This is a genomic window from Mycobacterium sp. NGS33, from assembly GCF_059812885.1.
Genome location: NZ_JCALDN010000007.1, coordinates 1 through 56,970, shown reverse-complemented (window position 1 = coordinate 56,970; position 56,970 = coordinate 1). Strand labels below are relative to the sequence as shown.

Below are 56,970 nucleotides of genomic sequence, written 5' to 3'. Positions count from 1 at the left end.
CCCCAACTGGACAGCAACAACCTGCCGTTCAGCCAGAAGGTGGCGGTGTCGAACTACGACAGCGACGGTTACGTCGGCTCGCAGGCCGTGTTCTCCGACCTGACATTCGCGGAGTTGCCGCAGCTGGCCAACATGAACTCCGACGCCTCCGGGGTGAACCTGACGCTGCGCCGCAACGGGAACCTGGTGATCCTCGAGGGCCGGGCGGATCTGACCTCGCTGACCGATCCCGAGGCCGACGTCGAGCTGACGGTCGCCTTCCCCGGCGTGGTGACCTCCACCAACGGCGACCGGGTCGAACCCGACGTGGTGTCGTGGAAGCTCAAGCCCGGGGTGGTGAGCACGATGACCGCCCAGGCCCGCTACACCGACCCCAACACCCGCTCCTTCACCGGCGCGGTGGTGTGGCTGTGCATCGCGTCGTTCGCGGCGGCCGGCGTGGTGGGGCTGCTGGCCTGGGTCAGCCGGGACCGGTCACCGCGCTTGACCGCGCCGCGCGACCAGCCGCCGCCCAGCTAGATCCGCCGGTTAATCCCCCTGGACCGGCGACCAGTAGGCGAGCATCTCCGCGAACGTCTGGAAGGCCGGCCCGGAATTCCCGTAGGTCGCCTCCAGGTGGATGCTCAGCGGGAAGCCCAGTTCGGCGACCCCGTCGATGACCCGCTTGTACAGGTCGAGCATCTGCTGGCGCTTCTGTGCGGGTTCGCCGGCGGCCAGCTTCTTGACGAACTCCTGCTCGGCGGCCACCGCGGCGTTGCCCGGGTCCTGGATGAGCCAGTTGATCAGTCCGACCCGGCTCTCCATCTTCGGCACGAATCCGAACGACAGCAGGATCTCCGGCCGGTGGTCGGTCTGCCTGGCGAACTCGCTCAGAAAACCCACGATCGCGTCGGAGTACAGCAGCTGGGTCATGCCGTAGGTGGCGCCCTGGTCGCACTTGAAATTGAACCGGCCCTGTTCGCCGTCGCGGGTGGGGATCAGGATGACGCCGCGGTTGGTCACCAGCTCGCGATAGATCGACAGGGCGTCGGTGGGGGCGACGCCGGAGCCCTCGCCGTCGTTCATGGTGCGCGGCACGCCGACGAAGACGACGCCCTCCATGCCCGCCGAGGTCAGCTCGGTCAACCGCGCGCGCAGCGACGCCTCGTCCATGAACGCGGTGACCTGCGTGCACAGGCCGCTGATCCCGGGCAGTTCTGGTTTGACGATCGACCAGAAGTCGAGCACGTCCAGCTTGGGCTTCATCTGAATGGGGCGGTCGTCGTCCTCGGCGATGATCCCCGGAATCATGACGTGCCGGATCCGGCCGCCCAGGCCCGCCTCGGCCGAATTCCGCACCACTTTGTGCGCCTCCTCCAGTGCCCGCTCCCGGCCTTCGTCGGCGTTCGGCGGCACCAGCTCGAGGGCAATGGTGTTGAGGGTCACGCGGCTTCTCTCCATCTGACGACTGTTGGCCCGGGGCGTCTTGTGCCCGCGCCATATTCGCGGGCCTCAGCGCACCCGCCAGCATAGGGGCGGGTTAGTGAGCCACGCGAAGCAACTGGGTCCGCCCGCCCGCGTCATGGGGAAGGCAACCCCGGTGCCGCGGCTAATACACTGGTCGAGCCTGCAACACCCAGCCCGCCGAGCAGAAAGGGGCGCCGCGCTGAGCCTAGGAGCCACCGCAGCAGCGGCAACCGTCGAGTTGACCGGCGCCATTACCGACCAATTGCGGCGGTACATGCACGACCGGCGCACCGAGACCGCGTACATGGGAGACGACTACAGCGGTCTGATCGCCGCGCTGGAAGACTTCGTGCTGAGCGGGGGCAAGCGGCTGCGGCCCGCCTTCGCCTATTGGGGCTGGCGCGCCGTGACCACCGAAGCGCCCGATGAGCAAGCGCTGCTGCTGTTTTCCGCACTCGAGCTGCTGCACGCCTGCGCGCTGGTGCACGACGACGTCATCGACGACTCCTCCACCCGGCGCGGCCGGCCGACCACGCACGTCCAATTCGCGGCGTTGCATCGCGAGCGGCAGTGGCAGGGCTCGCCCGAGCAGTTCGGCATGTCGGCCGCCATCCTGCTCGGCGATCTCGCGCTGGCCTGGGCCGACGACATCGTGTTGGGTGTCGAGTTGACGCCGCAGGCGGCGCGGCGGGTGCGCAGGGTGTGGGCCAACATTCGCACCGAGGTGCTCGGCGGGCAGTACCTCGACATCGTCGCCGAGGCCAGCGCGGCCGCCTCGATTGCCTCGGCGATGAACGTCGATACCTTCAAGACCGCCTGCTACACCGTGTCCCGGCCGCTGCAGCTCGGGGCGGCGGCGGCCGCCGACCGGCCCGACGTCCACGACGTCTTCAGCCAGTTCGGGACGGACCTGGGCGTGGCCTTTCAGCTGCGCGACGACGTGCTGGGGGTATTCGGTGACCCCGCGGTGACCGGCAAGCCGTCCGGGGACGACCTGCGCTCGGGCAAGCGCACCGTGCTGCTGGCCGAGGCGGTCGAATTGGCGGAGAAGTCAGACCCGTTGGCGGCCAACCTGTTACGCACGTCGATCGGAGCCCGACTGACCGACGAGCAGGTGGATCGGCTGCGCGAGGTCATCGAGTCGGTGGGCGCCCTGGCCGCGGCCGAACAACGGATCGCCGCGCTGACCCAGCGGGCGCTGGCCACGCTGGCGGCCGCACCCATCAATACCGCGGCCAAGGCGGGCCTGTCCGAATTGGCCAAGCTGGCCACGAACCGGTCCGCCTGATCGATGACGACGCCGACCGATACCCCGGCAGCCGACTCACCGGCGGCCAAACCGACACGCGGCGAATGGGTTTCACGTCTGAAGACCTTCCTCGTCACCGGCGACTCGCGCCCGGCGAAGCTGGGCATGCTCGGCTCGGTGCTGATCACCCTGGGCGGTCTGGGCGCGGGCAGCACCCGCCAGCACGATCCGCTGCTCGAGTCGATGCACATGTCCTGGTTGCGTTTTGGCCACGGCCTGGTGCTGTCGTCGATCGTGTTGTGGACCGGTGTCGGTCTGATGCTGATCGCGTGGCTGGCCCTGGGCCGCCGGGTGCTGGCCGGCGAGGCGACCGAGTTCGTCATGAAAGCCACCACCGCGTTCTGGCTGGCGCCGTTGCTGGTGTCGGTGCCCGTCTTCAGCCGGGACACCTATTCCTATCTGGCGCAGGGCGCGCTGCTGCGCGACGGCCTGGACCCGTACGCCGTCGGCCCGGTCGCCAACCCAAACAGCCTGCTGGACAACGTCAGTCCCATCTGGTCGATCACCACCGCGCCGTACGGCCCGGTGTTCATCCTGGTGGCCAAGGTCATCACCATCGTCGTCGGCAACAACGTGGTGGCCGGCACCGCGCTGCTGCGACTGTGCATGCTGCCCGGCCTGGCGCTGTTGGTCTGGGCGACCCCGCGCATCGCGCATCGGCTGGGTGCCGACGGTGCGACGGCGCTGTGGATCTGCGTGCTCAACCCCCTGGTGCTCATCCATCTGATGGGTGGGGTGCACAACGAGATGCTGATGGTGGGCCTGATGGCCGCCGGCATCGCGTTGACGTTCGGCGGCCGGCCCGTCGCCGGCATCACGCTGCTCACCGTGGCCATCGCGGTCAAAGCCACCGCCGGCATCGCGCTGCCCTTTCTGGTGTGGGTGTGGCAGCGGCAGCTGCGCGAGCGGCGCGGATATCGGCCGGTGCCAGCGTTTTTCGCGGCCACGGCGCTATCGCTGGTGACCTTCGTCGTGGTGTTCGCGGTGTTGTCCGCGGTGGCGGGCGTCGGGCTGGGCTGGCTGACCGCGCTGGCCGGCTCGGTGAAGATCATCAACTGGCTGACCGTGCCGACCGCGGCCGCCAACCTGATTCACGCGATCGGCGGCGCGTTCTTCCCGGTGAGCTTCTATCCGATCCTTCGCGTCACCCGGCTGGTCGGCATCGCCGTCATCGCGATCTCGCTACCACTGCTGTGGTGGCGGTTCCGCCGCGACGACCGGGCCGCGTTGACCGGCATCGCGTGGTCGATGCTGATCGTGGTGCTGTTCGTGCCGGCCGCCCTGCCCTGGTACTACTCGTGGCCGCTGGCGATCGTGGCCCCGCTGGCGCAGTCCCGGCGAGCGGTCGCGGTCATCGGCGGGCTGTCGACCTGGGTGATGGTGATCTTCAAACCCGATGGCTCGCACGGCATGTACTCGTGGCTGCACTTTTCGCTGGCCACGGTCTGCGCGCTGATCGCCGGCTACAGCCTGTATCGCGCCCCGGCGCGGCAAGCCGAGCTCGCCGACGTCCCCGCCGATTGAGCGAAGGGCTCAGTAGGCCATCGCCTGCGCCCGGCGCACGACTTCCCTTGCCTGATGGGCATGCAGGGCGTCGACGGGCCGGGCGTTGTTGAGGGCGTCGCGGCTGCCGTCGCGGGTGACCGTCAACGAGGGGTCCCGGGTGAACAACCAGCGCACGATCTCGGTGTCGTGGTAGCCGCCGTCGTGCAGGATGGTTAGCAATCCGGGCAGGCTCTTGACCACCTCGCCCGACTTGGTGAAGAACACCTGCGGCACCACCAGACCCTCGTCGCGGCGAACCGCAACCAGGTGCCCCTCCCGGAGTTGCTGATGCACCTTGGTGACCGGCACCCCCATCAATTCGGCGACCCGCTTGAGGTCATAGATCGGCTCGTCGGGTTCTAGCACATCGTCGCCGGCAGGAATACTGCTCATCCCGGCAAGTGTAGGCCTAGATGGCCGCCTTGAGCCCGTGTTCTACCGGCCAATCACGGCCGCACACCTACGATGGCCCCGTGGCCCAAGCGCAATCGCCCGGACCCGCCTCGGGCCGGGCCGGCCCGCATGGTCGCCGACCCGAACCCGGGTCGGCCGATCCGCTGGAGAACACCTTGCTGGACGGCCGCTACCTGGTTCAGTCCAGGATCGCCAGCGGCGGCACGTCGACGGTGTACCGCGGCCTGGACACCCGGCTGGACCGCCCCGTCGCGGTGAAGGTGATGGATTCCCGCTACGCCGGCGACGAGCAGTTCCTGACCCGCTTCCAGCGTGAGGCCCAAACCGTCGCCCGGTTGAAGGACCCCGGACTGGTCGCGGTCTACGACCAGGGGCTGGACGCCCGCCACCCGTTTCTGGTGATGGAGCTGATCGAGGGCGGCACGCTGCGCGAACTGCTGGGCGAACGCGGACCCATGCCGCCCTACGCCGTCGCGGCGGTGCTTCGTCCGGTCCTCGGCGGGTTGGCCGCCGCGCATCGGGCCGGCCTGGTGCATCGCGACGTCAAGCCCGAGAACGTGCTGATCTCCGACGACGGCGAGGTGAAGATCGCCGACTTCGGGCTGGTGCGAGCCGTCGCCGCCGCCGGAATCACCTCCGCCAGCGTCATTTTGGGCACCGCGGCCTACCTGTCGCCCGAACAGGTGCGCGACGGCAGCGCCGGTCCGCGCAGCGACGTCTACTCCGCGGGGATCATGACGTTTGAGCTGCTGACCGGGCGTACACCGTTCACCGGCGACTCGGCATTGTCGCTCGCCTACCAGCGCCTGGACACCGACGTGCCGCCACCCGGCGGGGTCATCGACGGGGTCCCCGCGCAGTTCGACGACTTCGTGCGGCGTGCCACGGCCCGCGATCCCGCGTACCGCTACGCCGACGCGATCGAGATGCGAGCCGACCTCGACGCCATCGCCGACGAGCTTGCGCTGCCGGACTTCTCCGTCCCTGCGCCCCGCAACTCCGCGCAACACCGTTCGGCGGCGCTGCAGCACAGCCGGACGAGCCAGCGGCCGCCCGCCGCGCAACAGCCCAATGCGCCCGAACCGGTGCCGGTGCGCCAGCCCACACGCCAGATGACGCGGGGGCCGCAGGACTGGCCGGAGCCCAACCACCCGGCGCAGACCGACGACGAACCCGAGGACGATTACGAATATGAGGCTGTCACAGGCGAATTCGCGGGCATCCCGATCAGCGAATTCGTCTGGGCGCGCCAGCACAACCGGCGCATGGTGCTGGTCTGGGTGGCGCTGATCCTGGCGATCACCGGGCTGGTCGCGACCGCGGCGTGGACCGTGGGGAGCAACCTCGACGGACTGCTGTAACCCGGCCGCGCGACGGATCGACGCATCCAACCGCGACACGAATCTTAACGTAATCACAAGGTTCTCTTATTTTTCTTAATTTTGGTGTACCGTGCTTCTGCATGGGTTCGACAACGCATCGCGTCGACTCGCCGAACCGGCTCGGCGAGCACGCAGTCGTACTGGGTGCCGGAATGGCGGGTTTGCTTGCCGCGCGCGTACTTTCGGAGTTCTACGATTCGGTCAGTGTGGTCGAGCGGGACAGATTGCCCGACTATCCCTGCCACCGCAGGGGCATCCCCCAGGGCCGCCACCTGCACAACTTCTACAGCCGCGGCCTGCAGGTGCTGGAGGAACTGTTTCCCGGCCTGCTCGAGGACCTGTCCAGGGCGGGGGCCGTCGTCGTCGACGACGGCGATTTGTCGCGGTTCTACGTGCGCTTCGGGCGCTACGAGATGAAACAGTCGGGCACGTTCGCCGATCCGGACGCGTTGGCGCTGCACATGACGACCCGGCCGTTCATGGAGTTTCACCTGCGCCGGCGCGTCAAGGCCCTGCCGAATGTGACGTTCCTCGACGGGCACGACGTGTCCGAACTTCTCAACACCGCGGACATCGTCAACGGGGTGCGAATCACCCGGCGCTACAACGGTTTTCTCAGGGCGCTGGACGCCGACCTGGTGGTGGACGCCATGGGGCGAGCGGCGCGCACCCCGGCGTTCCTGGAGAGCCTGGGTTACCCACGGCCAACCGAGGATCGGGTGGTGGCCCGATATGGCTACGCGAGCCAACAGTTGAGCATGCCCGAGGCATCGATCCCCCAGCGGCTGGTGATGTTCAACCCCGGGGGCGGCAGGCCGGGAGGCTTGTTGCTTGCCAATGAGCACGACACGTTCATGCTGGCGATCGGCGTGCCGGTCGAGGCCGGCGAGCCACCCACCGATTTCGCCGCGATGCTCGCGATGGCCGAGCCGTCTTTGCCCCCGGCGATCATCGAGGGCCTGCGCCGCGCATATCCCATCGGGGAAGCCGTGACATATCACCACGGCGCCGCGATCTGGCGACGCTACGACCAGATGGCCGAATTCCCTTCGGGTTTGCTGGTGATGGGCGACGCGTTGTGCAGTCTCGATCCGACGTACGGCCAGGGCATGACGATCGCCGCGCTGGAAGCGCTGACCCTGCGCGACTGCCTGCAGGCGGGAGATGCCCAAGTGGCGCAACGCTTTTTCCGGGCGACGACGCACTACATCGGTCAGACGTGGGCCGCCAATCAGCTCAGGGACCGGACCACGTCCGGCGGCTACCGGCCGCGCGGAGTGCGCGCGCGACTGCAGGACTGGATGTCCCGAGCTGCGCTGAACGCCTCGACCCACGACGCCGTCTTGACCGAACGCTTCTTTCGGGTCTCCAACTTCATCGACTCGCCCTCGCGGCTGCGCGATCCCGCCCTGCTACCACGCATCGTGTGGGGCAACCTGCGAGCCCGGTTCACCTCGAGGCGAAGCCGCACCGCCCCGGCCGGCCTGACGCCGCAAGGCCCACAGCCGGAGTGGATTTCGGCGCGCCGCTAGTCGCGCAGCATCTCGGCGACCAGGAACGCCAACTCCAGCGACTGCTGGGTGTTCAGCCGCGGATCGCACGCGGTTTCGTAACGGCCGACCAGGTCGGTGTCCGAAATGTCTTGTGCCCCACCCAGACACTCGGTGACGTTCTCGCCGGTGATCTCGACGTGGATGCCCCCCGGATGGGTGCCCAGCGCGCGGTGCACCTCGAAGAAGCCCTGCACCTCGTCGACGATGCGGTCGAAGTGGCGGGTCTTGTAGCCGTTGGACGACTCGTGGGTGTTGCCGTGCATCGGGTCGCACTGCCAGATCACCTGGTGACCGGTGGCCTGGACCTTCTCCACGATCGGGGGCAGCAGGTCGCGAACCTTGTTGTTGCCCATCCTGCTCACCAGCGTCAGGCGGCCGGGCTTGTTGTGCGGGTCGAGCCGCTCGACGTATTCGACGGCCAGCTCCGGGGTGATCGTCGGGCCGATCTTGACGCCGATCGGGTTGGCGATCACCTCGGCGAAGGCGATGTGCGCGCCGTCGAGCTGGCGGGTGCGCTCACCGATCCAGACGGTGTGCGCCGACAGGTCATACAGCTGCGGTTCGCCGGTGTCGCTCTCGGACAGGCGCAGCATGGACCGCTCGTAGTCGAGCACCAAAGCCTCATGGCTGGCGTAGATCTCGGCGGTCTGCAGGTTGCGGTCGGCCACCCCGCAGGCGCTCATGAAGCGAAGGCCGCGATCGATCTCGGTGGCCAGCGCCTCGTACCGGGCGCCGGCCGGGGAGGTCCGGACGAATTCCCGGTTCCAGTCGTGCACCAGGTGCAGGGAGGCCAAGCCCGACGACGTCAGCGCCCGCACCAGGTTCATCGCCGCGCTGGCGTTGGCGTAGGCGCGCACCAACCGCGACGGGTCGTGGTCGCGCACGGCGGCGTCCGGGGCGAAGCCGTTGATCATGTCGCCGCGGTAGGACTTCAGCCCCAGCGCGTCGATGTCGGCCGACCGGGGCTTGGCGTACTGCCCCGCGATGCGGGCCACCTTGACCACCGGCAGGCTGGAGCCGTAGGTCAGCACCACCGCCATCTGCAGCAGCGTGCGCACGTTGCCGCGGATGTGGGGTTCGGTGTTCTCGGTGAACGTCTCCGCGCAGTCACCGCCCTGCAGCAGGAAAGCCTCGCCCCGCGCCACCTGGGCCAGCTGTTCCTGCAGCCGGACGATCTCCGAGGGCACCGTCACCGGCGGCACGCTTTCGAGGACCGTGCGCATCGCCGTCGCCTGGTCGGCGGGCCAGCTCGGCTGCTGGGCGGCCGGTTTGGCCAGGGCGGCGTCCAACCGCGCCCGCAGATCGGTCGGCAGCGGCGGCAGCGGCGGCAGCTGATCGATCGGTATGTCGACGGTCCAGTTCATCGGTCCATCGTAACTGGGGCGCGGGGGTCTCTGGTCAGGGCTGATCTGCGGGAACGCGGCCCGGCCGGGCGCGTCCCGCCGCCGTCTCAGTCCCCGGCGGTGATGAGCCGGTATCTGCGGAGCTGATCGCGCGCGTCGACCAGCGCGTCGTGCGCGTCGGACGACCGCGGCGGCATCCGGGGGCTGCCCCGGTCTTCCCACAGTTGCCGCAGCTCGCGGGTGAATCGCGGTATCGCTCGCGGCAGCTCCGGCATGGTGCCCCACAGCTGGCACAGGGCCACGTGGTCGTAGGCCGCCACCCACGCCCACAGCTCGATCGGCTCGGTGCCCCCGACACCGAAGAATTCCTCGAGGTCCTCCCGGATCCGCCGGCGCGAGCGCCACAGCTGCGACGCCGGGGGCGGCAGCTTGGGCAGCACGTTGGCGCGCACCCATGGCCCGGCGCGCTCGGGGTCGAATTCGGTGGACACCGCGTAGTACTCGCGGCCGTCTTCGGCGGCCACCCCGATCGAGATCAACTCGATGGTGCGGCCGTCTTCGATGAATTCGGTGTCGTAGAAGTACCGCACCGGAGAAAGCCTAGACCGGCGACGATGAGTGCCGGCACGGCACGAAGGAGGAGGCGGTCCATCGCCCCAGCCGGCGACGATGAGTGCCGGCACGGCCGCCGCGGGCTACCGACTGATCAGAATCGGCCCGGTGGGCGCCGGCGCGGGGTGGACCTCGTGGTCGAGTGTGGCGTCGACGGTGCGTTCGTCGGGCAGTCGCGGTGTGCCGGCGATGGCGCACTGCAGGTACAGCTTGGCCCGCACCACCGGGCGGCGCAGCCTGCGCTCGCGTTGCAGCGCCCGGCGCATCTTGTCCGGTTGCGTGGAGTACCGCCACCGGGCCCACGGGGCATGCGGGCGCGACAGCCGGACGGCGCCGATGACCAGCAGGATGACCAGGAACATGCCCAGCAGGCCGGTCCACACCTTGCCCTTGAGCACCACCACGACGGCCAGCGGCAACGTCAACGCCATGGCGCCGGCCACGACGGCCCGCAGCGCCGTCGACTCGGCGCTGTGCCAGATCGGCAGGAAGAACATCAGCGGGTGCAGGCCCATGATCAACAGCCCGGCCACCGCCACCGCGGCGAAGACCGCGTCCACCGAGGTGCGGCCGTCTTCGGACCAGTACACGTCGGACAGGTGCAGGATCAGCGCGTACTCGTCCAGGACCAGCGCCGCGCCGATCCCGAAAAATGTTGCCGCAATGGTGAATTCGGGTTCATGCCCGTCGATGGACAGCGTAACCAGCGTCAGGCCCGAGAGCAGGGTCAGCACCACCCCGAAGGTCACGTGGTGGATGTGCACTCCCCCGACATGGACGTTGCGCGGGTGCCACCACCGGGCGGGCCGGCCGGCGGTGGCGCGGTGCCGGATGAACCGCACGCAGGTTCGCGTGACGAAGAACGTCAGGATGAAGGCCACCAGGCAGCACAGCAACGGCAGGTGACCGCGGTCATATACGTCGTGGGCGAACCACCGGGTCACCTCGGCCACGAACGAATGGAGCACCCTTGAAACGTACGCCTGTCCGCGCCGGGCTCGTGGGACCCGCGCTGCACCAGGCGGGTCGGGCCCCCGGCACCCATTACGCTGTTGTGCGACATGAGTACACGGCAGGCGCCCGGGGCGGGCTTGGCAGGTAAGCGTGGCCCCCGGTGGGCGCTGTGGTGGGGGCTGGCCTGGCTGACCGCCGCCGCGGGGCTGAGTTACGCGGCGTGGCAGCTGTTCGGGCACACGCCCTATCGCATCGATATCGACGTCTACCAGATGGGCGCGCGGGCCTGGATGGACGGCCACCCACTCTACCGCGGGGACGTGCTGTTCCATACGCCGATCGTGGATCTGCCGTTCACCTATCCACCGCTGGCCGCCATCGTGTTCTGCCCGTTCGCCTGGATGCACATGCCCACCGCCAGCGTCGCGATCACCGCCTTGACGCTGGTGCTGCTGGTCGTGTCGACCGTGATCGTGCTGACCCGCCTCGACGTCTGGAGCACTTCGGCGACCCTGCCTGGCCCGGCCTGGCAGCGCCGGTGGTGGCTGGCGATCGTCACCGCGGCGGCCGCGACGGTCTGGCTGGAACCGATCAGCTCGAACTTCGCCTTCGGCCAGATCAACGTGGTGCTGATGACACTGGTGATCGCCGACTGCCTGCCGCGGCGCACGCCGTGGCCGCGCGGGCTGCTGCTGGGCGTCGGCATGGCGCTGAAACTGACCCCGGCGGTGTTCCTGCTCTACTCCCTGTTGCGCCGCGACACCCGGGCGACGCTGACCGCGCTGGCGTCTTTCGTCGGGGCGACGCTGCTGGGTTTCGCGCTGGCCTGGAACGACTCCTTGGAGTACTGGACGCACACCCTGCTGCACACCGACCGCATCGGTTCGGCGTCGTTGAACACCGACCAGAACATCGCCGGCGCGCTGGCCCGGCTGGGGCTGGGACAGCAGGAACGGTCCCTGCTCTGGGTGGCCGCGTCGCTGCTGGTGTTGGCGGTGACCGTCTGGGCGATGCGCCGGGCGCTGCGCGCCGACGAACCCGCGCTCGCCCTGGTGTGCGTGGCGCTGTTCGGGCTGGTGGTGTCGCCGGTGTCCTGGTCGCACCACTGGGTCTGGGTGCTGCCGGCGGTGCTGGTGACGGGGATCGTGGGCTGGCGGCGACGCAACGCGGCGCTGATGGTGGTCAGTGCCGTGGGGGTGGCGCTGATGCGGTGGTCGCCCATCGACCTGCTGCCCAAGCATCACGAGGCGAGCGCCGTCTGGTGGCGTCAGCTCGCCGGGATGTCCTACGTGTGGTGGGCGCTGGCCGTCCTCGTCACGGTGGGAGTCACCGTCACCGCGCGCGGGCTGTCGCGGGACACGGCCCCCCAGCAGTTGGCGCCGGTTACCGCCGTCGGCTAACCGGCCGCGGTTTCGGGAATCCGGACGGCCTCGCCGTTGGCCGCGCCGTCGTTACCGCCCTTTTTTAGGCTCGCCGCGTAGATGTCGACGTATTCCTGACCGGACAGTCCCATCAGCTCGTAGATCACTTCGTCGGTGACGGCCCGCTCGATGAAGCGGTTGCCGGCCAGCCCGTCGAAGCGCGAGAAGTCCATCGGCTTGCCGAACCGAACGGTGACCCGGCCGAACCGCAGCATGTTGGTTCCGGGCGGGTTGACGACGTTGGTGCCGATCATCGCGACCGGGATGACCGGGACACCGGTCTCCAGCGCCAGCCGCGCGAGTCCCGTCTTGCCCTTGTACAGCCGGCCGTCCGGCGACCGGGTGCCCTCGGGGTACATGCCCAGCAGCTTGCCCTGGCTCAGCACCTGCTGCGCGGTGGTCAGCGCGGCGCGGGCGCTGTCGGCGTCGGTGCGGTCGATCGGCACCTGGCCGACGGCCGTGAAGAACCACCGCTGGAACCAGCCCTTGAAACCCGTGCCGGTGAAGTATTCCGACTTGGCCAGGAAGGTGATTCGGCGGCGCACCACCAGCGGAAGGTAGAAGCTGTCCATGACCGCCAGGTGGTTGCTGGCCAGTATCGCCGGCCCGGAGCTCGGAACGTGTTCTAGGCCTTCAACTTTCGGCCGCCCCAGCAGCGATAGCAGCGGGCCGAGGAGCACGTACTTGAACAGCCAGTACCACATGGCCCTCCCTCTCGGCTATACCCGCTGATGTTCTGCGCCAACTGTACCCATCCCCACCCGAACCGACCACCTGCGACGCAGGCGGTTCACTCCTCGAGCGTGACCGGGATGGGCTCATACCGGGTCCGCGACGCGGCGTCGGCGGGCGCGCCGGGTGCGCCCCCGGGCGGACCGTCCGGCGGCGGCTCCGGTGTCGGTTTGGCGGACCGGTCGATGTCGCTGACGATGTCGCGAACCACCTCGAGCAGGGCGATGCTGTGGTCGGCGATCGCGGTGAGCAACGGGTGCTGGTCGCCGGTGGCCAGCGCGGCCAGCGCGCAGACCGGGCACCACACCTGCTGGCACTTGCCGGTGCCCACGCCCGCGCCGGCCGTCAGCGCCGCCGCGGCGCGGACCGCGGGGTCGATGCCGTCCAGGATCGTCTGGGCGAGCCTCCGCAGTTCCGGACCGATGTCGGAATGACCCCCACCACTCACTTCGGCCACACCTCCGGATCTGGTCGAAAACGCACCGTCAATTCGCTACCCCGTAGATGTGCGTCCAGCACCGTGCACCGCCGAAGTACTGATGCCAACCTAACCCGGCGCCGCAATCCCCCGGCGCTGATGATCAGATCGTCATCGACCCGGCCCAGGGTCAGGCCCGACGGATCGAGTTGCGGCAACGCCAGCCGCATTCGGTAGATGGACGCCAGTCCCGTCCCGGATTCGAGGTCCACGGTGGGCCGCAGGGGGCCCGGCGGGGCCGTGCCGCCCCGGCGCCGCGCCGCGTCGAGCAGCCCGCTCAGCGCCTTGGGGCCGATCGGCTCGCCGGACAGATGCGGGGTCATCACCAGCGCCACCTCACCGATGGTGGCGTCGAGCTCGTCGAGCACGCCGCGCTGCTCGGCGATGCGCTCGGTGTACCAGTAGAAAGCGGGGTGTTCGGGCAGGTTGCGGTACTCATACGAGTCGTCTTGCAGCAGAACCTGATTCACGATCAGCTCTTCGACGCGCACGCCCATCAGGGCCAGCGAACCCAGCGTTCGGGCCGCCTCGGCCGCGACCACCCGCTCGGGGGTCAGCACCAGGTGCGCACTCACCAGATCGCCGTCGGTGAGCAGCGCGCTCAGCGACTCGACGTGAGAGCTGATCCGTTCGAGCAGCTCGACCACCGCCGCCGACCGGGCGTCGTCGACGGTGACCGACAGTCGGCGATGCCGCGGCCAGGCCCGCTCGACGTAGAGCCCGAAGGTGGCGGGCAACGTCAGCATCCGCAACGCGTCGGCGGTCGACGCGCAATCGACCACCACCCGATCCCATCGCCCGCTGCGGGCCAGCTCGCCGACGGCGTGCAGCCCCAGCACTTCCTGTACCCCGGGGAGGGCCGAAAGTTCTTCGGGCGCAATGGTACTCAGTTCAGAGTCGGGAAAGCGGCGATCCAGGGTGGCGACGACCTCATGCCAGCGGACCTCGAGCAGGGCCAGCGTGTCCAGGGCGAGCGCATCGAGAAATCCGCCGCCGACCTCCGTCTGCCCCGTTTCGAGGTCGGCGAGTACCCGCACCGGGTCGCCCTGACTCGGCGATACCGGAACGCCCAGCACGTCACCCAGCGAGTGCGCCTGGTCGGTGGAAACCACCAGCACGCGCTGGCCGGCGCTCGCGGCACCGACAGCGGTGGCGCAAGCCAGGGTGGATTTCCCTACCCCACCTTTGCCGACGAAAAGGCTGATCCGGGCCGGGGCAGGCGCTCCGAATTCAGTGGACTCACTCAGCCTCGACTCGTTTCTTCAGATCTTTCAGCGCGGTGTCGGTCAAGCGGCGCTCGGCCTTGCGCTTGAGCAGGCCGATCATCGGCATGGCCAGATCGACGGAGAGTTCGTAGGTGACTTCGGTGCCAGATCCCTTGGCCGCCAACCGGTATGAGCCTTCCAGCGAACGCAGTAGCGAGCTCGAGACCAGCGTCCAGCTCACCGATTGGCGATCCTTGGGCCACTCATAGGACATCACCATGGTGTCCTTGATCACCGTGGCGTCCATGACGATCCGCGCAACCTTGGGGTAGCCGTCGCCGTCCTTCTCGACGACCTCGGCTTCCTTGTACTCCGAGATCCACTGCGGGTAGGAATCGATGTCCGCGATCACCTGCATCACGGTGGCCGGGTCGGCCTCGATGTAGATGGTTTGCGTCGTCTTCTCCGCCACCTGGTTGCTGCCCTCTCTCCCGCAAACGGATCGACCGCTGTCGAATGTGCGGACCCCGCGGGTCTCGGTCCGACACGGTACTCTCCGGCAGGACCTGACCCGGCTAAACTACCGGAGAAACTCCGACCGGACGTGACCGTTCCAGTGTCGTCTTGACCTCGAAGGCCATTTTCTTGCCCGCCACCCGACGGCGGTGCGTCATCTTCGCCAAGTTCAGCTTGGCCAGCTGCCAGGCCGCCACCCCGGTCGGCTCGGCGTGCAGGAAGTAGTGCAGCACGACGCCGTCCAGCGACGGCTCCAGCCACACCTCCATGGTCCCGGTCAACGCGCCGGTGACCGACCACCGGATGCCCTTTTCGCCGCGATCCTCCACGACCTGCAGCCGCAGGTCCGGCCACCAGCGTCGCCAGCTCGACTGCTCGGCCACCGCGGCGCCGACCCGTGCGCCGTCGGCGGCGACAAACGTCTCATCCGCGATCTGGATGCTGTTCATGACCCCAGCTTCACACACCGGCCCGCGGCGCCCCGCCGAGGGCGGACCGGACGCCGCCGCGGGCAATCGCGGCCCCCGCCCGACCCACTCTGACCGTACTGGCTCAACGCGCGGATTAGGCTGGTCGGCAGCAACCCGCTCCCGGGAATCTCCACGAGGTCAATCGAGGTCACAAGAGTGCGTGAGTACAGCGTCCCCGCCCGCTTCTCCGTCGGCGAAAGCGACAACATCGCCGCGATGGTCTTCGAACACGAGCGCGACGACCCCAACTTCGTCATCTACCAACGCCAAGTCGACGGCGAGTGGACCGACGTCACCTGCGGCGAGGCGGCCGAGCAGATCCGCTCGGCCGCACTGGGTTTGATCGCCCTGGGAGTACAGGCCGGCGACCGCGTGTCGATCTTCTGTGCCACCTGCTACGAATGGGCGATCCTCGACCTGGCGATCCTGTCGGTGGGCGCGGTCACCGTGCCGATCTATGAGACGTCGTCGGCCGAGCAGGTGCGCTGGGTGCTGCAGGACTCCGAGGCCGTGCTGGCATTCGCCGAGACCGACGAACACGCGGCCATGGTCACCGAGCTGACCGCCGAACTGCCCGCCCTGCGCCGGGTGCTGCACATCAACGGGTCGGGGCCCAAGGCGCTCGACCAGCTCGTGGAGGCCGGCGCGTCGGTGGAACCGGCCGAGCTGACCGCGCGCCTCGAGGCGCTGCGGGCCTCGGATCCGGCGACCCTCATCTACACCTCGGGCACCACCGGGCGGCCGAAGGGCTGCCAGCTGACGCATTCGAATCTGCTGTATGAGACCCGCGGCGCCAAGGAGAGCCTGCCGACGCTGCTCGACGAGGGCCAGCGGCTGCTGGTCTTCTTGCCGCTGGCTCACGTGCTGGCGCGCTCACTGACGTTGTCCGCGTTCGCCAACAAGGTGACCGTCGGCTTCACCAGCGACATCAAGAACCTGGTGCCGCAGTTCGCGGTGTTCAAGCCGACCGTCGTGGTGTCGGTGCCACGGGTGTTCGAGAAGGTCTACAACACCGCCGAGCAGAACGCCTCGAACGACGGCAAGGGCCGGATCTTCGCCGCGGCCGTGCAAACCGCCGTCGACTGGAGCGAGGCGCAGGACCGCGGCCGCCGCGGGCCGGTGTTGCGCGCCAAGCACGCCCTGTTCGACCGGCTGGTCTACACCAAGCTGCGCGCCGCGCTGGGCGGCGACTGCCACGCCGCGGTCTCGGGCGGCGCGCCGCTGGGCTCGCGGCTGGGCCACTTCTACCGCGGCGTGGGCCTGACCATCCACGAGGGCTACGGCCTGACCGAGACCAGCTCGGCGATCACCGTCAACCAGGTCGGCAACGTCAAGATCGGCACGGTCGGAACGTTGGTGCCCGGCAACAGCATGCGCATCGCCGAGGACGGCGAACTGCTGGTCCGCGGCGGCGTGGTGTTCACCGGCTACTGGCGCAACGAGCAGGCCACCGAAGACGCCTTCACCGAGGGCTGGTTCCGGACCGGGGACCTGGGCGTGCTCGACGAGGACGGCTTCTTGAAGATCACCGGGCGCAAGAAGGAGATCATCGTGACCGCCGGCGGCAAGAACGTCGCGCCGGCCGTCCTGGAGGACCGGCTGCGGGCCCACCCGTTGATCAGTCAGGCGATGGTCGTCGGGGACAACAAGCCGTTCATCGGCGCGTTGATCACCATCGACCCCGAAGCGTTCGACGGCTGGAAGCAGCGCAACCAGAAGGGCGCCGGCACCTCCGTGGGCGACCTGGCCACCGACCCCGACCTGGTCGCCGAGGTGGACGCGGCCATCAAGGACGCCAATCAGGCTGTGTCCCATGCGGAATCGATCCGCAAGTTCCGCATCCTGCCGGTCGATTTCACCGAGGACACCGGTGAGCTGACGCCGACGATGAAGGTCAAGCGCAACGTGGTGGCCGAGAAGTTCGCCTCCGACATCGAGGCCATCTACGAGAAGGACTAGCTGCCCGGTCCGCCGAGTAGCGCGCCCAGCCGCGCCGCCAGGGTGTCCCAGCGCCACTGGTCCATCACCCATTCGCGCCCGGCCGCGCCCATGGCGGCCGCCCGGTCGCGATCGGTCAGCAATTCGGTGATGGCGTCGGCGATCTGGTCCACCTCGCGGCCGTCGACGACCAGCCCAGTCTTGTTGTGCCGCACCGTTTCCGGGGCTCCTCCCGACTTGCCGGCGATGACGGGCACGCCGGTCGCCGAGGCCTCGAGGAAGACGATGCCCAACCCCTCGACGTCCAGCCCGGCGCCGCGGGTGCGGCACGGCATCGCGAACACGTCGGCCAGCGCGTGATGCGTGGGTAACTCGGCGGCCGGGATGCCGCCGGTGAAGGTCACGTCGTCGGCCACCCCGCACTCGCGGGCCAGCGCGCGCAGCGAGTCCTGATAGGGCCCGCCGCCGACGACGACCAATGCCGCGCCGTCGACCCGTCGCCGGATCGAGGGCAGGGCCCTGATGAGCATGTCCTGGCCCTTGCGCGGCACCAGCCGCGACACGCACACCACCGTGGGCCGCTCGCCCAACCCGTAGCGGGCCCGCAGCTCGGCCCGGCCCGCCGGGTCGGGCCGGAACCGGTCGGTGTCCACTCCGGACGGCAGATACTCCAGCGACGCCTTGGGCCCGAACGCCGGCGCGAACCGCGACCGGGTGTAGCGGCTGACGAACGTGACGACGTCGGTGTCGTCGCCGATGCGGCGCAGCACCGAGCGGGCGACCGGAAGCATCGACCACCCCACCTCGTGGCCGTGGGTGCTGGCCAGAACCCGGCTCGCCCCGGCCCCGCGGGCGCGCTGGGCCAACAGCGCCAGCGGCGCGGCCGCGCCGAACCAGACGGTGTCGATGCCGTGCTCGGCGATCAACCGCCGCATCCGGGCGTCGACCGCCGGGCCGGGCAGCATCAGCGTGCCCGGATGGCGCACCACCCGATAGCCGGCGGCCTGGGCTGAGCGGTCAAAGGCGTCGGCACCCTTCCACTGCGGCGCGTACACCGTCACCGAATGCGGGCCGCCGTCGACCAGCCGGCCGACGAACTCACCGAGGTACGACTGGATGCCGCCCGGGCGGGGCGGAAAGTCGTTGGTAACCAGCAGGACCCGACTCACCTGCGTCAGGCTAGCCTGACGGCGATGCGCCCGGTGCACACGGTCGCAGCGGGGCGATGCCGCCTAGTGGCCCAGCCACTGATGCCAGCGGGTGAGCAGGCCCGCCGGGCTGTCACCCAGCACGTCTTGACCGGCGACGGTCATGTCGGTGTGCCGGACGCCGCAGGCGGCCAGGTAGAGGTCGCGCAACTTCGGCGGTCCATAGGTGTCGGCGACGAATCGGGCGAACCACCACGCGCGGTCGTAGGCCAGCGAGCGCTGCTCGCCCGGCACATCGAGATCGCCGTCGGTGGGCAGCGTCATGGGTAGCAGCGTCTCGGCGGGCACCGGGGTCGGCGGGCGCCCAACGAAGTCGGCCACCCCCTCGGTGAGCCAGCGGGGCGCATCCGCGGCGGTGTCGGCGCGCGCGGCGTAGTGAAAAAGCTCGTGGGCCAACACGATTCGCAATGACGCCGCGCTCATGGTGGCCGCCCCCGGCGCGAACACTATCCGCTCGCCGTCGGCGACCCGGCGAACGGGATCGAGGCGGTCGACCACCGTCACTGCCGCGATGTCGGCCCACTGCGACGCCGGTCCCCCGCCGGCGGCGGCGCGGAATTCCTCGTCCGTGCCCGCCGCGACCACCGAAATCTCGCGGGCCCAGTCGGTACCCCAGAACGACTCCACCGCGGTGATCGCCGCGCCCATGCCCGCGCCCACCCGGGACAGCAGCCGGTCGCTGGCCGGGCCGCCGAGCCCCACCAGCCGCACGGTGCGGTCGCCCACGGCGATCGACCTGGCCGACGCGCCGGGTTGGCTGCGGGCGGGCGTGACCAGCTGAGCGGGCCGGATCCGGGCTTCGCGCTGGGCGTCGAACGGCACCGCCGCGACCACCACGAGTTCGACGACGAAAACCCAGGCCAGCAGTATCGAGAGCCGCCGGCGGCGCGCTCCGGGGTGTCTAGTAACGGCGAGCGTCGTAGATCGGACCGCCGGCACTCATCGGCGCCACCCGGACCGGCACGCCGTAGGTCGAGGAGTGGATCATCATGCCGTCACCGATGTAGATGCCGGTGTGCGAGGCGTCGGAGTAGAAGGTGAGCACGTCACCGGGCTGCAGGTCCCCGAGCGAGACGGGCTGGCCGCCGTGAGCCAGCGCCTGGCTGGAGTGCGGCAGCGAGATGCCGGCCTGCTGGAAGGCCCACATCACCAGGCCGGAGCAGTCGAATCCGCCCGGCGCGGAGCCACCCCAGACGTAGGGCGAACCGACCTGGGTCAGCGCGGCCTGCACGACGGTGGCACGGTCACCGCCGCCGACACCGCCGGGGGCCGTTCCGGGCATGCCGGGCATTCCGCCGGCGGGCGGCGCCTCGCCCGGCGCCTGTCCCGCGGGCGCGCCCGGGGGCGCCGCTTCCGGTGCCGGCGCGCCGGGAGGCGGCGCGGGATTGGCCAGCGCGGTGCGCTGATCGGCGGTCAAAGAAAGGTATTGCGACTTGACCACCGCGATCTGCACCTGCAGCTGGCTCTGCTTGGACTGCAGGCTCGCGCGGACCGCGGCGGCCTGCTCGGCGGCGCTCTTGGCGTCGGCGGCCGACTTGGCGGATTCGCGCTCGGCCTTGGCGGCCTGCTGCCCGGCGATCTGGAAGCTCTTCATCTGGTCGGCCATCTGCGTGGCCATCACGCGCTGCACCGCCAGCTTGTCGATCAGGCCCTGCGGCGAGCCCGCGGTCAGGATGGCTTCCATGCCGTCGACGTGACCACCCATGTAGGTCGCGGCGGCCAGCTTGTTGACCGAGTCCTGGTAGGACGCCAGATGCGCCTTGGCCGCATCGACCGCGGCCTGGTCGTCGGTGTGCTTCTTGTCCGCCGCGCGCTGGGCGGCCAGCTTGTCGTTCAGGTCCAGCTGGGCGCTGTGCATGGCCTCGGTGGTCTGCTCGGCCTGGCGCGACAGTTGGTTGAGTTTTGCCGTGGCGTCTTCGGCCGGGTCTGCCCACACGGGGGCCGTCACGACACCGGACAAGATCGCGAAGCCAGCTAGCGTCCCTATGGCCGAACGTGTCAGGACACGCGCAACCGGGTACCTAGATGCAAGCCTCAAGATTTGCTTCCTTAAACGGCCATCGACGAAAAAGGCGTCGAGCTGGTTTAGGTCTCAAACAGGTTACGAAACGATATCGGCGTTTGTCCAAAGCAAGCGGTTAAGAAATTAGAAAGAATCCTGTCATTTCTATGTGAACCGTTTCGCGTGCCCGAGGACCTTTGTGGGACAAGGCAATTAGGCTACACCAGAGCCACGGTCCCGACGAATCGGGACGAGGCGAAGGCGCGGCGCCAGGCCCGCCTCGGCGAGAACCTCCAAAGCAGCGCGCTCGTCCTGCAATAAAGTATCCGGAACCCCGAGTATCACGCTGACGACACAGTCGCGGCAGCCGGGGCCGCGCACCGCGCATTCGTCGCAGTCGATCACCACCGGCGTCCCCGGATTGGGCGGCGTCGTGCCGAGGTCGGTGGGTTCGGTTCTCGGTGCCATCGGGTGGTCCTCTCGCGTCGGCTCCGGCACATTGGTGGGCGAACATCACGCCGGACTGCCCGAACGGTAACCGCGGCCACCGACAGGTATCCCTCCCCACGTTGCGGCGTGGCAGCGGCGTGGCTGTCGGTCGCCGGGCTTAACGTCACCGCCGTGGCTTCCCGGGGTGCGACGCAGCTGAGCTTCGCCGACGTGGGGTCACCGTTCACGCCCGACGAGCTCTCCCTGCGCGAGACCACGTTCGTGGTGGTGGACCTCGAGACCACCGGCGGGCGCACCAAGGGCGCCGACGGAACCGTTCCCGACGCCATCACCGAGATCGGCGCGGTCAAGGTCCGCGGCGGCGTGGTGCTCGGCGAGTTCGCCACGCTGGTGGATCCGCGGCGCAGCATCCGGCCCCAGGTCGTGCAGCTGACCGGCATCACCACCGCGATGGTCTGCGACGCGCCGGCCATCGACGCCGTGCTGCCCATGTTCTTGGAGTTCGCCGGCCTGGATCACGGGACCGTGCTGGTCGCCCACAACGCCGGGTTCGACGTCGGCTTCCTGCGGGCCGCCGCGCAGCAGTGCGACATCGCCTGGCCGCGCCCGCAGGTGCTGTGCACGGTCCGGCTGGCCCGCCGGGTGCTCAGCCGCGAGGAAGCGCCCAGCGTGCGGCTGGCCTCGCTGGCCCGGCTGTTCGCCGTCGCCACCCAGCCCACCCACCGCGCCCTCGACGACGCCCGCGCCACCGTCGACGTGCTGCACGCCCTGATCGAACGGATCGGCAATCAGGGCGTGCACACCTACGCCGACCTGCGCGCCTACCTGCCCGACGTGACGCCCACCCAGCGCCGCAAGCGGGTGCTCGCCGAGGGCCTGCCGCGCCGGCCCGGCGTGTACCTCTTCCGCGGGCCCTCGGGCGAAGTGCTCTACGTCGGCACCGCCGTCGACCTGCGACGACGGGTCAGCCAGTACTTCACCGGCGCCGACCCCCGCGGCCGGATGAAGGAGATGGTGGCGCTGGCCGGCGCGGTCGACCACGTCGAGTGCGCGCATGCGCTGGAGGCCGGCGTGCGCGAGCTGCGGCTGCTGGCCGCGCACGCCCCGCCCTACAACCGCCGGTCGAGGTTTCCGCACCGGTGGTGGTGGGTGGCGCTGAGCGAGGAGGCATTTCCCCGCCTGACGGTGGTGCGGGCGCCGCGGCACGAGCGCGCCGTCGGCCCGTTTCGGGCCCGCGCCGACGCCGCCGACACGGCCGCCCTGCTGGCCCGGTTCACCGGCCTGCGCACCTGCACCAACCGGCTGGGGCGCTCGGCGTTGCACGGGCCGTCCTGCCCCGAGGCGGAGGTGTCACCGTGCCCGGCCGCACGCGGGGTGACCGCCACCCAGTACGCCGGCGCCGTCGCGCGGGTCGCGGCGTTGATCGACGGCGCGGACAACGGCGCGCTCAGATCGGCGGTGGACCAGGTCGACGCGCTCGCGCAGCGGCATCACTTCGAGAGCGCCGCGCGGCTGCGCGACCGCATCGTCACGGCGGTCGAGACGCTGTGGCGCGGCCAGCGGTTGCGCGCCCTGGCCGCGCTGCCCGAGTTGATCGCCGCCGCGCCCGACGGCCAGGGCGGCTATCACCTGGCCGTCATCCGTCACGGCCAGCTCGCCGCGGCGGGCAGCGCCAGGCGCGGCGTGCCCCCGATGCCGGTCGTCGACGCGATTGTCGCTGGGGCACAAGCAATTCTGCCCCGACCGGCCCCCCTGGGCGGCGCGCTCGTCGAGGAAACCGCGCTCATCACGCGGTGGTTGACCGCGCCCGGGGTGCGCATCGTTCGGGTCGCCGAGGACGGCTGGGCCTCCCCGCTGCGGTCGGCCGGCCCCTGGTCGGCGTGGGCCGCGACGGCCCGCTCGGCGCGGCTGGCCGCCGAACAGGTGTCGGCGCAGGCGCTGCGGGACTCAGAGCTGCTGGCCGAACCGCACCCATCGCGCGAGCAGCTGTTCGGCCGCACCGGAATCGATGGCCTTGCAGGCGCGGCCCAGCCCGTCCTCCCACGCCGGCAACCATTCGGCGCGGCTGGATAATCCGGCGTGCGCAACGATGGCGCCGGCGGCATTGAGGACGACGGCGTCGCGCACCGGACCCTTGCGGCCGCCCAGCACCGCGCGCACCTCGGCCGCGTTGGCCTGCGCGTCACCGCCGAGCAGGTCGTCGAGATCGGCTCGGGGAAAACCGAATCCGGCCGGATCGAACGTCAGCCTGTCCACCGTGCCGGCCTGCACCCGCCAAATGGTGCTCGTCGTCGTGGTCGTCAACTCGTCGAGCCCGTCGTCACCGTGCACCACCAGCACGCTGGACCGGCGGGCGGCGAACACGCCCGCCATCACCTCGGAGAGGTCGGCGAACGCGCAGCCGATCAAACCCGCCCGGGGCCTGGCCGGATTGGTAAGCGGCCCAAGCAGATTGAACACCGTCGGCACACCGATTTCGCGGCGCACCGCGGAGGTGTGCCGGTAGGACGGATGAAACAGCGGCGCGAAGCAGAACCCGATGCCCACCTCGGTGAGGCTGCGTGCCACCTCGTCGGGCCCCAGGTCGATCCGGATGCCGAGCGCCTCGAGCGTGTCGGCGCCGCCGGACAACGACGATGCCGCCCGGTTGCCGTGTTTGACCACCGGCACGCCGGCGGCCGCGGCCACGATCGCCGCCATGGTGGACAGGTTCACCGTGTTGACGCCGTCGCCACCCGTCCCGACGATGTCGACCGTGTCGTCGCGAATGGCGCCGGCGGGCATCGGCAGCGCGTGGTTGAGCATGACGTCGGCCAACTCGATAACTTCGGCCGAGGTGGGAACCTTCACCTGCATCGCCACCGCGAAGGCCGCGATCTGGGCCGGGGTCGCGGCGCCGGCCATGATCTGGTCCATCGCCCAGGCGGCCTGCCCGCGGGTCAGGTCCTGACCGCCCGTCAGACGCGACAGGACCTGCGGCCACGACGGCGCGCGCGCGCCGGACGGCGAAGCGCCCGACGACGAAGCCTGGGATGTCGAAACCACGCGCCGATGGTCCCACGAGGACCACACCGGCCCCAACCGTCGACCGGCGCGCGCGCGACCGGGACGCGCCAGACCTCAAATGCCGCCCCGGGTGGAGATCAACAACTACAAAGCGTCATACTTGCGTATGTGACCAGCGCTGCCGGGACTTCGGGTACTGCAATTACGTCGCGGGTGCATTCGCTGAACCGACCCAACATGGTCAGCGTCGGCACCATCGTCTGGCTTTCCAGCGAGCTGATGTTCTTTGCTGGCCTTTTCGCGATGTACTTCACCGCTCGCGCCCAATCGGGCGGAAAGTGGCCGCCGCCGCCGACCGAACTGAACCTGTATCAGGCCGTCCCGGTGACATTGGTGCTGATCGCGTCCTCGTTCACCTGCCAGATGGGGGTGTTCGCGGCCGAGCGCGGCGACGTGTTCGGGCTGCGCCGCTGGTACGTGCTCACCTTCCTGATGGGCCTGTTCTTCGTTTGCGGCCAGGGCTACGAGTACTTCCACCTGGTGACGCACGGCACCACCATCCCCGGCAGCGCCTACGGCAGCGTGTTCTACCTGGCGACCGGGTTCCACGGCCTGCACGTCACCGGCGGTCTGATCGCCTTCATCTTCCTGCTGGCCCGCACCGCAATGAGCAAGTTCACGCCGGCGCAGGCTACGGCCAGCATCGTCGTGTCGTACTACTGGCATTTCGTCGACATCGTGTGGATCGCGCTGTTTGCCGTGATCTATTTCATCCGATGAGCAGGCGCTGGACGAACAGGAGTGCTCGGTTGAAGAAACTGGGATCGACCCGATCCGGTGCGGCCAAGCCGCCGCAGGGGCAGCGCGACCGTTCGCGGCGGCGGCTTCGTCGCCGGCTGTCCGGTGGCCTGCTACTGCTGATCGCGCTGACCATCGCCGGTGGCCTGGCCGCCATCCTGACTCCGCGGCCGCAGGTGGCCGTCGCCGACGAGTCGAACTCGGCGCTGCTGCGCACCGGCAAGCAGCTGTTCGACACGTCGTGCGTGTCCTGCCACGGCGCCAACCTGCAGGGCGTGCCCGACCGCGGCCCGAGCCTGATCGGCGTCGGCGAGGAAGCCGTCTACTTCCAGGTGTCCACCGGCCGGATGCCCGCGATGACCGGTGAGGCCCAGGCGCCGCGCAAGGAACCGATCTTCGACGAGGCGCAGGTCGACGCCCTGGGCGCCTACGTCCAGGCCAACGGCGGCGGCCCGACGACGGTGCGCAACCCGGACGGCAGCCTGGCGATGCGCTCGCTGCGGGGCACGGACCTGGGACGCGGCGGCGACCTCTTCCGGCTGAACTGCTCCTCGTGCCACAACTTCACCGGCAAGGGCGGGGCGCTGTCGTCGGGTAAGTACGCGCCGGACCTCGAGCCCGCCAACGAGCAGCAGATCCTGGCGGCCATGCGGACCGGTCCGCAGAACATGCCGAAGTTCTCCGACCGTCAGCTGTCGTTCGAGGCCAAGAAGGACATCATCGGCTACATCAAGGCGGTGACCGAGGAGCGCCAGCCGGGCGGCTACGGCCTCGGCGGATTCGGGCCCGCACCCGAGGGCATGGCCGCCTGGATCATCGGGATGGTCGCCGCCATCGGGCTGGCACTGTGGATTGGGGCACGAGCATGAGTCGCGCCGAGACGATGCAGAGCGAAGCGATGAGGAGGAGCGGCGCAAATGAGTGAGGCGGACGTTCGCGGCGCTGACACCGGCGGAAACCCGCACGGCACCGGCGAGCGCGAGCCCGACGACGCGGCGTTGGCCGCCATGTCGCAGCAGGAACTGGTGGCCCTGGGCGGCAAGCTGGACGGCGTTGAAACGGTCTTCAAGGAACCCCGCTGGCCGATCGAGGGCACCAAAGCCGAAAAGCGCGCCGAGCGTGGCGTCGCCCTCTGGCTTTTGCTGGGCGGGTTCTTCGGGCTGGCCCTACTGCTGATCTTCTTGTTCTGGCCGTGGGAGTACAAGCCAAAGGAGGAAGCCGGCAGCTTCCTCTACGACCTGGCCACTCCGCTGTACGGGCTGACCTTCGGCATGGCGATCCTGTCGATCGGTGTCGGCGTCATCCTGTATCAGAAACGCTTTATCCCGGAAGAGATTTCGATCCAGGACCGCCACGACGGCGCCTCGCGCGACGTCGACCGCAAGACGGTGGTCGCGAACCTCGCCGACGCGTATCAGGGATCGACGGTCGGTCGACGCAAGCTGATCGGCCTGTCGCTGGGGATGGGGCTGGGCGCCTTCGGCCTGTCCACCCTGGTCGCGTTTGCCGGCGGGCTGATCAAGAACCCGTGGAAGCCGGTGGTGCCGACCGCCGACGGCAAGAAGGCCGTGCTGTGGACCTCCGGCTGGACCCCGCGCTATCACGGCGAGACCATCTACCTTGCGCGTGCCACCGGTTCGGCCTCCACGTCGCCGTTCGTCAAGATGCGCCCCGAAGACCTCGACGCCGGCGGCATGGAAACCGTCTTCCCGTGGCGGGAGTCCGACGGGGACGGCACCACTCCCGAATCGCAGGAGAAGCTGCGGGCCATCAACCAGGGTGTGCGAAACCCGGTGATGCTCATCCGGATTCGGCCCACCGACATGGGCCGCGTGGTCAAACGGCAGGGCCAGGAGAGCTTCAACTTCGGTGAGTTCTTCGCCTACACCAAGGTGTGCTCGCACCTGGGTTGCCCCGCCTCGCTGTACGAGGAGCAGTCCTACCGGATCTTGTGCCCGTGCCACCAGTCGCAGTTCGACGCGCTGCACTTCGCCAAGCCGATTTTCGGGCCGGCCGCACGTGCGTTGGCGCAACTGCCGATCACCATCGACACCAACGGGTATCTGGTCGCCAACGGTGACTTCGTCGAGCCCGTCGGACCGGCATTCTGGGAGAGGACGACAACATGAGTCCGAAATTGAGTCCCCCGAAGATCGGCGATGTCCTGGCCCGTCAGGGTGAGGACATCGACACGCGTTATCACCCGTCGGCCGCCGTGCGCAGACAGCTCAACAAGGTCTTCCCCACGCACTGGTCGTTCCTGCTCGGCGAGATCGCGATGTACAGCTTCATCGTGCTGCTGCTCACCGGCGTCTACCTGACCCTGTTCTTCGACCCGTCCATGGGCGAGATCACCTACAACGGCGCGTATCAGCCGCTGCGCGGCGTGGACATGTCGAAGGCCTTCGCGTCGACCCTCGATATTTCCTTCGAGGTCCGCGGCGGACTGTTCGTGCGCCAGGTCCACCACTGGGCCGCGCTGATCTTCTCCGCGTCGATCATGGTGCACCTGGCCCGCATCTTCTTCACCGGCGCCTTCCGGCGCCCGCGTGAGGCCAACTGGGTCATCGGCTCGCTGCTGCTGATCCTGGCCATGTTCGAGGGCTACTTCGGCTACTCGCTGCCCGACGACCTGTTGTCCGGCATCGGGCTGCGCGCCGCGCTGTCCTCGATCACGTTGGGCATGCCGGTGATCGGGACCTGGCTGCACTGGGCCCTGTTCGGCGGTGACTTCCCCTGCGGTGGCGTCGGAAGCGAGTGCGCCACAGCGGGTTACATCATCCCGCGGATGTACGCCCTGCACATCCTGCTGCTGCCCGGGATCATCCTGGCGCTGATCGGGCTGCACCTGGCCATGGTGTGGTTCCAGAAGCACACCCAGTTCCCCGGCCCCGGCCGCACCGAGCACAACGTGGTCGGCGTGCGAGTGATGCCGGTGTTCGCGGTCAAGTCCGGCGCGTTCTTCGCCGCGATCGTCGGCGTGCTGGGCCTGCTGGGCGGCCTGCTGCAGATCAACCCGATCTGGAACCTGGGCCCCTACAAGCCATCTCACGTCTCTGCCGGTTCGCAGCCCGACTTCTACATGATGTGGACCGAAGGCCTGGCCCGTATCTGGCCGCCGTGGGAGTTCTACTTCTGGCACCACACCATCCCGGCGGTGGTCTGGGTGGCGCTGATCATGGGCGGGGTTTTCGGTCTGCTGATCGTCTACCCGTTCCTGGAGAAGCGGTTCAGCGGTGACTACGCGCACCACAACCTGCTGCAGCGCCCGCGCGACGTGCCGGTGCGCACGTCGATCGGGGCCATGGCGATCGCGTTCTACATGTTGCTGACGCTGTGCGCGATGAACGACATCATCGCGTTCAAGTTCGACATCTCGCTGAACGCGACGACATGGATCGGGCGCATCGGCATGGTGATCGTCCCGCCGGTGGTCTACTTCATCACCTATCGGTGGTGCATCGGACTGCAGCGCAGCGACCGCGCGGTGCTCGAGCACGGCATCGAGACCGGCATCATCAAGCGGCTGCCGCACGGCGCCTACATCGAGCTGCACCAGCCGCTGGGCCCGGTCGACGACCACGGCCACCCGCTGCCGCTGGCGTACCAGGGTGCGCCCCTGCCCAAGAAGATGAACAAGCTGGGCTCGGGCGGATCCCCGGGTAGCGGTAGCTTCCTGTTCGCCGACCCGCTGTCCGAGGACGCGGCCCTGCGGGAGGCGGCGCACGGCTCCGAGCAACGCGCCCTGACCGCGCTGCGCGAATACCAGGACGGCCTCAACGGTTCGACGAACGGTTCCACCAACGGCGAGCACTAGCGGATAGCCCGGATAGCCCGGCTCCTCATCGGCCCCACGCGGCCGGCGAAGGAGCCGGGCTATTTCGTGCCTGGGGCCCGCTGGAGCCGGGCGTAACCGCGAGACATAAACCACTGCGACGACGCACGGGGCGTGTCGTCGCAGTGGTTTATGTGTCGACGGCATCGTCACGCAGAGTGCATGCGGTGCGACCCCGCGCTCCCCCGGTTCCCGGTACTGGCTATTGGTCGGCGACGACGCTGCGCAGCTGGCGAATGTGCAGCCACTCGACCACCGGCATCGCCGCGGTGATGAGGCCGGCGAACCCGTAGCCCACCCACGACGCGCCGTCGTGACCGACCGCCATCAGGTAGGTCGCCGTCGCGACCGCGATTAATGCCGCGCCCATGGTGCCGGTCAGTATCACGGTGCCGCGCAACCACACTCGGTCGACCGCCTCGCCCGACCACTCGGCGCCGGAGGCCGCCGGCGCCGACGTGTGCAGCGTGGCGGTCCCCAGCCGCATCGGAGGTCGTGACGGCCCGCGCGTCGGCGCGGTCATCGCCTGAGCGGCGGGTTCGGACTGCGACATCCGGCGGGCCCGCAGCAGGATCGGGATCGCGCCCGCGATGATCAGCGCCGAGACGATGATGACGGCATACAACACCCAGGTGGTGTGCGGGCTGCTGGCCGCCTTGTGAAAGCCCCTGCCCAGATCCGCCAGGGCGACGGCGGCCGCCACGCTGACACCGAGCAGCACCAGGTAAATCGCGGCGCAGGCGCCGATCAGTATGCGGTCGACGACCTCGGGCGCAATCGTGTCGTCGCCCAGCCCACGCCGATAAGCCGAATATCTGCTGACCATCAGCAGCTCGTCTGCGGCGAGTCGTTGCTGTTCGACGAGAGCACGGTTCCGTCGCTGGTGGTGATCGAGCAATTGAGCCTGCTGACCCGGAACAGGCTGGACGCCTCCACCGAGCCCACGTCGGACTGCGAGATCGGGGTGACGGTCATCGACCAGGGGATGTACACGTTGTGCTGCGTGCGGCGCCGGCCGGACGCGTCGACGTAGGTCACCGAAATGATGTCGCCCGGGGCTTTGGTGCCGGTCACGGAGTAGGTGACCTGCCGCGGACCCGTCGGCGTCGTGGGCGGCGGGGGCGCGGCCGCCGTGGACGTCGCCGGCGGCGGCGCCGGTGCGGGGGCGGGCGGGGGCGGCGGTGCCGGAGAAGGCGTCACCGTCACAGTCTGGGTCTCCGTTGCTGTCGGGGGCGGCGGCGGTTCGGTCGTCGGTGGCGGGGGCGGTGGCTTGGTGGTCGTGATCTCGTCCTGCAGTGGCGGCGTGGACGGCGCGGTGGTGGTTCCGGGGTTGGCGAGCTTGGTGGTATCGGTCCGGGCGAACAACAGCGATACGGAGACGACGAGCGCGATCGCGGCGACGATTGCGGCGACCCCGACCACCCACGGCCAGCGCGCGGTGCTGCGCTCGTCGTCGCCGGCGGCGGCCTCGTCGAAGTCGTCGTATTCGTAGAGCCGCAGATCGGCAGGCAGGTAGGGCCCGCTGGTGAAGTGCTCGGATTCCGGAGCCGAGTAGGCCCGCGAGTACGCGTCGGTCTCATCGGTCTGGTTCGCGGCGGGCAGTTCGGCGCTGTCCTCGAAGGGTTCCGGCTCACCCGCGACGTCGCCGTGCGCGCCGGGTTCCAGCTCGTCGGCCGGCTCGCCGCCGGGCTCTGGTTCGTGGCTGATCGGGTCGGCAGGGTCGGGTGCGTCAGGATCCCATTCCGGGGGTCTCGACCCGCTCATCTCTGCCTTTGCCTACCCTGTTCGACTGCCTCACCTGCGCCCAAGACTCCGCGATCACATCGACGCGGGCGCGCTGGGAAACTCCTCGTTTGCCTGGGCAAAACACTACCGAACCCCAAAGGGGCAAAACGGTCGTGGCGAACGGCGCAGGCGATCACGTGATCTGATTGTGACCTTTATGCCGCGAATCAGTGCTTCTCGGGACCGATGTAGTACTCGAAGACCAAACCGGCCACCGACGTCAGGATGAACATCACCCCGGCGGCGATCAGCCACGGCAGCCACAGCGCGATGCCGACCGCGGTCACCGAGCCCGACAGCGCGACCAGGATCGGCCACCAGCTGTGCGGGCTGAAGAAGCCCAATTCGCCTGCTCCGTCGCTGATCTCGGCACCCTCGTAGTCCTCGGGCCGGGTGTCCAGGCGCCGCGCGACGAACCGGAAGAACGTCGCCGTGATCAACGCCAGGCCGCCGGTCAGCACCAGCGCGGTGGTGCCCGCCCACTCCACGCCCCCGGTGGCGAAGATCGCCGTCAGCACCCCGTAGAGCACGGCAACCACAATGAAAAACCCGGCGATGAACTCGAATAGCCTGGCTTCGATATGCATTTGGTGTCCTAACCTACTGGCTTCCGGCCAATTGACCGCGCTTGGTGTCGAACGGATGGGTGGTCACCGCGAGTGGCGGCTGCCCGATCGCCTGCAACGCCTCGGCGTTGCTCTTTCCGTCCATCCGCTGCTGCAGGTAGGCCTTGAAGTCGTTGGGCGCCACCACCCGAACCTCGAAGTTCATCATCGAGTGATACGTGCCACAGAACTCCGCGCAGTGGCCCACGAACGCGCCCGGCTGCTGGATCTCCTCGGTCTGGAAGACGTGCACCGAGTTGTTCGCGTCGGCGTTGGGGATCACGTCGCGCTTGAACAGGAACTCCGGCACCCAGAACGTGTGCACCACGTCCGCGGAGGCCAGGTCGAACTCGATGCGCTTGCCGGTCGGCAGCACCAGCACCGGGATTTCCTCGCTCGAGCCCAGCGTCTCGACCTTGTCGAAGTTCAGGTACTGCCGGTCAGAGGTGTTGAAGCCGCGCACGGCGCCGACGCGCTCCTCACCGTGGGCGTCCTTGCCCTCCGGCTTGGACAGCATCGCCTTCTTGCGCGCCTGGTCCGTCCCGTCGTAGTTCAGGGTGCCGTCCTTGAAGGCCACGCGCTGATAGCCGAACTTCCAGTTCCACTGGAAGGCGGTGACATCGATGACCACCTCGGGATCCTTGGCCAGGTGCAGCATCTTCTCCTGCACCACGACGGTGAAGTAGAACAGCACCGAGATGATGAGGAACGGTGTCACCGTGAGCACCAGCTCCAGCGGCATGTTGTAGCCGAACTGCCGCGGCAGCTCGGTGTCGGTCGCCTTCTTGCGGTGGAAGGCCGAGGCCCAGAAGATGAGCCCGAACACGATGCCGCCGACCACCAGCGAGGCGATCACCGCGCCGATCCACAGTTCCCGGTTGAGGTGGGCCTCCGGCGTGATGCCGCGCGGCCAGCCCAATGCCAGCGCGTCCGCCCAGCTGCTGCACCCGCTCAGGAACAGCGCCAGCACACCCAACGTCATGGCCAGCGCGAACGGCCGAAGACGACGGGAAACGCCCCTCGCCCGGCTTCCGGAGCCCGCGGAATGGCGCCGAAACCTGCCCTGCGACAAACGTTGCGAACGGTCCTGCTCGCGAGGGGTCACGTTAGCGCCTCCTGCTCGGATATCGAATACTACGCAGCGTAGACCACGCGCCTGAGCCGGGCGACGAAACCCCGGCCCACCGGCTTGTCAGGCCATGGACGACGTGCCAGGGTGCGACATCCACGCATGTCCTCCACGTGCGGCATACTGGGGCGCCGTGTGTGGTCTGCTGGCGTTCGTCGCCGCCCCCGAGGGCCTGGAACCCGGCGCGGCCGCCCGCGCCGACGGGGCCATCGCTCGTGCGTCGCATTCGATGCGCCATCGCGGGCCCGACGAACCGGGCACCTGGGTGGACCCGGACACCGACGGCTCGGTCGTGTTCGGCTTCAACCGGCTGTCGATCATCGACATCGCCCATTCGCACCAGCCGCTGCGCTGGGGGCCGCCCGAGGCGCCCGACCGCTACGTGCTGGTGTTCAACGGCGAGATCTACAACTACCTCGAGCTGCGCGACGAACTGGCCACCCGGCACGACGTCACCTTCGCCACCGACGGAGACGGCGAGCCCATCGTCGCCGGCTACCACTACTGGGGCACCGACGTCTTGACCCGGCTGCGCGGCATGTTCGCGTTCGCGCTGTGGGACACCGTGACCCGCGAATTGCTTTGCGCCCGAGACCCTTTCGGCATCAAGCCGCTGTTCATGGCGACAGGGACAGGCGGTACCGCGGTGGCCAGCGAAAAGAAGTGCCTGCTGGATCTGGCCGAGCTCGTCGGGTTCGACACCGGAATCGACGAGCGCGCCGTGCAGCACTACACCGTCCTGCAGTACGTGCCGGAGCCGGAGACGCTGCACCGCGGGGTGCGGCGGCTGGAATCGGGCTGCTACGCCCGCATCCGCCCCGACCGCCTGCAACCGGAGGTCACCCGGTATTTCGTGCCGCGGTTCGCCGCGGTGCCGATCACCCGGGACACCGAACAGGCCCGCTACGACGAGATCACCGCGGTGCTCGAGGACTCGGTGGCCAAGCACATGCGCGCCGACGTCACCGTCGGCGCGTTTCTGTCCGGGGGAATCGACTCCACCGCCATCGCCGCGCTGGCCATCCGGCACAACCCCCGGTTGATCACATTCACCACCGGCTTCGAGCGCGAGGGATTCTCCGAGATCGACGTCGCGGTGGCCTCGGCCGAGGCGATCGGTGCGCGCCACATCGCCAAGGTGGTCAGCCCCGAGGAGTTCGTCGCCGCCCTGCCCGAGATCGTCTGGTACCTCGACGAGCCGGTGGCCGACCCGGCGCTGGTGCCGCTGTTCTTCGTCGCCCGCGAGGCCCGCAAGCACGTGAAGGTGGTGCTGTCCGGCGAGGGCGCCGACGAGTTGTTCGGCGGTTACACCATCTATCGGGAGCCGTTGTCGCTCAAGCCTTTCGACTATCTGCCGCGGCCGCTGCGGCGGTCCATGGGCAAGGTGTCCAAGCCGTTGCCGGAGGGGATGCGGGGCAAGAGCCTGCTGCACCGCGGCTCCCTGACGCTCGAGGAGCGCTACTACGGCAACGCCCGCAGCTTCTCCGACGCGCAGCTGCGCGACGTGCTGCCCGGCTTCCGCGAGGAGTGGACCCACACCGACGTCACCGCCGCGGTGTATGCCGAATCGGCGGGCTGGGATCCGGTGGCCCGCATGCAGCACGTCGACCTGTTCACCTGGCTGCGCGGCGACATCCTGGTCAAGGCCGACAAGATGACCATGGCCAACTCGCTGGAGCTACGGGTCCCGTTCCTGGATCCCGAGGTGTTCGCCGTCGCCTCCCGGTTGCCCGTCGAGGCGAAGATCACCCGCACCACCACGAAGTACGCGCTGCGGCGCGCGCTGGAGCCGATCGTGCCCGCGCACGTGCTACACCGGCCCAAGCTGGGCTTCCCGGTGCCGATCCGGCACTGGCTGCGCGCCGGTGAGCTGCTCGAGTGGGCGTACGCGATGGTGAACTCGTCACAAGCCGGCCACCTCGTCGACCTGGCCGCCGTGCGCCGGATGCTCGACGAGCACCGCAACGGCGCCAGCGATCACAGCCGCCGGCTCTGGACGGTGCTGATCTTCATGCTCTGGCACGCGATCTTCGTCGAGGGCAGCGTGGTGCCGCAGATCAGCGAGCCGGTGTACCCGGTGCAGCTCTAGGAGCCGACGGCGAATCCGCGGCCTCGCGTGTGAAGCCAGGGCGTTGCGTGTGAAGCCACGGCGTTGCATGTCGGCGTGTCGCCGCCCTCAGCTCACACTCGACGCCGGGACTTCACACTCGAGGCGCGAGGCCCGAGGCCCGAGGCCCGAGCCCGAGGCGTGATGCCCGAGCCCGAGGCCGAGGCCCGAGGCGCAGGCTCTAGCACTGGCCCGCGAGGCTTAGGCGAGCACCGCGGCGATCTCGTCGGCCGCCTCGTCGCCGTAGGCGTCGGCCAGCCGGGTCTTGGCCACGGCCGCGTCCCACGTCCACTCCTGGGTTCCGGTGGACTCCAGCACCAGCACGGCGACCAGCGAGCCCAGCTGAGCCGAACGCTCGAGGTTGAGCCCCGCGCTGCGACCGGTCAGGAAGCCGGCCCGGAACGCGTCGCCGACGCCGGTGGGATCGGTCTGGCTGGTCTCGGGCACCACACCGACGTGGGTGGTGGTCCCGTCGCGCTCGACGATGTCGACGCCCTTGGCGCCCAGCGTGGTCACCCGCAGCTCGACCTTCTTCTGCACGTCGGCCTCGGACCAGCCGGTCTTGGAGAGCAGCAACTCCCACTCGTAGTCGTTGGTGAACAGGTAGGCCGCGCCGTCGACGAGCTTGTCGATCTCGGCGCCGGACAGGCGGGGCAGCTGCTGCGAGGGGTCGGCGGCGAACGGCAGGCCGAGCTCGCGGCACTCCTCGGTGTGCACCACCATCGCGTCGGGGTCGTTGGCCCCCACGATGACCAGGTCCGGGCGGCCCACCGACGACACGACGTCGGCGAGCTTGATGTTGCGCGCCTCCGACATGGCCCCCGGGTAGAACGACGCGATCTGGGCCATGTCCTCGTCGGTGGTGCAGGTGAACCGGGCGGTCTTCGCGGTCTGCGAGATCAGCACGTTCTCGCAATTGACGCCGTGGGACTGCAGCCACTGGCGGTAGTCGTCGAAGTCGTCGCCGGCCGCGCCGACCAGCGCCACGTCACCGCCCAGCACGCCGATGGCGAACGCGATGTTGCCGGCCACGCCGCCGCGGTGAATCACCAGGTCGTCGACCAGAAAACTCAGGGACACCTTTTGCAGGTGCTCGGCCAGCAGGTGCTCGGAGAACTTGCCGGGGAAACGCATCAGGTTGTCGGTCGCAATCGAACCTGTCACCGCGATCGTCACGAAAACTCCATCCTTCGTTAGTAAGGTTATCTAGCTTACGCACGCGTCTCGACCGTCGCTGTGTGCACGGGGGGCGTGAGGTCGTGCGCTAGCCTCCCTAGGGAACTCACTCAAGTCGCCGGGATCACATGCTCGGGCCGCAACCCGATTGCAGTCCCGTCTACCACCGTAGGAGAACCACGATGGCAGGTCCGCACTCGCCGAACCACACCGTCGGCGGCGGCAGCGGCGGACCGGGCGGACACCAGCCCCCAGGCGAATCCGAGCCACTCGAGTTCCCCGACGACCCCCACACCGGTGGCCCCGGCTTCGCCGCAGCTCCGCAGGCCGATTATGCCGGGCAACCGGCGCCGGTGCCCTACCCGCCGCAACGCTCCAAGCGGCGGCTCGTCGTGGGCATCCTGCTGGCCATCGCGCTCGTCGCGGTGTTGACGGTGGCCATCGTGTACGGGGTCCGCACCAACGGGGCCACCACCGGCGCCACGTTCTCCGAGGGCGCGGCGAAGACGGCCATCCAGGGCTATCTCGACGCGCTCGAGCACCGCGACATCGACGAGATCGCCCGCAACGCGCTGTGCGGCCTGTACGACGGCGTGCAGGACAAGCGCTCCGACCAGGCGCTGGCCAAGCTCAGCAGCGACGCGTTCCGCAAGCAGTTCTCCGCGGTCGAGCTGACCTCGATCGACAAGATCGTCTACCTGTCGCAGTACCAGGCTCAGGCGTTGTTCACGATGAAGGTCACGCCGGTGAGCGGGGGCCCGATGCACGGGCAGGTGCAGGGCATCGCGCAGCTGCTGTTCCAGCGCGGTCAGATCATGGTCTGCTCGTACGTCCTGCGCACCGGCGGCTCGTACTAAGCGCGATCCGCCAGCCGGGACAGCCCGGCTGATGGATTCGGCGGGATCAATCGATCAGTTGAACGAGTCGCCGCAGGCGCACGAGCCGGTGGCGTTGGGGTTGTCGATGGTGAAGCCCTGCTTCTCGATGGTGTCGACGAAGTCGATGGACGCGCCTTCGACGTAGGGCGCGCTCATCCGGTCCACCGTCAGCGTCACACCCCCGAACTCCGCGGTCAGGTCGCCGTCCAGCGTCCGGTCGTCGAAGAAGAGGTTGTAGCGCAGGCCGGCGCACCCACCCGGCTGCACGGCGATGCGCAGCGCCAGGTCGTCGCGGCCCTCCTGGTCCAGCAGGGACTTTGCCTTGGTGGCGGCGGCCTCGGTCAGGATCACGCCGTGGGTCGTCGTGGCGTTCGACTCGTTTTGCACCGTCATTGCTTCTCCTACATGCCTCATCGTTGGGTGGGTCCGATCAGGCCCGATATCGCCGGCTCACGCCGGGCGATCCGGACCGCGCGAAAGTCCACTTCTTCAACGGTACCTTGACGGACCGCTATTCCCGAGTCGCGCCGCCACAACCGACGCCAGACCCATGAGCTGGTTGGCGGCGTCGGCCTGCGCCAACCGCACCGATCCGGCGTGCTCGGCGATGGATAACGCGGCCATGATGCCCGACGAACGCACCGTCGCGTTGTCCAGGTCGACCTGGCCGGCCAGCACGACCACCGGGATCCCCCGCGGCCGAGCCGCGTCGGCCAGAAATCCCACCACCTTGCCGTGTAGGGACTGCTCGTCGAACCGGCCCTCGCCGGTCACGATCAGCTCCGCGGTGTCCAGGTCGTCGGACAACCGGGTGTGCTCGGCGATGATGGCCGCCCCGGACTGACAGCGGCCGCCGAGCGCCAGCAGCCCGGCGCCGATGCCGCCGGCGGCCGCCGCGCCCGGCTCGGCGCTCACATCGCGCCCGGCCACCGCTTCCAGGATCAGCGCCCACGCCTGCAGGCGAACCTCCAGCGCGGCGACGGTGGCCGTGTCGGCGCCCTTCTGCGGCCCGAACACCCGGGCCGCCCCCCACGGGCCCAGCAACGGATATTCGGTGTCGGAGGCGGCGATCAGCTCGACGTTGCCCAGCTGCCGGCGGGCGGTGTCCAGGCCGCCGAGTTCGGCGATCATGCCCTGCCCGCCGTCGGTGCAGGCGCTGCCGCCCAAACCCACCACGATCCGCGTCGCCCCCACCCGCAGCGCCTCGGCGATCAGCTGGCCCACGCCTTTGCTGTGGGCGGCCATCGCGGTCTCCGGGGTGGGTGGTCCGCCAATCAGAGCCAGACCGCAGGCCTGGGCGCACTCCAGGTAGGCGGTGGCCGACTCGCTGTCGAACACCCAATTGGCTTCGACCATGGCTTTCAGCGGTCCCGAGACCCTCAGGCGCCGCGTCTGCCCCAGCCGGGTGGCGAGCACCTCGACGAAGCCGGGGCCGCCGTCGGATTGGGGGGCGACGATGAACCGGTCCCCGGGACGCGACCGGGTCCAGCCGGTCGCGATGGCGGCGGAAGCCTCCAGCGCCGACATGCTGTCGGCGTAGCAGTCCGGGGCGACCAGAACTTGCATCGCGGGCAACTGCAGGCGGCCAGGGGCCAGGCCGGGACCATCATCATCCGAGGCCATCGACCCGTCGTCCATCAAAGGCAGCCGTTCATCACGTGTAAGAGTAGGGCCAAGTGCGCCACTAACGCAGGTCTAATAGCAAGGCATTCCAGGCGAATTCCGGCGCGAGTCGCGCGCGAAGTAACCTGGCCACTGTGAAGCTGTTGGGCCGTAAGAAAGGCCAGGACACCGACCTCGACGAAAACGCGGCCGCCGCGGCCGTCGCCGGCGTTGCTGGCGCCTCGGGCGACGCGACCCGCGAGGCGCAGCGGACGGGCCCCAAAGGGCGCCCCACGCCCAAGCGCAACGAAGCGCGGCGCAGTGGGCGCAAGGGTCCGGTCGCGCCCGCACCCATGACCGCCGCCGAGGCGCGGGCCCGCCGCAAATCGCTGGCCGGCCCCAAGCTCAGCCGCGAGGAGCGCCGGGCCGCCAAGGCCGCCGGCCGCGCCGGCATGTCGGAACGCCGGGCAAAGATGATGGCCGGCGAAGAGGGTTACCTGCTGCCCCGCGACCAGGGCCCCATCCGCCGCTACGTCCGCGACGTGGTGGATTCGCGGCGCAACCTGCTGGGTCTGTTCATGCCGTCGACGCTGTTCCTGATGTTCGTCATGTTCGGCGTCCCCCAGCTGCAGCTGTGGGTGTCGCCGGCGATGCTGGTGCTGATGGCCGTGATGAGCGTCGACGGGCTGATCCTGGGCCGCAAGGTCAGCAGGCTGGTCGACGTGAAGTTCCCCAACAACACCGAAAGCCGTTGGAAGCTAGGCCTTTACGCCGCCGGCCGAGCGTCTCAGATGCGCCGGCTGCGGGCGCCCCGGCCCCAGGTCAAGCACGGCGCCAGTGTCGATTAAAGCTCGCCGGAAGGCCGGCTGACACCGGTGCGCACGCTGGTGCTCGGCGGGATCAGGTCAGGCAAGTCGCAGTGGGCGGAGGAAGCCATCACCGACGGGTTGCCGGCCGGGCAGGCGGTTCATTACCTGGCGCCCGGGCCGGCCGGACACGACGACGCGGCCTGGGCGCAGCGGATCGCCCGGCACCGCGCCTGCCGGCCCGCGCACTGGTCGACGATCGAAACCGGCGACATCGCAACGCAATTGCGCCAGTCCCCCGACGCCCCGACGCTCATCGACGATCTCGGCACCTGGCTGACCGGCGCGCTGGACCGCAACAACGCCTGGGACGGCGGCTCGGTGGCGGCCGCCGTCGATGACGTGCTGGCCGCCGTCGGTGAGTTCGCCTCCCCACTGGTGCTGGTCAGCCCGGAGGTCGGGCTGACGGTCGTGCCCGCCACCGCCGCCGGACGCCGGTTCGCCGACGAGCTCGGCGGCCTCAACCAGCGCCTGGCCGCATTGTGCGACCGGGTGGTGTTGGTGGTGGCCGGCCAGCCGGTCCCGATCAAACCCTTGGGGGTCTGATGCAGTTCGCCGCCATCTCACCGCCCGATCTGGACGCCGCCGCCGCGGCCCGTGCCCGCCAGGACACCCTGACCAAGCCCCGCGGGGCGCTGGGCCGGCTCGAGGACCTGTCGGTGTGGGTCGCGTCGTGTCAGGGGCATTGCCCCCCAAGGCAATTCGAGCGTGCCCGGGTGGTGGTGTTCGCCGGTGACCACGGTGTCGCCCACTCGGGGGTGTCGGCCTACCCGCCGGAGGTGACGGCGCAGATGGTCGCCAACTTCGACGCCGGCGGCGCCGCGATCAACGCCCTGGCGGACGTCGCCGGGGCGACGGTCCGGGTCGCGGACCTGGCCGTCGACGCCGACCCGCTGACCGAACGGATCGGCGCCCACAAGGTGCGCCGCGCCAGCGGCGACATCAGGGTGCAGGACGCGTTGAGCGACGACGAGACCTCCAGGGCGCTCGCGGCGGGCGCGGCCATCGCCGACGAGGAGGTCGACGCCGGCGCCGACCTGCTGATCGCCGGCGATATGGGCATCGGAAACACCACGGCCGCAACGGTTTTAGTGGCGGCCTTGACGAACGCCGAGCCGGTTGCGGCGGTGGGTTTCGGCACCGGGATCGACGACGCCGGGTGGGCGCGCAAGACGGCCGCGGTGCGCGACGCCCTGTTTCGCGCGCGGCAGGTGTTGCCCGATCCGGTCGCGCTGCTGCGCTGCGCCGGCGGCGCCGACCTGGCGGCGCTGGCGGGCTTTTGCGCGCAGGCCGCGGTCCGGCGCACGCCGCTGTTGCTCGACGGCATGGCGGTGACGGCGGCCGCGCTGGTCGCCGAGCACCTGGCGCCGGGCGCCCGGCTGTGGTGGCAGGCCGGTCACCGGTCCACCGAGCCCGCGCATGCGCTCGCGCTGACGGCGCTGGATCTCGAGCCGATCCTCGACCTGCGGATGCGGCTGGGCGAGGGCACCGGCGCCGCCCTCGCGGTTCCGGTGCTGCGCGCCGCGGTGGCCGCCCTGTCGTCGATGGCCACCTTCACCCAGGCCGGGGTGTCCGACCGCGTCGAGGGCCCCGCCCCGGCCGCTCCTGCGCCGTGATCCGTTCGCTCGCAACGGCTTTCGCGTTCGGGACGGTGCTACCCGTGCCGGGCGGCGGGCACGCGCCGATGGGCCGCGCCGCCATGACCGCGCTGCCGGTGGTGGGCGCCGTGCTGGGGGCCCTGGCCGCGGCCGTGACCTGGGGCGGCGTGCACGTGTTCGGGCCGTCCGGGGCGCTGCCCGGCCTGCTCGCGGTCGCGGTGCTGCTGCTGGTCACGCGTGGCCTGCACGTCGACGGCGTCGCCGACACGGCCGACGGCCTGGGCTGCTACGGGCCGCCGCAACGGGCCCTGGCGGTGATGCGCGAGGGATCGACCGGCCCGTTCGGCGTCGCCGCCGTCGTCGTCGTGCTCATGCTGCAGGCCCTGGCGTATTCGGCCTTGGGGGCCACCGGCCGGGTGTTCCCCGGCGTGGCGGGTATCGCCGTCGCCGTGTTCGCGGGACGGGTGACCGCGGTGCTGGCCGGGCACCGGTCGGTGCCCGCGGCCGAGGGCAGCGCCCTGGGCATCCGCGTCGCCGCCAGCCAGCCGACTGCGGTCGTGGCGGCCTGGGTCGCGGTGCTGCTCGCCGTTTCGCTGCTGGCCGGGACGCGGCCCTGGCAGGGCCCGGTGGCGGTGTCGGCGGGGCTGGGCTGCGGGGCGATCCTGGTGCGGCACTGCGTGCGCCGATTCGGCGGCATCACCGGTGACGTGCTGGGCGCGGCGATCGAGCTGACCACGACGGTGAGCGCCGTGGTGCTCGCTGGCCTGGTGCGGTTCTGAGCGCGAGCAGCTAGCCGAGCCGGGCCATCCAGCCGTGGGTGTCGGCGAAGGTGCCACGCTGGATCCCGGTCAGCGTGTCGCGCAGCGCCATGGTCACCTCGCCGGGTTGGCCGTCGGCGATGGTGAACTCGGCATCGCCGTACTTCACGTGCGAGACCGGGGTGATGACCGCGGCGGTGCCGCAGGCGAACACCTCGGTGATCTCGCCGGCGGCGGCCTTCTTCTGCCACTCGTCGATATCGATCTTGCGTTCCTCGACGGAGAACCCTGCGTCAATGGCCAACTGCAGCAAGGAATCTCGTGTGATCCCGGGCAGCAGCGAGCCGGACAGCTCCGGGGTGACCAGCCGGGCCGATCCGCCGCTGCCGAACACGAAAAACAGGTTCATCCCGCCCATCTCTTCGATGAAGCGTCGTTCGACCGCGTCCAGCCACACCACCTGGTCGCAGTTGTTGGCCGAGGCCTCGGCCTGGGCCGAGAGCGACGCGGCGTAGTTGCCGCCGAACTTGGCCGCGCCGGTGCCGCCGGGGCTGGCCCGCACGTACTCTGTCGACACCCAGACGGTGACCGGGCTGATGCCGCCCTTGAAATAGGCGCCGGCCGGCGACGCGATCAGCAGGTAGCGGTAACGCTTGGACGGGCGCACCCCCAGCCCCGGTTCGGTGGCGATGACGAACGGGCGCAGATACAGCGCCTCCTCGCCCCCGGCCGCCGGAACCCAGGCGCTGTCGACCGCGATCAGCTGGCGCAGCGACTCCATGAACAGCTCTTCGGACAGTTCCGGGATGGCCAGCCGCCGGGCCGAGGACCGCAACCGCGCGGCGTTGGCCTCGGCGCGAAACGACACGATCGAGCCGTCCGCCCACCGGTACGCCTTGAGCCCCTCGAAGATCTCCTGCGCGTAGTGCAGCACGATCGACGACGGGTCCAGCTCGATGGGGCCGTAGGGGATGACGCGCGCGTCGTGCCAACCGTCGCCGGTCTCGTCGTAGTCGATCGACACCATGTGATCGGTGAAGTACTTGCCGAAACCCGGCTCGGCCAGGATGGTTTCGCGTTCGGCATCGGTCGCCGGAGTTGCCGAGCGCGAAACCGTGAACTCGAGGGAGCCACTGGTCATTCGCCGATTGTATATCCGCCTACCGAATCGGATTTCGCCCGCGCACGCGGCGCCGCTAGCGCGTTTTCACCGCGACGAAGGGCGGGCGCACCACCTCGCATGCGGCGGCACGACCCCGGACGTCGACGGTGATCTGTTGACCGTCCTCGACGCCGGCGTCGGTGTCGATCAGCGCCAGCGCGATGCCGGCCTGCAGCGTCGGCGAGAACGTGCCCGACGTGGTGACCCCCACCGGGGTGTCGCCCGCGAGCACCGTCAGCCCGGCGCGCAGCACGCCGCGGCCCACCATCCGCAGCCCGCGCAGCAGCCGACGCGGGCCCGCCTCCTTCTCGGCCAGCAGGGCCTCGCGGCCGAAGAACGCGTCCTTCTTCCAGCCGATCGCCCACCCGCAGCGGGCCTGCAGCGGGGAGATGTCCAGCGCCAGTTCGTGACCGTGCAGCGGATAGCCCATCTCGGTGCGCAGGGTGTCCCGGGCGCCCAGGCCGGCCGGCTCACCGCCGGCCGCGCTGACCGCCTCGGCCAGGGCGTCGAACACCACACCCGCGGAGTCCCACGGGGGCAGCAGCTCGTAGCCGTGTTCGCCGGTGTAGCCGGTGCGGCAGACCCGCACCGGCACGCCGGAGAACGACGTGTCGGCATAGGCCATGTAATCCATGTCGGTGGGCAGGCCCAGCCGGCCGAGCACGTCGGCCGACCGCGGCCCCTGCACGGCCAGCACCGCGAAGGACCGGTGCTCGTTGGTAATGGTCAGCCCGGCCCCTGCGGCGGCCTGCAGCGCCTCGACCACCGCGGCCGTGTTGGCGGCGTTGGGCACCAGGAAGATCTCGTCGTCGTCGACGTAGTAGGCGATCAGGTCGTCGATGACGCCGCCGGATTCGGTGCAGCACAACGTGTATTGCGCCTTGCCCGGACCGATGCGGCCCAGGTCGTTGGTCAGCGCGGAGTTGACGAACTGCGCGGCCCCCGGCCCGCGGACCGACGCCTTGCCCAGGTGGCTGACGTCGAACAGGCCGACCGCGTTGCGTGTCGCGTTGTGTTCGCTGACGGTGCCGGCATAGGACACCGGCATCAGCCAGCCGCCGAACTCGGCGAAACTGGCGCCCAAGCTCCGGTGACGCGCTTCCAGGGGTCCGTGCACAAGGTCGGCTGCATCGCTCACGACTCTTCACCCTAATCAGCGGCGACGGATGGACCGTTAGGGTGATGCGGATGAGCACAGAACCCGGTTACGCCTCCCCCGCTGTAAGTGTCGCCTCCTCGCTGCCACGGCGCGCCGCCGCGTCGACCGTGCTGATCGTGCCCGTCGTCTCGACCGGCGAGGACGACAAGCCGGGCGCGGCCGTCGCGGCCGCCGAGCCGTTCCTGTCCTCCGACGCGGTGGCCGAGATCGAGTCGGGCCTGCGGGCGCTGGAGGCCACCGGCGCCGCCGAGCAGGTGCACCGGCTGGTGGTGGGATCGGTGCCGGTGTCCAGCGTGCTGACGGTCGGCCTGGGCAAACCGCGGTCCGAGTGGCCGGCCGACACCATCCGCCGCGCCGCCGGGGTGGCCGCGCGTTCGCTCGGCAAGACCGAGTCGGTGCTCACCACGCTGGCCGAGCTGCCCGGCGAGGGCATCGCCGCGGCCGCCGTCGAGGGCCTGATCCTGGGCAGCTACCGGTTCACCGAGTTCCGCAGCGCCAAGACGGCGCCCAAAGACCAAGGGCTGGGCAAGATCACGGTGCTGGCCACCGCCAAGGACGCCAAGAACGACGCCGCGCACGGCGCCGCCGTCGCCACCGCCGTCGCCACCGCCCGCGACTTCGTCAACACCCCGCCCAGCCACCTCTTTCCGGCCGAATTCGCCAAGCGCGCAAGGGCTTTGGGTGAATCCGTCGGTCTCGAGGTGGAGGTGCTCGACGACAAGACGCTGCAGAAGGGCGGCTACGGCGGCATCATCGGTGTGGGACAGGGCTCATCGCGCCCGCCCCGGCTGGTGCGCCTGATCCACCGCGGTTCCAAGCTGGCCAAGCGTTCCAAGCAGGCCAAGAAGGTCGCGCTGGTCGGCAAGGGCGTCACGTTCGACACCGGCGGCATCTCGATCAAGCCCGCCGCGGGGATGCACCACATGACCTCGGACATGGGCGGTGCCGCCGCGGTGATCGCGACCGTCGCGCTGGCCGCGCAGTTGCGACTTCCGATCGACGTGATCGCCACCGTGCCGATGGCCGAGAACATGCCCTCGGCCACCGCGCAGCGCCCGGGCGACGTGCTGACGCAATACGGCGGAATCACGGTCGAGGTGCAGAACACCGACGCCGAGGGCCGGCTCATCCTGGCCGACGCCATCGTGCGGGCGTGCGAGGACAACCCGGATTACCTGATTGAGACGTCTACGCTGACCGGCGCGCAGACGGTCGCGCTGGGCGCCCGCATCCCCGGGGTGATGGGCAGCGACGAATTCCGCGACCGCGTCGCGGCGATCTCGCAGCGCGTGGGCGAGAACGGCTGGCCGATGCCGCTGCCCGACGAGCTCAAGGAAGACCTGAAGTCCACGGTGGCCGACCTGTCCAACATCAGCGGGCAACGCTTCGCCGGCATGCTGGTGGCGGGGGTGTTCCTGCGCGAGTTCGTCGCCGACGGCGTGAGCTGGGCGCACATCGATGTGGCCGGGCCCGCCTACAACACCGGCAGCCCGTGGGGCTACTCGCCAAAGGGCTCCACCGGCGTGCCGACGCGGACCATGTTCGCCGTCCTGGAGGACATCGCCGAAAACGGCTAGCGGGTCAGCCTTGTGATCACGGCGCGCCCCAGCTTGCGGCGCGGCCAGCCGGTCGCGCCGTCGGCGGCCAGCGCGGCGTTGGCCGCGTTGCGCCCGCACGCGCCGTGCACCGAGCCGCCCGGCGTCGCCGACGCGCTGCCCAAATAGAGCCGCTCGATGGGTGTTTCGGCCCGGCCCATGCCCGGCGCCGGGCGGAACACCAGCATCTGCTGCAGCTGGGCGGTTCCGCCGTTGAGCGCCCCGAGGTGCAAGTTGGCGTCGCTGGCCTCGAGATCCGACGGCCGTTGCACGAACCGGTCGATCACCGCCGAGCCGAACCCCGGTGCATGCTCTTCGATGACCCGGTCCACCGCCGCGGCCAGGCGGTCCGCCGAGGCGTCGTCGGACACGTTGCGCGGCAGATGCGTGTAGGCCCAAACACTTTCGGTGCCGGCGGGCGATCTGCTGGGGTCCGCCGTGGTGGTCTGGCCCAGCAACATGAACGGATGCTCGGGAATCACGCGGGTGTTCAGGTCGGCCATCCAGCGGACCAGCCCGTCCCCGTCGGCGCCCAAGTGCACGGTGCCCACCGACCGCAGGTTTTTCGCCCGCCACGGGATCGGGGTTGCCAGCGCATAATTCACCTTCACCACCGGCGGATCCCACTCGTAGTGTTGCAGGTCGCGGCGCAACGCTGCCGGCACCGCGTCCGCGGGCAGCATGTCGCAGAACAATCGCGGCGCCGTGACGTCGGCCACCACCGCGCGGCGAGCGGTCACCGTTCGTCCCTCCGCGGTGGTCACTCCCACCGCCCGGCCGCCGCGCACGTCGATGCGAGACACGTTCTGGTGACATTCGATTCGCGCACCGGCCGAGCGGGCGCGATTGACCAGCGCCGCGGTGAGTTGCCCCGATCCGCCGACCGGCACCGGCCAGCCGTGATCCTGCGCCAGCATCGTCATCAGGAAGCCCATGGCACCGCTGATCGGCGCGTCCGGGGGGACGTCGGCGTGCATTGCGTTGCCCAGCAACAACACTCGTGGTGCCTCACCCTCGAACAGCGTAGCTGCCATGGCGTTGGCCGGTTGCACCAGCAGGCGGGCGACCCGGATCGCTTCGGGCGTGCCGAGTTTGCGCAGCAACCGCAGCAACGGACGCACCGGCGGGAAGGGCGCCAGCATGGCGTCGAGCAGCGGCGCCTTGATCTTGTTCCACAACTCCACCAGACGCCACCAGTTGTCGCCGTCGGCGTGCGTGCGCCGCGCGAATTCCGCTGCCGTGCGGGCGGGATCGTGATACACGATGGGCGGGTCGTCGTCGGCGGCGCTGCGCGGGTGGCCGACCACCGTCGGCGCATGCGACCACCGCAGCCCGTGATCCTCCAGCCGCAGCGCCGCGATCGCCGGAGACGCCACCGTCATCGGGTAGTAGGAGCTGAACAAGTCGGTGATGTAGCCCGGTGTCAGCTCGGCGCTGCGCACCGCGCCCCCCGGCTCGGGCTGAGCTTCCAGCACCAGCACATCCCAGCCCGCGTCGGCCAGCATCGACGCCGCGACCAGCCCGTGGTGCCCCGCCCCGATCACGACGGCATCGACGGTGTCGCGCACGGTCACTTCACCTGGCTCGGCTCCAGGCGCTCCGCCAGCGCCGCCAGCCGCCACAGGCACTCCTTGTTGCGCGGGTACGCCGCGGCCAGCGCGAGGGAATCGGGAACGGCCCCCATCGGCCCCTCCACCGGCACTTCGATCATCTCGATGCGGCACCCCTGCGGAATTTCGTGCAGGAGCATGGTGATTCGCGCGGCACCCAGCGGGCCCAGCCGGGCGCGCAGCACCAGCTTGTGCGGGGGTTCGCTCTCCTCCACGATGGTCGCGTCGTTGATCACCAACGGCCAGATCCCGATCGAGTGCCGGATCGAGGAGCCGGGTTCCGGCCAGTTGGGATCGACGGCCCGCATCCGGCTGTTGCCCACCACCCACTGGGTGTAGGTCCAGCCCTGGGCGAGCACCTCCCACACCCGCTCACACGACTCGGGCACCTCCCGCGTTGCAGTGATCACGTGCACACCCCTTCATGTCCTGAGTTACCGCGGGCGGATACCCGGCAATCGACGGGTTATTCGGCGTCAACGCCGGGTTTACCGGCGCAGCACTGCGGTTAATCTCCCAGCGGTCGAAATCCCCACGAGGAAAGGCGAGACCATGACGGTGCGACGGATAGTCCTCGCGCTGGGCGCGGTACTGCTGATAGCCGGTGTGATCGGGCTGTTGGTGCCGGTGTCCATCACCGACGGCAACGGCAATTCGATCGGGTGCGGCAACGCGCTGGTGGCCAACACGCAGAGCGCCCGCGATGCGATGCAGCAAACCAATAATCAGACCGGTGCCAACATCCCCGTCGTGGGCTCCTTCGTCCCGCACTCCCCGGACTATGTCGCGCAGTGCCAGTCCTCGGTGGGCGGCCGGCGCGCATGGGCGATCCCGCTGGCCGTGCTGGGGATCATCGCGATCGGGGCGACGTTGCTGACCGGACGCCGTGGGGCGGCGACGGGCGCTTAGCGCCTCAAATCACCCGGATCCGCGCGGCGTTGCGCAGGCCCTGCGGCGCGACACGCGAAAGCCCGTACAGCGCATAGGCTTCCGGCGCCACCGGACGAATCGGCTTCTTCTTCTGGACCGACGACAGGATCGCGTTGGCGACCTTGTCGGGACCGTAGCGTCGCAGCGCGAACATCTTGCCCAGCTGGCCGCGGCGGCCGTCGACCGCGGCGGCCTGCTTGCCGGCGGGCGCATCGAACCTCGTGGTGTTGATGATGTTGGTGTCGATGACGCCCGGGCAGATGGTGGTCAGCCCCACCCCGGCGGCGTCGAGTTCGGCGCGCAGGCAGTCGGAGAACATGTAGGTCGCCGCCTTCGAGGTGCAGTAGGCGCTCAGCGACTGCAACGGGGCGTAGGCCGCCATCGACGACACGTTGACGATGTACCCGCCGGTGCCGCGCTCCACCATCCGCCGCGCGAACGCCCGGCACCCGTTGACCACACCGCCCAGATTGACGTCAAGCACCCGGTCGAACTGCTCGGCCGGGGTGTCTAAGAAGCCGCCCGCGTGCCCGATGCCGGCGTTGTTGACGACGATGTCGGGGACGCCGTGCTCGCTGCTGACCCGCTCGGCGAACGACTCCACCGCCTGCGCGTCCGACACGTCGAGCACGTAGGCGTGCGCGACCCCGCCGCGGGTGGCGATCTCGGCCGCGGTGGCCTTGACGGCCGCCTCGTCGATGTCGCTGATGACCAGCTCGGCGCCTTCGCGCGCGAAGGCGAACGCGGTCTCGCGGCCGATGCCGCTGCCGGCACCGGTGACCGACACCAGGGTGTCGCCGAACGACCCGCGGGGCCGCCCCACCTGCGCGCGCAGCAGCGCGCGGCTGGGCTGCTTGCCCTCGGCCTGGTCGGTGAACTCGTGCACCGCCGCCGCCATCACCTGCGGGTGCGACATCGGCGAGAAGTGACCGGCCTGGATGTCGCGGCGCCACAGCCGCGGCACGAAGCGCGGGGTGTGGTCGTAGCCGTAGGGCCGCACGCATTTGTCTTTGGTGTTGACGATGAGCTGCACCGGCACGTCGATGACCGCGACGCCCTGCTTGCGACCGGAGAAGGACCGAAAGTAGTTGGCGGGATAGGTTTTCACCGACCGGGCGGCGTCGGAGGCCAGTTTGTCGGAATGGTGGATCTGTTCGACGGGGATGTTGTCGACGGCGTTGCGGCGCAGCGCCGGGACCGACAGCGTCAGCCGCAGCAACAGCGGCGCGAGCACCGGTATCGAGAAGAAGATCATGTAGCTCAGCCGCAGGGCCTGGCTGATCGCCCGGACGAAGGTGCGCGGCTTCCAGGGCGCCCGCAGCCCGCTGAAGATGTAGTCGACCAGTTGGTCCTGAGCGGGTCCGGACACCGACGTGAATGTGGCGACCCGGTCGCTGGCGCCGGGACGTTTCAGGTAGTGCCACACCCCCACCGAGCCCCAGTCGTGGGCCAGCACGTGCACGGGACGGCCCGGGCTCAGCTCAGCGGTCACCGCGGCGAAGTCGTCGGCGAAGCGGTCCATGCGGTACGCCGACACCGGCTTGGGGGCCGCGGACATGCCGACGCCGCGGTTGTCGTAGCGGATGATCCGGAACCGCTCGGCCAGCAGCGGGACGACCCCGTCCCACAGCACGTGGGAGTCCGGGAAGCCGTGCACCAACACGACGGTGGGGCCGTCGGGATTGCCCTCTTCGTAGACCGCGATGCGGGTGCCGTCGGCGCTGTCGACGAAATGCTGCGGTAGTTGTGGTGTTGGCGGCATCGAGACCTCCCCGCTCTGGCTGCAGTGGCCACACCGTAGCAAGCGTGATCGGTGTCACCCGCCCGACGCGGGGTATCTGCCCTGGATGTGTGCCGGCGAGGGCGCAGTGACAGGATAGTTTTGGATTGCGACTTCGCCTTCCGCAAGCGCGCTGATCGACCCGCCCCGACCCACGAGCGATCGAGGAGTCAGAAACGATGGCCTTCTTTGTCCAGATGCCGGCACTCGGTGAGAGCGTCACCGAGGGGACGGTCACCCGCTGGCTCAAGCAGGAAGGCGACACGGTCGAGCTCGACGAACCGCTCGTCGAGGTGTCGACCGACAAGGTCGACACCGAGATCCCGTCGCCGGCCGCGGGTGTGCTGACCAAGATCGTCGCCCAGGAGGACGACACCGTCGAGGTGGGCGGCGAGCTCGCCGTCATCGGCGACGCCTCCGAGGGTGGCGGGGCAGGTGGCGACTCGCAGCCGGCCGCGCAGGCCCCGAGCCAGGCGGAGCCGCAGGCGCCGAGCCAGCCGGAGCCGCAGGCGCAGTCCGCGCCGCCTCCCCAGCCCGAGCCCCAGCCCCAGGCCCAGCCGGAGCCGGCGCCCGCCCAGCAGGGTTCCGGCGGCGGCGACGCCACCCCGGTGTTGATGCCCGAGCTCGGCGAGTCGGTGACCGAGGGCACGGTGACCCGCTGGCTCAAGAGGGTCGGCGACTCGGTCCAGGTCGATGACGCGCTGGTCGAAGTGTCCACCGACAAGGTCGACACCGAGATCCCGTCGCCGGTGGCCGGCGTCCTGCTCAGCATCACCGCCGAGGAAGACGCGACCGTGCCCGTCGGCGGCGAGCTGGCCCGCATCGGCGCGGGTTCGCCGGCCCCCGCGCCCGAGGCACCCGCGGCTCCCCAGCCGCCGCCCGCGCCCAAGCCCGAACCGGAACCCGCGCCCCAGCCCCAGGCGCAGCCCAAGCCCGAACCGAAGCCCGAACCCGCGCCGCAGCCCACGCCCGCGCCGCAGCCCAAAGCCCAACCGGCGCAGGCCCAGCCGGCCAGCCCGGGTGGCGACGGCGCGCCGTACGTGACGCCGCTGGTGCGAAAGCTGGCCGCCGAGAACAACATCGACCTGAACTCGGTCACCGGCACCGGGGTCGGCGGGCGCATCCGCAAGCAAGACGTGCTGGCCGCCGCCGAAGCGAAGAAGGCGCCGGCCCCGGCCGCCGCTGCTCCCGCCGCCGCACCCGCGGCGGCCCCCGCGGCCGCGGCGCCCACGCCGGCGCTGGCGCACCTGCGGGGCACCACCCAGAAGGCCAGCCGGATCCGTCAGATCACCGCGAACAAAACCCGCGAATCCCTGCAGGCCACAGCGCAACTCACCCAGACCCACGAGGTCGACATGACCAAACTGGTCGGGCTGCGGGCCAGGGCCAAGGCGGCGTTCGCCGAGCGCGAGGGCGTGAACCTGACATTCCTGCCGTTCATCGCCCGGGCGGTGATCGACGCGCTGAAGATCCACCCCAACGTCAACGCGAGCTACAACGAGGACACCAAGGAGATCACCTACTACGACGCCGAACACCTCGGCTTCGCGGTGGACACCGAACAGGGCCTGCTCTCTCCCGTCGTGCACAACGCAGGCGACCTGTCGCTGGCCGGGCTGGCCAGGGCGATCGCCGACATCGCCGCGCGCGCCCGCTCGGGCAACCTCAAACCCGACGAGCTGTCCGGCGGCACCTTCACGATCACCAACATCGGCAGCCAGGGTGCGCTGTTCGACACGCCGATCCTGGTGCCGCCGCAGGCCGCCATGCTGGGCACCGGCGCCATCGTCAAGCGGCCGCGGGTGATCGTCGACGAGTTCGGCAACGAATCGATCGGTGTCCGCTCGATCTGCTACCTGCCGCTGACCTATGACCACCGGCTGATCGACGGCGCCGACGCGGGCCGCTTCCTCACCACCATCAAGCACCGTCTCGAAGAGGGCGCGTTCGAGGCCGACCTCGGCCTGTAACGAAGGACTTCCGAACGTGGCTCGCGCTGGCCAGCAGGCCGTCATCGCCATTGCGGGTTCGTCCGGCCTGATCGGTTCGGCCCTGGCGGCGGCCCTGCGCGCCGCCGATCACCGGGTGTTGCGCATCGTGCGCCGGGCGCCGGCGAACGCCGACGAGCTGCACTGGAACCCCGAGAGCGGCGATCTGGATCCCGACACGCTGACCGACGTCGACGCCGTCGTCAACCTGTGCGGCGTCAACATCGGCAAGCGGCGGTGGTCGGGCGCCTTCAAGCAGAGCCTGCGCGACAGCCGCATCGCCCCCACCGAGGTGCTGGCGCACGCCGTGGCCGACGCGGGCGTGGCGACCATGGTCAACGCCAGCGCGGTCGGCTTCTACGGCAACACCAAGGATCGCGTGGTCGACGAAAACGACCGCGCGGGAACGGGTTTCCTGGCGCGGCTGTGCGAGGACTGGGAGGCCGCCACGCTGCCCGCCCAGTACGGCGGCGCCCGGGTGGTGCTGGCCCGCACCGGGCTGGTGTTCTCCCCCGCGGGCGGCGCGCTGGGCCGGTTGCGGCCGTTGTTCCGCGCCGGCCTCGGCGCCCGCCTGGGCGGCGGACGGCAATACATGTCATGGATCACGCTCGAGGACGAAGTGCGCGCGCTGTTGTTCGCGATCTTCAACCCCGACCTGTCCGGCCCGGTGAACATGACCGGGCCCGCGCCGGTCACCAACGCCGAATTCACCACCGCGTTCGGGCGGGCGGTCAATCGCCCAACACCGTTGATGGTGCCCGGTTTTGCCCTGCGGGCCGCGCTGGGCGAGTTCGCCGACGAGGGCCTGCTGACGGGGCAGCGGGCCATCCCGTCCGCGCTGGAGCGCGCCGGTTTCGTCTTCCACCACAACACCGTGGGCGAGGCCCTGGCCTACGCCACCGCCAGCCGCGAGCACGACTAGCGCCACCGGACTGGGCCCGTCCGGCCCGAGCCGAGTACCGTCGCGAACGTGATCGATTCCATCCGGTCCAGCCAGGCCCTGATCGACGTCCGCCGGCTCGGCATCGTCGACTACCGCGTGGCCTGGCAGCAGCAACGCGATCTCGCCGACGCCCGCGTGGCCGGCGGCAGCGACACCCTGCTGCTGCTCGAGCACCCCGCGGTCTACACGGCGGGCCGGCGCACCGAATCGCACGAGCGGCCGGTGGATGGCACTCCCGTCGTCGACACCGACCGCGGCGGCAAGATCACCTGGCATGGTCCGGGCCAGCTGGTCGGGTATCCGATCATCGGCCTGGCCGAACCGCTCGACGTGGTGAACTACGTGCGGCGGTTGGAGGAGGCGCTGCTCAAGGTCTGTGCCGATCTGGGGGTGGACGCGATCCGGGTGCCGGGCCGGTCCGGGGTGTGGGTGCCGGGCATCGACGGTCGCCCCGACCGCAAGGTCGCCGCAATCGGCGTGCGGGTGTCGCGCGCGACCACCCTGCACGGGTTCGCCCTCAACTGCGACTGCGACCTGGATGCGTTCGGCGCCATCGTGCCGTGCGGCATCACCGACGCCGAGGTGACGTCTTTGTCGGCCGAGCTGCGCCGGACGGTGTCGGTCGAGGATGTCACGACCGCGGTCGCCGACGCCGTCTGCGACGCCCTGGACGGGGTGCTGCCGGTGCAGGACCACGCTGCGGCCGCGCGCGTAGCATCGGCGCTGTGACTGTCGCACCGGAAGGACGCAAACTGCTGCGCCTGGAAGTGCGCAACGCCGAGACCCCCATCGAACGCAAGCCGCCGTGGATCAGGGTGCGGGCCAAGATGGGCCCGGAGTACACCCAACTCAAGAGCCTGGTCCGGCGCGAGGGTCTGCACACCGTCTGCGAAGAGGCCGGCTGCCCGAACATCTTCGAATGCTGGGAGGACCGCGAGGCCACCTTCCTGATCGGCGGTGACCAGTGCACCCGGCGCTGCGACTTCTGCCAGATCGACACCGGCAAGCCCGCCGCACTGGATCGCGACGAGCCGCGGCGGGTCGCCGACAGCGTGCGCACGATGGGCCTGCGCTACGCCACGGTCACCGGGGTAGCCCGCGACGACCTGCCCGACGGCGGGGCCTGGCTGTACGCCGAGACGGTGCGCGCGATCAAGGAACTCAACCCCTCGACCGGCGTCGAGCTGCTCATCCCCGACTTCAACGGCGAGCCCACCCGGCTGGCCGAGGTGTTCGGGTCACGCCCGGAAGTGTTGGCGCACAACGTCGAAACCGTGCCGCGCATCTTCAAGCGGATCCGGCCCGCCTTCACCTACCGGCGCAGCCTCGACGTGCTGACCGCGGCGCGCGATGCCGGGCTGGTCACCAAAAGCAACCTCATCCTCGGCATGGGTGAGACCCCCGACGAGGTGCGCACCGCCCTGGCCGACCTGCACGACGCGGGCTGCGACATCATCACCATCACCCAGTACCTGCGCCCGTCGGCGCGCCACCACCCCGTCGAACGCTGGGTCAAGCCGGAGGAATTCGTCGAGTTCGCCCGGTACGCCGAGGAGCTGGGCTTCGCCGGCGTGCTCGCCGGACCGCTGGTGCGTTCGTCCTACCGCGCCGGGCGGCTCTACGCGCAGGCCGCCCGCAGCCGCGCCTGACGCCCGGTGGCGGCGCGGGCCCGTCGCGGCCCTACGTATTCTTTGACTATGGCTAAATCCCGCACCGCCGCGCAGAACAAGGCCGCCCGAGCGGAGGCGCAGGCCGCCCGCAAGGCCGCCGCGCGGGAGCGCCGCACCCAGCTGTGGCAGGCGTTCAACCTTCAGCGCCAGGAGGACAAGCGCCTCCTGCCGTACATGATCGGCGCCTTCGTGCTGATCGTGGGCATCTCGGTGGCGGTCGGTCTGTGGGCCGGTGGGTTGACGATGATCACCCTGATCCCGTTGGGCGTGGTGCTGGGCGGGCTGGTCGCCTTCATCGTGTTCGGCCGCCGCGCCCAGAAGTCGGTCTACCGCAAGGCCGAAGGCCAAACCGGGGCCGCCGCATGGGCTTTGGACAACCTGCGGGGCAAGTGGCGGGTGACCCCGGGGGTCGCCGCGACCGGGCACTTCGACGCCGTGCACCGGGTGATCGGCCGGCCCGGCGTCATCCTGGTCGGCGAGGGAGCTCCGACGCGGGTGCGCCCGCTGCTGGCGCAGGAAAAGAAGCGCACCGCCCGCCTGATCGGCGACGTGCCGATCTACGACCTCGTCGTCGGCAACGGCGACGACGAGGTGCCGCTGGCCAAGCTGGAGCGCCACCTCACCCGGCTGCCGGCCAACATCACCGTCAAGCAGATGGACACGTTGGAGTCGCGGCTGGCCGCCCTGGGGTCGCGCGCCGGCGCCGCCGTCCTGCCCAAGGGGCCGCTGCCCAACTCGGGCAAGATGCGCGGGGTGCAGCGCACCGTGCGCCGCAAATAGCTCGGCACCGCTCGGGCTTCGTCAGCGGCGCACCACGGCCGTCGCGGTCAGGCGGTCCTGCATGCCGCGGCCGTCGAAATCGGTGAACAGCGCCGGGACGACGGTGCCGACCAGCACCCCGCGCACCACCGCCCGGCCCAGGCCGACCAGGCCGCGTCCGTCCACCGTCACCACCTGCAGGCGCAGCGCCAGCTGGCCGGGGGTGAAGCCGAACAATCGCACGAAAACCACGCCGAGCACGAACCAGATCACCAGGACCGCGGTGGCCAGCACCGGTTGCGCGAACAGGCCGAAGCGCATGGCCAACCCGGCCAGCCCGTAAGCGATCAACCAGTCGATCATCAGCGCGCCCAGCCGGCGGCCCATGGGCGCCAGCGACCCCGGACCGCTTTCCGGCAGGCCCAGCTTTTCACCCGGATATGCGGATCGCGATTCGGCCATCATCGGCGCGGACCGCAGTCCGAATGATCCTTCGGACCGGCCAGATGCGGAGGGCGGACGGTGCGCCCGGCCACCAGAAAAGATACGATCTTGCGATCCATGGCCCCACAATAGAACCCGCCGCCCAAGCGGCCACTTTTAGCGTGTGGCATGGTCACGTAACGTGCGCGCAACATCGGGTTGACTGACGGGCAACATCTGCTCCATAGCGTCAGGCCGCGGATCTCACCAAGTAAAGGAGCACTCTGTGACGGAAAAGACGCCCGACGACGTCTTCAAACTCGCGAAGGACGAGAACGTCGAGTTTGTCGACGTGCGGTTCTGTGATTTGCCCGGCATCATGCAGCACTTCACCATTCCGATTTCGTTTTTCGACGAGAGCGTTTTTGAGGACGGCCTGGCTTTCGACGGCTCGTCCATTCGCGGATTCCAGTCCATTCACGAATCCGACATGTTGCTCCTGCCCGACCCCGCGACGGCGCAGATCGACCTGTTCCGCGAAGCCAAGACGCTGAATCTGAACTTCTTCGTGCACGACCCCTTCACCCTCGAGCCGTACTCGCGCGACCCGCGCAACATCGCCCGTAAGGCCGAGAACTACCTGATCAGCACGGGCGTGGCCGACACCGCGTACTTCGGCGCCGAGGCGGAGTTCTACATCTTCGACTCGGTGAGCTTCGACTCACGCACCAACGGCTCGTTCTACGAGATCGACGCCATCTCGGGCTGGTGGAACACCGGTTCGCCCAACGAGCTCGACGGCAGCCCCAACCGCGGCTACAAGGTCCGCCCCAAGGGTGGCTACTTCCCCGTCGCCCCCGTCGACCACTATGTCGACCTGCGCGACAAGATGCTGTCCAACCTGATCACCGCCGGCTTCAGCCTGGAGAAGGGCCACCACGAGGTGGGCACCGGCGGCCAGGCCGAGATCAACTACAAGTTCAACACCCTGCTGCACGCGGCCGACGACATGATGCTCTACAAGTACATCGTCAAGAACACGGCCTGGCAGAACGGCAAGACCGTCACGTTCATGCCCAAGCCGCTGTTCGGTGACAACGGCTCCGGCATGCACACCCACCAGTCGCTGTGGAAGGACGGCAGCCCGCTGATGTACGACGAGACCGGCTACGCCGGCCTGTCGGACACCGCCCGCCACTACATCGGCGGCCTGCTGCACCACGCGCCGTCGCTGCTGGCGTTCACCAACCCCACGGTGAACTCCTACAAGCGCCTGGTGCCCGGCTACGAGGCCCCGATCAACCTGGTCTACAGCCAGCGCAACCGGTCGGCGTGTGTGCGCATCCCGATCACCGGTACCAACCCGAAGGCCAAGCGCCTCGAGTTCCGTTGCCCCGACTCGTCGGGCAACCCGTACCTGGCGTTCTCGGCCATGCTGATGGCCGGCCTGGACGGCATCAAGAACAAGATCGAGCCGCAGGCCCCGGTCGACAAGGACCTCTACGAGCTGCCGCCCGAGGAGGCCGCCAACATCCCGCAGGCGCCCACCCAGCTGTCCGCGGTGATCGACCGGCTCGAAGAAGACCACGAATACCTCACCGAGGGCGGCGTGTTCACGCCCGACCTCATCGAGACGTGGATCAACTTCAAGCGCGAGAACGAGATCCTGCCGGTCCAAATCCGGCCGCACCCTTACGAATTCGCGCTGTACTACGACGTCTAAGTCGGCATGACGAAACCACCCGCGTGGAGATTGCCGCGCGGGTGGTTTCGCATTTGCGACGGGCGCACCGGATTCGGCGCACTGCCGCGAAACTTAAACTATGGCGA

Annotated in this window: 53 protein-coding genes and 1 pseudogene (1 of these 54 only partly in view); 26 read left to right on the top strand and 28 right to left on the bottom strand. The window is 69.6% G+C overall.

Going from position 1 to position 56,970, the window contains the following annotated elements:
* A protein-coding gene (gene lppM / locus AC5Y5B_RS14480) for a lipoprotein LppM (protein WP_112634730.1) crosses the window boundary here: on the top strand, positions 1-519 show its 3' portion. Its footprint begins 132 nt before the window's first position; only the last 519 of its 651 coding nucleotides appear in the window; the start codon falls outside the window, past its left edge; it ends in the stop codon at positions 517-519.
* Between the two features lie 9 nt (positions 520-528).
* Here lppM and AC5Y5B_RS14475 read toward each other — a convergent pair whose 3' ends face one another.
* The gene (locus AC5Y5B_RS14475) at positions 529-1,425 is read right to left on the bottom strand and encodes a mycobacterial-type methylenetetrahydrofolate reductase (protein WP_112634731.1); all 897 of its coding nucleotides are present in this window, start codon (positions 1,423-1,425) and stop codon (positions 529-531) included.
* 259 nt (positions 1,426-1,684) lie between these two features.
* On the opposite strand from AC5Y5B_RS14475, the gene idsA2 reads away from it, so the two are divergent.
* Together idsA2 and AC5Y5B_RS14465 are read left to right on the top strand one after the other, a co-directional pair.
* Positions 1,685-2,734 carry a bifunctional (2E,6E)-farnesyl/geranyl diphosphate synthase gene (idsA2, locus tag AC5Y5B_RS14470; RefSeq protein WP_112634732.1) on the top strand — a complete coding sequence of 350 codons (1,050 nt, stop codon included), beginning with the start codon at positions 1,685-1,687 and terminating at the stop codon, positions 2,732-2,734.
* Between the two features lie 3 nt (positions 2,735-2,737).
* On the top strand, positions 2,738-4,279 hold the full coding sequence (locus AC5Y5B_RS14465) for an alpha-(1->6)-mannopyranosyltransferase A (RefSeq protein WP_112634733.1): 1,542 nt from the start codon (positions 2,738-2,740) through the stop codon (positions 4,277-4,279).
* Positions 4,280-4,288: 9 nt separating this feature from the next.
* Here AC5Y5B_RS14465 and AC5Y5B_RS14460 read toward each other — a convergent pair whose 3' ends face one another.
* The gene (locus tag AC5Y5B_RS14460; RefSeq protein ID WP_007770743.1) at positions 4,289-4,693 is read right to left on the bottom strand and encodes an Rv2175c family DNA-binding protein; all 405 of its coding nucleotides are present in this window, start codon (positions 4,691-4,693) and stop codon (positions 4,289-4,291) included.
* 164 nt (positions 4,694-4,857) lie between these two features.
* Between AC5Y5B_RS14460 and AC5Y5B_RS14455 the strand changes: the two genes are divergently transcribed.
* Together AC5Y5B_RS14455 and AC5Y5B_RS14450 are read left to right on the top strand one after the other, a co-directional pair.
* The gene (locus AC5Y5B_RS14455; protein WP_112634744.1) at positions 4,858-6,075 is read left to right on the top strand and encodes a protein kinase domain-containing protein; all 1,218 of its coding nucleotides are present in this window, start codon (positions 4,858-4,860) and stop codon (positions 6,073-6,075) included.
* A gap of 101 nt (positions 6,076-6,176) precedes the next feature.
* Positions 6,177-7,628, top strand: coding sequence for an FAD-dependent oxidoreductase (locus AC5Y5B_RS14450; RefSeq protein ID WP_112634734.1), 1,452 nt, complete (start codon positions 6,177-6,179; stop codon positions 7,626-7,628).
* Here AC5Y5B_RS14450 and AC5Y5B_RS14445 read toward each other — a convergent pair.
* The 3 genes from AC5Y5B_RS14445 to AC5Y5B_RS14435 form a co-directional block, all read right to left on the bottom strand.
* Positions 7,625-9,013, bottom strand: coding sequence for a class II 3-deoxy-7-phosphoheptulonate synthase (locus AC5Y5B_RS14445; protein ID WP_112634735.1), 1,389 nt, complete (start codon positions 9,011-9,013; stop codon positions 7,625-7,627). The two genes, AC5Y5B_RS14450 and AC5Y5B_RS14445, sit on opposite strands and share 4 nt — an antisense overlap.
* A gap of 86 nt (positions 9,014-9,099) precedes the next feature.
* Positions 9,100-9,582 carry a polyadenylate-specific 3'-exoribonuclease AS gene (locus AC5Y5B_RS14440; RefSeq protein ID WP_112634736.1) on the bottom strand — a complete coding sequence of 161 codons (483 nt, stop codon included), beginning with the start codon at positions 9,580-9,582 and terminating at the stop codon, positions 9,100-9,102.
* A 105-nt stretch (positions 9,583-9,687) separates the two neighbouring features.
* Positions 9,688-10,557: a hypothetical protein gene (locus AC5Y5B_RS14435; RefSeq protein WP_430919958.1), complete on the bottom strand. Its 870-nt coding sequence runs from the start codon at positions 10,555-10,557 to the stop codon at positions 9,688-9,690.
* 108 nt (positions 10,558-10,665) lie between these two features.
* On the opposite strand from AC5Y5B_RS14435, the gene AC5Y5B_RS14430 reads away from it, so the two are divergent.
* A complete protein-coding gene (locus tag AC5Y5B_RS14430; RefSeq protein WP_500005670.1) occupies positions 10,666-11,958 on the top strand; it encodes a glycosyltransferase 87 family protein in 1,293 nt (430 codons plus the stop codon).
* Here AC5Y5B_RS14430 and AC5Y5B_RS14425 read toward each other — a convergent pair.
* The 5 genes from AC5Y5B_RS14425 to AC5Y5B_RS14405 all read right to left on the bottom strand — a co-directional run bounded on the left by AC5Y5B_RS14425 (position 11,955) and on the right by AC5Y5B_RS14405 (position 15,359).
* Positions 11,955-12,683 carry a lysophospholipid acyltransferase family protein gene (locus AC5Y5B_RS14425; RefSeq protein ID WP_112634738.1) on the bottom strand — a complete coding sequence of 243 codons (729 nt, stop codon included), beginning with the start codon at positions 12,681-12,683 and terminating at the stop codon, positions 11,955-11,957. The two genes, AC5Y5B_RS14430 and AC5Y5B_RS14425, sit on opposite strands and share 4 nt — an antisense overlap.
* A gap of 86 nt (positions 12,684-12,769) precedes the next feature.
* Positions 12,770-13,168, bottom strand: coding sequence for a hypothetical protein (locus tag AC5Y5B_RS14420; RefSeq protein ID WP_500005669.1), 399 nt, complete (start codon positions 13,166-13,168; stop codon positions 12,770-12,772).
* Entirely contained in the window at positions 13,156-14,436 is a 1,281-nt protein-coding gene (locus tag AC5Y5B_RS14415) for an ArsA family ATPase (protein WP_500005718.1), read from the bottom strand. The genes AC5Y5B_RS14420 and AC5Y5B_RS14415 overlap by 13 nt, the downstream gene beginning before the upstream one ends.
* Positions 14,429-14,866, bottom strand: a complete 438-nt coding sequence (locus AC5Y5B_RS14410) for an SRPBCC family protein (RefSeq protein ID WP_112634740.1) — start codon at positions 14,864-14,866, stop codon at positions 14,429-14,431. The genes AC5Y5B_RS14415 and AC5Y5B_RS14410 overlap by 8 nt, the downstream gene beginning before the upstream one ends.
* A gap of 103 nt (positions 14,867-14,969) precedes the next feature.
* On the bottom strand, positions 14,970-15,359 hold the full coding sequence (locus AC5Y5B_RS14405) for a polyketide cyclase / dehydrase and lipid transport (RefSeq protein WP_112634741.1): 390 nt from the start codon (positions 15,357-15,359) through the stop codon (positions 14,970-14,972).
* A 177-nt stretch (positions 15,360-15,536) separates the two neighbouring features.
* Between AC5Y5B_RS14405 and AC5Y5B_RS14400 the strand changes: the two genes are divergently transcribed.
* A complete protein-coding gene (locus tag AC5Y5B_RS14400; protein ID WP_112634742.1) occupies positions 15,537-17,339 on the top strand; it encodes an AMP-dependent synthetase/ligase in 1,803 nt (600 codons plus the stop codon).
* Here the strand turns inward: AC5Y5B_RS14400 and pimB are convergent.
* From pimB to AC5Y5B_RS14380, 4 genes are all read right to left on the bottom strand, one after another.
* Entirely contained in the window at positions 17,336-18,487 is a 1,152-nt protein-coding gene (pimB, locus tag AC5Y5B_RS14395; RefSeq protein ID WP_112634743.1) for a GDP-mannose-dependent alpha-(1-6)-phosphatidylinositol monomannoside mannosyltransferase, read from the bottom strand. The genes AC5Y5B_RS14400 and pimB overlap by 4 nt on opposite strands.
* 63 nt (positions 18,488-18,550) lie before the next feature.
* Positions 18,551-19,393: a hypothetical protein gene (locus AC5Y5B_RS14390; RefSeq protein WP_240631847.1), complete on the bottom strand. Its 843-nt coding sequence runs from the start codon at positions 19,391-19,393 to the stop codon at positions 18,551-18,553.
* A gap of 34 nt (positions 19,394-19,427) precedes the next feature.
* Positions 19,428-20,564 carry a peptidoglycan hydrolase RipC gene (ripC, locus tag AC5Y5B_RS14385; RefSeq protein WP_289176418.1) on the bottom strand — a complete coding sequence of 379 codons (1,137 nt, stop codon included), beginning with the start codon at positions 20,562-20,564 and terminating at the stop codon, positions 19,428-19,430.
* A gap of 177 nt (positions 20,565-20,741) precedes the next feature.
* The gene (locus AC5Y5B_RS14380) at positions 20,742-20,996 is read right to left on the bottom strand and encodes a hypothetical protein (protein WP_500005668.1); all 255 of its coding nucleotides are present in this window, start codon (positions 20,994-20,996) and stop codon (positions 20,742-20,744) included.
* Positions 20,997-20,999: 3 nt separating this feature from the next.
* On the opposite strand from AC5Y5B_RS14380, the pseudogene AC5Y5B_RS14375 reads away from it, so the two are divergent.
* Positions 21,000-22,988: pseudogene (locus AC5Y5B_RS14375) on the top strand (DEDD exonuclease domain-containing protein); the annotation flags it as partial.
* Here AC5Y5B_RS14375 and trpD read toward each other — a convergent pair.
* Positions 22,926-24,023: an anthranilate phosphoribosyltransferase gene (gene trpD / locus AC5Y5B_RS14370; RefSeq protein ID WP_133259276.1), complete on the bottom strand. Its 1,098-nt coding sequence runs from the start codon at positions 24,021-24,023 to the stop codon at positions 22,926-22,928. The pseudogene AC5Y5B_RS14375 and the gene trpD sit on opposite strands and share 63 nt — an antisense overlap.
* Before the next feature lie 129 nt (positions 24,024-24,152).
* Here trpD and ctaE point away from each other — a divergent pair, with 129 nt between their 5' ends.
* From ctaE to qcrB, 4 genes are read left to right on the top strand one after another with little or no spacing between them, the layout of a single operon-like run.
* The gene (ctaE, locus tag AC5Y5B_RS14365) at positions 24,153-24,764 is read left to right on the top strand and encodes an aa3-type cytochrome oxidase subunit III (protein ID WP_112634508.1); all 612 of its coding nucleotides are present in this window, start codon (positions 24,153-24,155) and stop codon (positions 24,762-24,764) included.
* A 29-nt stretch (positions 24,765-24,793) separates the two neighbouring features.
* On the top strand, positions 24,794-25,651 hold the full coding sequence (gene qcrC / locus AC5Y5B_RS14360) for a cytochrome bc1 complex diheme cytochrome c subunit (protein ID WP_112634509.1): 858 nt from the start codon (positions 24,794-24,796) through the stop codon (positions 25,649-25,651).
* A 48-nt stretch (positions 25,652-25,699) separates the two neighbouring features.
* Positions 25,700-26,911, top strand: coding sequence for a cytochrome bc1 complex Rieske iron-sulfur subunit (gene qcrA, locus AC5Y5B_RS14355; protein WP_112634510.1), 1,212 nt, complete (start codon positions 25,700-25,702; stop codon positions 26,909-26,911).
* Positions 26,908-28,599 carry a cytochrome bc1 complex cytochrome b subunit gene (gene qcrB / locus AC5Y5B_RS14350; protein WP_500005667.1) on the top strand — a complete coding sequence of 564 codons (1,692 nt, stop codon included), beginning with the start codon at positions 26,908-26,910 and terminating at the stop codon, positions 28,597-28,599. Before qcrA ends, qcrB begins: the two co-directional genes overlap by 4 nt.
* A 220-nt stretch (positions 28,600-28,819) precedes the next feature.
* On the opposite strand, the gene AC5Y5B_RS14345 is transcribed toward qcrB, so the two are convergent.
* From AC5Y5B_RS14345 to ctaC, 4 genes are all read right to left on the bottom strand, one after another.
* Positions 28,820-29,443, bottom strand: coding sequence for a DUF2561 family protein (locus tag AC5Y5B_RS14345; protein ID WP_500005666.1), 624 nt, complete (start codon positions 29,441-29,443; stop codon positions 28,820-28,822).
* The gene (locus tag AC5Y5B_RS14340) at positions 29,443-30,381 is read right to left on the bottom strand and encodes an MmpS family transport accessory protein (protein ID WP_500005665.1); all 939 of its coding nucleotides are present in this window, start codon (positions 30,379-30,381) and stop codon (positions 29,443-29,445) included. The genes AC5Y5B_RS14345 and AC5Y5B_RS14340 overlap by 1 nt, the downstream gene beginning before the upstream one ends.
* 188 nt (positions 30,382-30,569) lie before the next feature.
* Positions 30,570-30,989 (bottom strand): cytochrome c oxidase subunit 4, encoded by a 420-nt coding sequence (locus tag AC5Y5B_RS14335; protein WP_112634514.1) that lies wholly within the window; start codon positions 30,987-30,989, stop codon positions 30,570-30,572.
* A 13-nt stretch (positions 30,990-31,002) separates the two neighbouring features.
* Positions 31,003-32,112: an aa3-type cytochrome oxidase subunit II gene (gene ctaC / locus AC5Y5B_RS14330; protein ID WP_112634515.1), complete on the bottom strand. Its 1,110-nt coding sequence runs from the start codon at positions 32,110-32,112 to the stop codon at positions 31,003-31,005.
* Between the two features lie 157 nt (positions 32,113-32,269).
* Here ctaC and asnB point away from each other — a divergent pair, with 157 nt between their 5' ends.
* Positions 32,270-34,225, top strand: a complete 1,956-nt coding sequence (gene asnB, locus AC5Y5B_RS14325) for an asparagine synthase (glutamine-hydrolyzing) (RefSeq protein ID WP_500005664.1) — start codon at positions 32,270-32,272, stop codon at positions 34,223-34,225.
* A 219-nt stretch (positions 34,226-34,444) separates the two neighbouring features.
* Here asnB and AC5Y5B_RS14320 read toward each other — a convergent pair whose 3' ends face one another.
* On the bottom strand, positions 34,445-35,419 hold the full coding sequence (locus AC5Y5B_RS14320; RefSeq protein WP_500005663.1) for a carbohydrate kinase family protein: 975 nt from the start codon (positions 35,417-35,419) through the stop codon (positions 34,445-34,447).
* A gap of 182 nt (positions 35,420-35,601) precedes the next feature.
* Here AC5Y5B_RS14320 and AC5Y5B_RS14315 point away from each other — a divergent pair, with 182 nt between their 5' ends.
* A complete protein-coding gene (locus AC5Y5B_RS14315) occupies positions 35,602-36,276 on the top strand; it encodes an Rv0361 family membrane protein (RefSeq protein WP_112634518.1) in 675 nt (224 codons plus the stop codon).
* A gap of 54 nt (positions 36,277-36,330) precedes the next feature.
* Here AC5Y5B_RS14315 and AC5Y5B_RS14310 read toward each other — a convergent pair whose 3' ends face one another.
* On the bottom strand, positions 36,331-36,690 hold the full coding sequence (locus AC5Y5B_RS14310; RefSeq protein ID WP_066871643.1) for a HesB/IscA family protein: 360 nt from the start codon (positions 36,688-36,690) through the stop codon (positions 36,331-36,333).
* Between the two features lie 96 nt (positions 36,691-36,786).
* Entirely contained in the window at positions 36,787-37,863 is a 1,077-nt protein-coding gene (locus AC5Y5B_RS14305) for a glycerate kinase family protein (protein ID WP_112634530.1), read from the bottom strand.
* Between the two features lie 191 nt (positions 37,864-38,054).
* On the opposite strand from AC5Y5B_RS14305, the gene AC5Y5B_RS14300 reads away from it, so the two are divergent.
* Genes AC5Y5B_RS14300 through AC5Y5B_RS14285 form a run of 4 tightly spaced genes read left to right on the top strand, consistent with a single transcriptional unit; the run spans position 38,055 to position 41,142 of the window.
* On the top strand, positions 38,055-38,747 hold the full coding sequence (locus AC5Y5B_RS14300) for a DUF3043 domain-containing protein (RefSeq protein WP_112634519.1): 693 nt from the start codon (positions 38,055-38,057) through the stop codon (positions 38,745-38,747).
* Between the two features lie 27 nt (positions 38,748-38,774).
* Positions 38,775-39,311: a bifunctional adenosylcobinamide kinase/adenosylcobinamide-phosphate guanylyltransferase gene (locus AC5Y5B_RS14295; RefSeq protein WP_112634520.1), complete on the top strand. Its 537-nt coding sequence runs from the start codon at positions 38,775-38,777 to the stop codon at positions 39,309-39,311.
* Positions 39,311-40,381 carry a nicotinate-nucleotide--dimethylbenzimidazole phosphoribosyltransferase gene (cobT, locus tag AC5Y5B_RS14290; protein ID WP_500005662.1) on the top strand — a complete coding sequence of 357 codons (1,071 nt, stop codon included), beginning with the start codon at positions 39,311-39,313 and terminating at the stop codon, positions 40,379-40,381. The genes AC5Y5B_RS14295 and cobT overlap by 1 nt, the downstream gene beginning before the upstream one ends.
* Positions 40,378-41,142, top strand: coding sequence for an adenosylcobinamide-GDP ribazoletransferase (locus AC5Y5B_RS14285; RefSeq protein ID WP_112634521.1), 765 nt, complete (start codon positions 40,378-40,380; stop codon positions 41,140-41,142). Before cobT ends, AC5Y5B_RS14285 begins: the two co-directional genes overlap by 4 nt.
* Positions 41,143-41,152: 10 nt before the next feature.
* On the opposite strand, the gene AC5Y5B_RS14280 is transcribed toward AC5Y5B_RS14285, so the two are convergent.
* Entirely contained in the window at positions 41,153-42,262 is a 1,110-nt protein-coding gene (locus tag AC5Y5B_RS14280) for a branched-chain amino acid aminotransferase (protein ID WP_500005661.1), read from the bottom strand.
* A 55-nt stretch (positions 42,263-42,317) separates the two neighbouring features.
* Positions 42,318-43,421 (bottom strand): glycine cleavage system aminomethyltransferase GcvT, encoded by a 1,104-nt coding sequence (gene gcvT / locus AC5Y5B_RS14275; RefSeq protein ID WP_112634523.1) that lies wholly within the window; start codon positions 43,419-43,421, stop codon positions 42,318-42,320.
* Positions 43,422-43,471: 50 nt separating this feature from the next.
* On the opposite strand from gcvT, the gene AC5Y5B_RS14270 reads away from it, so the two are divergent.
* The gene (locus AC5Y5B_RS14270) at positions 43,472-45,019 is read left to right on the top strand and encodes a leucyl aminopeptidase (RefSeq protein ID WP_500005660.1); all 1,548 of its coding nucleotides are present in this window, start codon (positions 43,472-43,474) and stop codon (positions 45,017-45,019) included.
* Here the strand turns inward: AC5Y5B_RS14270 and AC5Y5B_RS14265 are convergent.
* Both AC5Y5B_RS14265 and AC5Y5B_RS14260 read right to left on the bottom strand, forming a co-directional pair.
* The gene (locus tag AC5Y5B_RS14265) at positions 45,016-46,611 is read right to left on the bottom strand and encodes a phytoene desaturase family protein (RefSeq protein ID WP_500005659.1); all 1,596 of its coding nucleotides are present in this window, start codon (positions 46,609-46,611) and stop codon (positions 45,016-45,018) included. The genes AC5Y5B_RS14270 and AC5Y5B_RS14265 overlap by 4 nt on opposite strands.
* Positions 46,608-47,057, bottom strand: a complete 450-nt coding sequence (locus AC5Y5B_RS14260) for an SRPBCC family protein (protein WP_112634532.1) — start codon at positions 47,055-47,057, stop codon at positions 46,608-46,610. The genes AC5Y5B_RS14265 and AC5Y5B_RS14260 overlap by 4 nt, the downstream gene beginning before the upstream one ends.
* Before the next feature lie 142 nt (positions 47,058-47,199).
* Here AC5Y5B_RS14260 and AC5Y5B_RS14255 point away from each other — a divergent pair, with 142 nt between their 5' ends.
* Entirely contained in the window at positions 47,200-47,556 is a 357-nt protein-coding gene (locus AC5Y5B_RS14255; RefSeq protein ID WP_500005658.1) for an aminopeptidase, read from the top strand.
* 4 nt (positions 47,557-47,560) lie between these two features.
* On the opposite strand, the gene AC5Y5B_RS14250 is transcribed toward AC5Y5B_RS14255, so the two are convergent.
* Complete coding sequence (locus tag AC5Y5B_RS14250; protein ID WP_500005657.1) at positions 47,561-49,339, bottom strand: SDR family oxidoreductase; 1,779 nt, start codon at positions 49,337-49,339, stop codon at positions 47,561-47,563.
* A gap of 197 nt (positions 49,340-49,536) precedes the next feature.
* On the opposite strand from AC5Y5B_RS14250, the gene sucB reads away from it, so the two are divergent.
* From sucB to AC5Y5B_RS14225, 5 genes are read left to right on the top strand one after another with little or no spacing between them, the layout of a single operon-like run.
* Positions 49,537-51,327, top strand: coding sequence for a 2-oxoglutarate dehydrogenase, E2 component, dihydrolipoamide succinyltransferase (sucB, locus tag AC5Y5B_RS14245; protein WP_500005656.1), 1,791 nt, complete (start codon positions 49,537-49,539; stop codon positions 51,325-51,327).
* 16 nt (positions 51,328-51,343) lie between these two features.
* Positions 51,344-52,267, top strand: a complete 924-nt coding sequence (locus AC5Y5B_RS14240) for a TIGR01777 family oxidoreductase (protein WP_112635716.1) — start codon at positions 51,344-51,346, stop codon at positions 52,265-52,267.
* 48 nt (positions 52,268-52,315) lie between these two features.
* Positions 52,316-53,017 (top strand): lipoyl(octanoyl) transferase LipB, encoded by a 702-nt coding sequence (gene lipB / locus AC5Y5B_RS14235; protein WP_500005655.1) that lies wholly within the window; start codon positions 52,316-52,318, stop codon positions 53,015-53,017.
* Positions 53,014-53,937 (top strand): lipoyl synthase, encoded by a 924-nt coding sequence (lipA, locus tag AC5Y5B_RS14230; RefSeq protein ID WP_112635720.1) that lies wholly within the window; start codon positions 53,014-53,016, stop codon positions 53,935-53,937. The genes lipB and lipA overlap by 4 nt, the downstream gene beginning before the upstream one ends.
* Before the next feature lie 48 nt (positions 53,938-53,985).
* Positions 53,986-54,738, top strand: coding sequence for a DUF4191 domain-containing protein (locus AC5Y5B_RS14225; RefSeq protein WP_112635722.1), 753 nt, complete (start codon positions 53,986-53,988; stop codon positions 54,736-54,738).
* Between the two features lie 21 nt (positions 54,739-54,759).
* Here AC5Y5B_RS14225 and AC5Y5B_RS14220 read toward each other — a convergent pair whose 3' ends face one another.
* A complete protein-coding gene (locus AC5Y5B_RS14220; RefSeq protein WP_500005654.1) occupies positions 54,760-55,182 on the bottom strand; it encodes an RDD family protein in 423 nt (140 codons plus the stop codon).
* Between the two features lie 244 nt (positions 55,183-55,426).
* Between AC5Y5B_RS14220 and glnA the strand changes: the two genes are divergently transcribed.
* Positions 55,427-56,863, top strand: a complete 1,437-nt coding sequence (gene glnA, locus AC5Y5B_RS14215; protein WP_036455187.1) for a type I glutamate--ammonia ligase — start codon at positions 55,427-55,429, stop codon at positions 56,861-56,863.
* Positions 56,864-56,970: the final 107 nt, after the last annotated feature.

What these genes read in the sequence shown, in the direction of transcription:
- AC5Y5B_RS14465 (WP_112634733.1), top strand. Translation starts at nt 2,738, where the DNA reads ATGACGACGCCGACCGATACCCCGGCAGCCGACTCACCGGCGGCCAAA.
- AC5Y5B_RS14460 (WP_007770743.1), bottom strand. Translation starts at nt 4,693, where the DNA reads ATGAGCAGTATTCCTGCCGGCGACGATGTGCTAGAACCCGACGAGCCG.
- AC5Y5B_RS14450 (WP_112634734.1), top strand. Translation starts at nt 6,177, where the DNA reads ATGGGTTCGACAACGCATCGCGTCGACTCGCCGAACCGGCTCGGCGAG.
- AC5Y5B_RS14445 (WP_112634735.1), bottom strand. Translation starts at nt 9,013, where the DNA reads ATGAACTGGACCGTCGACATACCGATCGATCAGCTGCCGCCGCTGCCG.
- AC5Y5B_RS14430 (WP_500005670.1), top strand. Translation starts at nt 10,666, where the DNA reads ATGAGTACACGGCAGGCGCCCGGGGCGGGCTTGGCAGGTAAGCGTGGC.
- AC5Y5B_RS14425 (WP_112634738.1), bottom strand. Translation starts at nt 12,683, where the DNA reads ATGTGGTACTGGCTGTTCAAGTACGTGCTCCTCGGCCCGCTGCTATCG.
- AC5Y5B_RS14405 (WP_112634741.1), bottom strand. Translation starts at nt 15,359, where the DNA reads ATGAACAGCATCCAGATCGCGGATGAGACGTTTGTCGCCGCCGACGGC.
- AC5Y5B_RS14380 (WP_500005668.1), bottom strand. Translation starts at nt 20,996, where the DNA reads ATGGCACCGAGAACCGAACCCACCGACCTCGGCACGACGCCGCCCAAT.
- qcrA (WP_112634510.1), top strand. Translation starts at nt 25,700, where the DNA reads ATGAGTGAGGCGGACGTTCGCGGCGCTGACACCGGCGGAAACCCGCAC.
- qcrB (WP_500005667.1), top strand. Translation starts at nt 26,908, where the DNA reads ATGAGTCCGAAATTGAGTCCCCCGAAGATCGGCGATGTCCTGGCCCGT.
- AC5Y5B_RS14345 (WP_500005666.1), bottom strand. Translation starts at nt 29,443, where the DNA reads ATGGTCAGCAGATATTCGGCTTATCGGCGTGGGCTGGGCGACGACACG.
- AC5Y5B_RS14340 (WP_500005665.1), bottom strand. Translation starts at nt 30,381, where the DNA reads ATGAGCGGGTCGAGACCCCCGGAATGGGATCCTGACGCACCCGACCCT.
- AC5Y5B_RS14335 (WP_112634514.1), bottom strand. Translation starts at nt 30,989, where the DNA reads ATGCATATCGAAGCCAGGCTATTCGAGTTCATCGCCGGGTTTTTCATT.
- AC5Y5B_RS14315 (WP_112634518.1), top strand. Translation starts at nt 35,602, where the DNA reads ATGGCAGGTCCGCACTCGCCGAACCACACCGTCGGCGGCGGCAGCGGC.
- AC5Y5B_RS14310 (WP_066871643.1), bottom strand. Translation starts at nt 36,690, where the DNA reads ATGACGGTGCAAAACGAGTCGAACGCCACGACGACCCACGGCGTGATC.
- AC5Y5B_RS14305 (WP_112634530.1), bottom strand. Translation starts at nt 37,863, where the DNA reads ATGCAAGTTCTGGTCGCCCCGGACTGCTACGCCGACAGCATGTCGGCG.
- cobT (WP_500005662.1), top strand. Translation starts at nt 39,311, where the DNA reads ATGCAGTTCGCCGCCATCTCACCGCCCGATCTGGACGCCGCCGCCGCG.
- AC5Y5B_RS14280 (WP_500005661.1), bottom strand. Translation starts at nt 42,262, where the DNA reads ATGACCAGTGGCTCCCTCGAGTTCACGGTTTCGCGCTCGGCAACTCCG.
- AC5Y5B_RS14270 (WP_500005660.1), top strand. Translation starts at nt 43,472, where the DNA reads ATGAGCACAGAACCCGGTTACGCCTCCCCCGCTGTAAGTGTCGCCTCC.
- AC5Y5B_RS14255 (WP_500005658.1), top strand. Translation starts at nt 47,200, where the DNA reads ATGACGGTGCGACGGATAGTCCTCGCGCTGGGCGCGGTACTGCTGATA.
- AC5Y5B_RS14250 (WP_500005657.1), bottom strand. Translation starts at nt 49,339, where the DNA reads ATGCCGCCAACACCACAACTACCGCAGCATTTCGTCGACAGCGCCGAC.
- sucB (WP_500005656.1), top strand. Translation starts at nt 49,537, where the DNA reads ATGGCCTTCTTTGTCCAGATGCCGGCACTCGGTGAGAGCGTCACCGAG.
- AC5Y5B_RS14225 (WP_112635722.1), top strand. Translation starts at nt 53,986, where the DNA reads ATGGCTAAATCCCGCACCGCCGCGCAGAACAAGGCCGCCCGAGCGGAG.
- AC5Y5B_RS14220 (WP_500005654.1), bottom strand. Translation starts at nt 55,182, where the DNA reads ATGATGGCCGAATCGCGATCCGCATATCCGGGTGAAAAGCTGGGCCTG.